This is a genomic window from Amycolatopsis sp. NPDC043887 (assembly GCF_056435665.1).
On record NZ_JBWKEB010000014.1, the window covers coordinates 147411 to 204882 of the forward strand.

The window sequence follows — 57472 nt, forward strand, 5'->3', positions numbered from 1 at the left end:
GCACCGTACGGGTTCCCGAACTGCTGGCGGTCCGGCCCGCGCCGGGGGTCTGGCATCTGGAGTCCACTGTGGAGGGATTTCTCGCCGACGACATCGACGACGCCGCACTGCTGGCGGCCACCTTCCCGCCGGGCTCCGTCACGGGCGCGCCGAAGATCCGCGCGCTGGATCTGATCGCCGATCTGGAGCCGGCCGCGCGTGGCGTCTACACAGGCGCGATCGGACTCGCTTCGCCGATCGCCGGGCTGGAACTGAACGTCGCGATCAGAACCTTCGAAATCCACGAAGACACGATCGAGCTGGGAGTCGGCGGCGGGATCACCGCCGACTCCGACAGCGAAGCGGAATGGCAGGAATGCCTGCACAAATCCGCCCCGCTGGAGCGCCTGCTCGGCTGAACTACTTGGTGGGATCCAGCAGAAGCTTGCCCATCGTGCCGCGCGAGCGCAGGGCCTCGTGGGCGGCGCGCGCGTCGGACAGCGCGTACTCACCGCCGGCGATGGCGCGGACCCGGCCGGCGAGTGCCAGCTCGAAAAGCTCGTCGAGCGTGCGCCCGAAGACGTTTCCGGGGAGTTTGAAGGCGTGCGGCAGCCACATCCCGGAAACGGTGGTGCTGTGCCCGAGAAGGTTGCGGGCTTCGATCGGCTTCGGGTTCTCGCGGCTGGCCATGCCGTAGAACGCGAGGCGGCCGAACGGCGCGAGGGCCGCGATGCTCTGGTCCGTGACCGTGCCGCCGGTCATGTCGAGCACGATGTCGACACGCTTGCCGCCGTTCGCCTCACGAAGGGCGTCCGTCATGTTCCCGGCGCGCGAATCGATGGCGACATCGGCGCCGAGTTCGAGGGCGAGGGCACGTTTCTCGGCGCTGCTGGCGGTCGCGATGACCCGGCCCGCTCCCCAGGCTTTCGCCAGCTGCACGGCGATGGAACCGACCCCGCCCGCGGCCGCGTGCACGACGACGGATTCGCCGGCTTCGAGGTGGGCGCTCTTGCGCAGCAGGAGCGAGGCGGTGGTGCCCTGGACGATGAAGGAGAGCGCGGTCAGGTCATCGACGCCCTCGGGCACCTCGAAGCTGGTGACGTCGTCGGCCACCGCTCGCTCGGCGTAGCCGCCGCCACCGTTGAGCAGCGCGACGACACGCTTGCCGTCCGCGGTGCGGCCGACGATCTCGCCGCCGGGCACGAGCGGGAGCTTGCTCGGAGCGAGGTACGAGTTCTCGGCCTGGTGCGTATCGGCGTAGTTGATGCCGATCCGGTCGACCTCGACCAGCCGCTGGCCTGGGCCAGGGACGGGATCGGGGAGGTCGACGAGGTTGAGCACCTCGGGTCCGCCGAACTCGGTCACCTGTACTGCGCGCATCCGCATCCTCCTCGTCGGGATGAGACATTCTTGCATATGTCTCAGGCATGAGACATGTCGTGATATGTTTCACTCATCGAAACCGCATTCGAACGCCAGCTGACCTCGCCGCGCCCGGACGCCCTGCGCGCGTTCACGATCGCGCGCGCCCGGTTTCTGGAAGGGCGCCGGGTGGACATGGGCGAACTCGCCGGTGACCTGGGGATCAGCCGGGCCACCCTGCACCGGTGGGTCGGCGGCCGGGATCAGCTGCTGGGCGAGATCCTGTGGTCGATGACCGTCGAGGTCTTCGAAGCGCGGGCTTCCGGCAGGCTCGGCCGCGGCGCCGAAGGGATCGCGGACCTCGTCGGCACCTTCGTCCGGACCGTGAACGGCTCGAAACCGTTCCGGGAGTTCCTGCGCAACGAGCCCGAGCGGGCGCTGCGGATCCTGACGACGAAGGCCAGCGTGGTGCAGAGCCGCGCGATCGCGAAAATGCGCCAGTTCCTCGACGAGGAGGTCACGGCCGGGCGGCTCACCCCGCCGCTGCCGGTCGAGGACCTGGCCTACCTGCTGGTGCGGATCGGCGAGTCCTTCATCTATACGGACGTCATCACCGGCGCGGAGCCCGATGCCGCGAAGGCACACGCGGCCGTGACGGCCTTGCTGTCCTAGCTCTTGCGGGACGCGAGCACCGCGTCGTAGAGCTCCTTCTTCGACACTCCCGCGGCCTCGGCGACCTCGGCGGCGGCGGACTTCAGGCGTTCACCTGCCGAGACACGCGACGCGACCTCCGAGACCAGGTCTCCGACGCTCACCGAACGCGGCGGCGCGCCCGCGAGGACGACGGTGATCTCGCCCTTGACCCCGTCGGCGGCCCAGGCCGCCAACTCAGGCAGATTGCCGCGTTTGACCTCTTCGTAGGTTTTGGTCAGTTCGCGGCAGACGGCGGCGCGACGGTCGTGCCCCAAGACCTCGGCGGCGTCGGCGAGCGTACTCGCGAGACGGTGCGGAGATTCGAAGAACACGGCCGTGCGGGGCTCGTCCTTCAGCGAACCGAGCCATTTCGCGCGTTCACCGGGTTTGCGCGGAGCGAACCCTTCGAAACAGAAACGGTCGCAAGGCAGGCCGGACAGCGCCAGTGCCGTGGTCACCGCCGACGGGCCGGGCAGGCAGGTCACCGGCACATCCGCCTCGACGCAGGCCGCCACCAGGCGGAATCCGGGATCCGAAACACTCGGCATACCGGCGTCGGTCACCAAGACCACTGTCTCGCCCGACTGGAGCGATTCGAGCAGTTTCGGCAGGCGAGCCGTCTCGACGTCCTCGTAGAAGCTGACGACGCGCCCGACCGGCGAGACGTCGAGAGCCGCGGTGAGGGAGCGCAGGCGCCGCGTGTCTTCGGCGGCGATCACGTCGGCCGTCGCGAGGGCTTCGGACAGGCGCGGCGAAGCGTCGCGGACGTCTCCGAGCGGGGTGGCTGCCAGCACGAGGCGTCCTTCGGTCATTCCCGAAGGTTAACCGGTTCGCAGATCCGGACACCGAGTTCACTCTTCCGCCCGTAGGATCATGCCCCGTGACCGCACTGCTGACCCGGGACAACGAGAGCGTGCGGCCGGATCCGGTCGACGCGCTCAGGCCACCGAGTGACCGGGAGGCCACCCTCCTCGGCCGCGGCATGCCGACCGATCGCCTGCGCGGCTGGCTCGTCACGCTGGTGCTGACGCTCATCGGCGGCATCGTCCGGATCCAGAACCTGGGAACGCCCACGGACAAGGGCACGCCCGTCTTCGACGAGAAGCACTATGTCCCCCAGGCGTGGCAGATGCTGCGCAACGGCGGTTACGAGGACAACTACGGCTACGAGCTGATCGTCCACCCGCCGCTGGCGAAGCATCTCATCGCGATCGGCGAATGGCTGTTCGGCTACAACGCCTGGGGCTGGCGGATCATGCCCGCGCTGGCGGGCACGCTGATCGTGTTCCTCACCATCCGGATCGCGCGGCGCCTCACCCGCTCGACCCTGCTCGGCGCGGTCGCGGGGATCCTGGTGATCAGCGACGGCGTCCTGCACCTGCAGTCCCGCATGGGGATGCTCGACATCTTCATCGCGTTGTTCGTCCTCGCCGCGTTCGCCTGCGTGCTGTGCGACCGCGACCAGGTGCGGCAGCGGCTCGCCGTTGCCGTCCGCGAAGGCTGGATCGACGAGTCGCGGTTCGGCCCGAAGCTGGGTTTCCGCTGGTGGCGGTTCGCCGGCGGCCTGATGATCGGGCTGACCTTCGGCGTCAAGTGGTCGGCGCTCTACTACATCGCCGCGTTCGGCCTGCTCACCGTCTTCTTCGACGTCGCCGCGCGCCGGGCCGCCGGGGTGCAGCGGCCTTGGGTCGGCACGCTGCGCCGCGACGTGCTGCCGGCGCTGTGGGCGATCGTCGTCATCCCGATCCTGGTGTACCTCGCCTGCTACTGGGCCTGGTTCGCGAGCGAGACCGCGACCGACCGCAACTACGTGGCGATCAAGGACATCGATCCCGGTTTCTGGGCCTGGATGCCGCCCGCGTTGCGGTCGCTCGGCGACTACACTATGAACGTCCTCGACTTCCACGCGAACCTGGTGACGCCCAAGGACAAACCGCATCCATGGGAGTCGAAGCCGTGGACCTGGCCGATGGGCCTGCGGCCGATGCTCTACGCGTACGCGGGCGGTACCGACGCGACCGGCTGCGGCGAGTCGACCTGCGTGCGGGCGACGATGCTGATCGGCACACCCGCCATGTGGTGGCTGGCCCTGCCGATGCTCGGCTGGAGCGTGTGGCGGTCGGTCTTCCGCGCGGACTGGCGCTACGCCGCCGTGCTCGTCGGTTACCTTGCCGGGTTCCTGCCGTGGTTCACCAACCTCGACCGTCAGATGTACTACTTCTACGCGACGCCGCTGGCACCCTTCCTGGTACTCGGGCTGACGCTGATCCTCGGGCAGATCCTCGGCAGCGCCAAACGCGGTTTCGAACGACGGGGCACCGGCATGCTCGTCGTCGCCCTCTACGTGGGTCTCGTCGTGGCCAATTTCGCCTGGTTGTGGCCGATTCTCAACGGCAACGCGATCACCAACGATCACTGGAACGCCGAGTTGTGGCTACCGTCCTGGAAGTGATCACGACCGGTTGAGCGAAGACCCAGCGAGACGCCCGGAAGCGACTTAGACTCCCGTCCGAATTGAGGATTTCTGGGGGTAGTCATGTCTCGTTGGCCGATTTTCGTGGCCGTCGCCCTGCTGCTCACCGGGTGTTCCGGCGCCATCGACGGGAAGGCTTTCCGCGAGGGCTCGGCACCGGGTGCGAGCGACGCGAAGTATCCGCGGTACGAGCCGCCCGCCGACGGGTCGGGTTTCAGTGATCAGGTACTCGACCAGCCGCTGGCCCTGCCTGTGCAGCAGGGCGAGGAAGGCTGTGACTGGCTGGAGTCGATCAAACCGGACCTCCAGCCGCTCGGTCTCGTGAGCACGAAGGGCGTGCTCAGCGGATGCCAGTTCGTGTTCCCGGACAACAAGGGCGCGCAGGTGCACGCCTACAGTCCGTACAGCTGGATCACGCAGGACTCCCCGGTGATGGAGCCGGTGGAGATCGCCGGGATCAAAGGCCGGACGTACGCCTTCGACCCGGAACCGGCGACGTTCTGTTCGGTCAACATGGACGTCCGCGCCTACGCTTCGATCGCTGTCGATGCCTACGACGTCGACAGCGACGAAGCGGGCACTCGTGCCGAACACTGCGAGCTGGCGAAGAAGGTCGCCGAAGTGGTGCTGAAGAAGTTCGTCCCGCTCGCCGGAGGCAAACCGGCGCCGAGCACCGTTCAGGAGCCGGCTGCCGACGCCCTGAAGAACGCCGACATCTGCGAAGTCGTCAAGTTCACTCATACGAACTACGCCGGGATCAACGCGGGCCGCGAAGGCGCTCAGAAGGGCGAAGGGCCGCTCGGGCCGACCTGCACTCACGAAGTCGCCTACGCGAAGGCCGTCGGGATGTACACGACCGGCACAGGCGGTCTCGAAGCCGTGCCTCCGAAAGCGGGCGCGGAGGTACGGAACGGACAGTTCGGCACCTTGAAGGCCAGGTTCGAGCAGACCGCGGAGTCCTGCGCCCTGAGCGTCCAGCTGGGCAACGGCCAGGTCGTGCAGGTCGACTTCATCGGCAAGAAGAAGGAAGCGATGCCGCGGACCTGCGTCTCCGCTCAGCTCATCTTGTCGGTGTCGATACTGGCTCTGATCACCGGCGATTCCTGATTTCCCGATTCAAGTGTGACACTTGGTCGACAGTTGTTACTCTCCCCTGGTCAGCAGCAGTCCTACAGGGGGCATCATGACGATCCGACCGCTCGGAGCGGCCTGCGCGGCCGCGGCATTGTTCTTGATCGCGGGGTGTGAGGAGCAGACGCCGCGTCGCCGCAGTCTTCGGCCGTTCCGAGCACCTCGGAGGCGCCGGCCAGCACCGCACAGCCCAGTTCGTCGAAGCCTTCGGCGATCGCCTCCGAGGTGACCAAACCCGCCACCGGCGGCGCGGTGGCGCACACGCCGGACGGAGCCGCCGACGTGATGGAGGAGTATCACCACGCTTTGGGCGACAAGGACCTCGACACCGTTTGCCGGATCACCGCGCCGGCGTTCGACGGCGGGATGAAGGAATGCCGCAGCCTCACCCCGGTGCAGTTCGGGATGCTCTCGGCCGACGACGCCAAGAAGCTGAAGGCCACCCGCGTCGACCGCGCGAAACTGCAGAGCAAGGGACCGGACAAGGTCGTCGTGCCGCCGGGCGCGATCAGCCCGCAGATCGCCATGATGGCCGCCGAGCCCAAGACGTTCACCATGGCCTGGCGCGGCGGGACCTGGGTCGTCATCGACTGACGGAGAGCAAGGGACCTTTGCTGTCGTTCGTTAGTGCACTAACGAACGACAGCAAAGGTCCCTTGCTCTCTTTCCGCAGGTCAGCGCGGGTGGCGCTGGGGTTGCGGCTGCTGGTGGGACTGCGGCTGCGGAGGGCGGCGCGGCACGATCTGCGTCACCGGGCCGTCCGGCGACTTGCCCGCGCGAGCGAGCCAGCCTTCGACGTCGCGCCGCACGGCGGTGAGCGTCGGACGACGGCGGGGCTCCTGGTCGAGCGACGCGATGAGGATCCGCGCGTGCGCGCTGCGGTTCGGCAGCTTCGACACCGGTTCGGCGCGGGCGGCGGCCATCAGCGCGGCCATCGGGGTCTCCCGGGTGCCTCGCGGAGGCTGGCCCGAGAGCGCGTAGCTGACCGTCGCGGCGAGCTGCCAGGCGTCCGAAGCCGGGCTGGCCGGTGAGCCCATCGCCTGCTCGGGGGCGACGAAGTCCGGCGTGCCGATCATCATCCCGGTCGCGGTCATCTTCGAGTCGCCCTGGCTGCGGGCGATGCCGAAGTCGATGAGGTGCGCGAGCCCGTTGCGGTCGAGGATGATGTTCGACGGCTTGAGGTCCCGGTGCAGCACACCCTTCTCGTGCGCCGCGGCGAGCGCGCCGGCCATGGTCGACCAGAGCCGTCCGGCGGCGATGTCGTCGAGCGGGCCCTGCGAGTCGACGATCTCGGCCAGCGAGCGCCCTTCGAGGTACTCCATGACCAGCGCGAGCCCGTCGGGTTCCTCGACGAGGTCGTACACCTTGACGCAGTTGGGGTGGTTCACCACGGCCAGCGCCCTGGCCTCGCGCTGCATGCGCTCTTCGGTGTCCCGGTCCGGCGCGTGCGCGATCTTCAGCGCGACCGTGCGGTTGAGCTGGGTGTCGATCGCTTCCCACACGGTGCCGAACCCACCGTGGCCGAGCCGCCGGACGCGCTTGTAGCGGCTGCCACCGGAGTTGCGGGAACCCGGGGGCGGCGGGATCGGGCCGGGGACCGCGGCCAGCGCGGGAGGTTCGGGCGCCTGTGCCAGCGCGGTCGCCGGGTACTGCTTGGCGGGCGGGGGCGGCAGCTGCGGCTGCGGTTTCGGGGCGGGCGGCTCCGGGCGGTACGGCTCGATCTTCTGCCGGGGCTGCGGGTCGGGCCGGTTGATCACCGACCACGGCGGCGGGCCGACGAGCGCGACCGGGATCAGGCCCAGCACGCTGAACGGCAGGAACCCGAGCCAGAAGTGCACGGCCGTGTTCGCGCCCATGCCGACACTTGCCAGCACCATCAGCACGAACGGGATCCAGAAGAACCGCGAGGGCCACTTCGGGCCGCGACGGAACGCGGTGCGCGCCTGCAGCATCACGAACAGCAGCGACAGCGCGGGCAGCCCGACCAGCAGGATCAGGTAGAAGATGTAACTGAGCTGCATCCCGTTCGGGTAGAACAGGACCTCGTACACGTTCTGGCCGCGACCGAGGTATTCGCTCTGCGCGCCGATCAGCGGGTTGTACTCGGCGTTGAAGGTCGCCAGGTCGCTGCTGGAGAAGCCGGACTTACCGCCCGATTCGGACGCGGCCTCCTGGTACGTCTGCGAAACCCCGGTGGCCAGCAGCCACGGCAGCAGGAAGACGGCGACGACGCCGATCCCGCCGAAGATGGACAGGGTCACCACGTCGTAGCGGTTGCCGGTGCCTTTGCGGATGATCGCGACGACCATCGCTCCCAGTGCGGGCAGCAGCGCGACCAGCGCTCCCGCGGTGCTCGTCGCCCACACCCAGTCCCCAGGCCAGATCCCTGGTCCGAACAGGCTGTGCGCGAACGAAAGCAGCGCGCTCGCTAGTCCCATGGACCCTGCTCCCCTCGCTCGTCGAGGCCGTTTCCGGCGGTTTTCCCCCTAGTCCAGCTTAGGACGCTCCATGCCCGCACAGGGTTGCCGGGTTGTCGCGGGCGTCTCCACGCCGTTACCACCGGGCATCGACCAGGCCGGAAGTCCATGATGGGTCCGGTACCCGAACGCGAAGGAGCATTCGATGCACGCCGAGTCGTACCAGCGGAGCCTCGAAGACCCGGAGGGTTTCTGGCTCGAAGCCGCGCAGGCGATCGACTGGACCCGTCAGCCGACGCGGGCGCTCGACGCGTCGAAGGCGCCCTTCTACCGCTGGTTCCCGGACGGGGAGCTGAACACCGCGTTCAACGCGCTCGACCGGCACGTGCGGGACGGCCGCGGCGAGCGGACCGCGCTGATCTGGGATTCTCCCGTGACCGATTCGGTACGCCGGTTCACCTACTCGGAACTGCTGGACGACGTCGCGCGCTTCGCCGGCGCGCTCGCCTCGCTCGGCGTCGGGAAGGGCGACCGCGTCATCGTGTACATGCCGATGGTCCCCGAGGCCGCGGTCGCGATGCTGGCGTGCGCCCGGCTCGGCGCGGTGCACTCGGTCGTTTTCGGCGGCTTCGCGCCCAAGGAGCTCGCGGCGCGGATCGAGGACGCGAAACCCAAGGTCATCGTGGCCGCCTCGTGCGGAATCGAGCCGACGCGGATCGTCGAGTACAAGCCGATCATCGACGAGGCGCTCGCGGGCACCGTCCATCAACCGGACAAGGTCGTGGTGCTGCAGCGCGAGCGTGCTCGAGCCGAACTGGGCGAACGCGACGCCGACTGGACCGAACTCGTCGCGAAGGCCTCACCCGCCGACCCGGTACCGGTCGCGGCCACCGACCCGCTGTACATCCTGTACACCTCCGGCACGACGGGTAAGCCGAAGGGCGTCGTGCGCGATACGGGCGGGCATGCGGTCGCGCTGGCCTGGTCGATGGGCGCGATCTACGACATCCGGCCCGACGACGTCTGGTGGACGGCGTCCGACGTCGGCTGGGTCGTCGGCCATTCCTACATCGTGTACGCGCCGCTCCTCATCGGGGCGACCACGATCATGTACGAGGGCAAACCGACAAATACCCCGGACGCGGGCGCGTTCTGGCGGGTCATCGCCGACCACGGGGTGAAGGCGTTGTTCACCGCGCCGACGGCGTTGCGGGCGATCAAGAAGGTCGATCCGGACGCGACCGAAATCGGGAAATACCAGCTCGGCGGGTTCAAGACGTTGTTCATGGCCGGTGAACGGCTCGATCCGGAGACCTATCACTGGGCGCACGGCAAACTCGGCGTGCCGGTGATCGATCACTGGTGGCAGACCGAGACCGGCTGGCCGATCGCGGCGAATCCGCGCGGGCTGGAGCCGATGCCGGTCAAACCCGGTTCCGCGACGAAACCGGTGCCGGGCTGGGACGTGCGGATCCTGGACCAGGACGGCGACCCACTCCCCGCCGGGCGGGAAGGCGCCATCGCCATCAAGCTGCCGCTCCCGCCGGGATCGCTGCCCACGTTGTGGCAGGACGACGAGCGGTATCGCGAGGCGTACCTTTCGCGGTACGAAGGCCACTACCTGACGGGTGACTCCGGATACGTCGACGAAGAGGGCTACTTGTTCGTCATGGGCCGCACCGACGACGTCATCAACGTCGCGGGCCACCGGCTTTCGACCGGCTCGATGGAGGCCGTGCTGGCATCGCACCCCGCCGTCGCCGAATGCGCGGTGATCGGGGTCCGGGACCAGCTGAAGGGGCAGCTTCCGCGTGGTTTCGTGGTGCTGAAATCGGGCACCGGCGTCGACGCGGAAACGCTCAAGGCCGAGTTGGTCGCGCTGGTACGCCGTGACATCGGCCCGGTCGCGGCGTTCCGTGACGTGTCCATTGTGGACGCGTTGCCGAAGACGCGGTCCGGGAAGATCCTGCGCAAGACCATGCGCGGGATCGCCGACGGCCGCGACGAGCAGGTGCCTTCGACGATCGAAGACGCGAGTGTTCTCGATGCCCTGAAAGCGGTTCTGCGCGGCGAGTGACCGGTGATCGGCACGGCGTACTGGTCCGATCGGGTGTTGTCGTGTTTGCCCTATTGGTCTACACCTTCTCAGGGAAGAGAGTCTCCAGTTATCCGACCGGAGGTGCTCCATGAGTAAACGCCTGTCCAGAACCGTGCTCGGCGTGGCGGTCCTGAGTCTCGTGACGCTCGGCCTGCCCGCGACGGCGAGCGCCGGGCAGCACGCGAAAGCGGAACGGACCGTCACCGATGTCGTCCCCGCGCCCGTCGACGCGAAGCCCGATCCTCGCGCGAACTTCCGGCTCAATCCCGCCACCGTCATCCGCACCGACCGCGAAGGCAAGCAGGTCGCCGAGTACCTGGCAGGCCTGCTCCGGCCCGCCACCGGCTACCGGTTGCCCGTCGTCAGCGGTCACCGCGGCGGCGGCCCCGCCATCTCGCTCGAGACCGGCCACGCGAGCAGCCGCTTGGGCACCGAGGGCTACCAGCTCAAGGTCTCCTCGTCCGGCGTGACGCTGAAGGCGAACACCGACGAGGGCCTGTTCCTCGGAGTGCAGACACTGCGCCAGCTGTTCCCCTCGGCTATCGAGGCGAAGACCGTCCAGAAGCGGTCATGGGTGGTTTCGGGCGGCACGGTGCTCGACTACCCGCGCTTCGGCTACCGCGGCGCGATGCTCGACGTCGCCCGCCACTTCTTCACGCCGGCGCAGGTCAAGCTCTACATCGACCAGATCGCGCAGTACAAGATCAACACCCTCCACCTGCACCTGACCGACGACCAGGGCTGGAGGATCGAGATCAAGAGCTGGCCGAAGCTGGCGACCGTGGGCGGCCAGACGGCCGTCGGCGGCGCACCCGGCGGCTACTACACGCAAGAGCAGTACAAGGACCTGGTGCGCTACGCGGCTTCGCGGCACATCACGATCGTTCCCGAGATCGACATGCCGGGGCACACCAACGCGGCGCAGCACTCCTACGCCGAGCTGAACTGTGACGGCAAGGCGGTGCCGCCGCGCACGGACATCGAGGTCGGCTACAGCTCGCTGTGCATCGGCAAGGACATCACCTACAAGTTCGTCGACGACGTCATCCGCGAACTGTCGGCGCTCACCCCCGGCAAGTACATCAACATCGGTGGCGACGAAGCCCACTCGACCACGCCGGAGGACTACCAGACCTTCGCCACGAAGGTGCATCCGATCGTCGCGAAGTACGGCAAGACGATCACCGGCTGGCACGACATCGCCAAGACGAAACCGCCGGTTTCGGCCGTTCCGCAGTTCTGGGGCACGACCGGCACGGACGCCCACGTGGCCGAAGCGGCGGCGCGCGGCAACAAGATCCTGATGTCGCCCGCGAACAAGGCGTACCTGGACATGAAGTACCACCCGCAGACGCCGCTCGGGCTGAGCTGGGCCGGGCTGATCGAGGTCAAGACCGGTTACGACTGGGATCCGGCCACGTATCTGCAGGGTGTGCCGGAGAAGAACGTCATCGGCGTCGAGGCCCCGTTGTGGTCGGAAACGCTGATCACCAGTGACCACATCGAATTCATGGCGTTCCCGAGGCTTCCGGGGTACGCCGAGATCGGCTGGTCACCGAAGGAATCCCGGACCTGGGACGCCTACCGGCTCCGGCTGGCGAAGCAGAGCCCGCGGTGGGTTCAGCAGGGCATCGACTTCTACCGGTCCACGCAGGTCGACTGGAAGTAGCGTGCGATGAAGGGCCCCTTCCTTGCGAAATTTGCAATGAAGGGGCCTTTCATCGCACGGCCGCGGCGTCGAGGCGAGCGGTGATGGCGGCCCGGGCCAGCGCGTAGGGCTCCGCGTCCCCGAACATCACCGAGTCGGCGTTCGCGGCCCGCCCGAGCGCGTTCAGTTCGAACGCCAGCCGGTTCACGTCGACGGACTCCCGCAGGTGCCCCGCCTTCCGCGCCTCGACGACGGTGGACCGGATGAACTGGGCGAAGGCGCGGCTCGCGTTCGCGACCGCGTCGTGGACCCTGCCGGTCCGCGCGTCGAACTCGGCGCCGGTGTTGAAGAAGAAACAGCCGCCCGGGAACACCCGGCGTTCCGAGTAGTCGAGCCAGTTCGCGCACAGCGCGCGCAACCGCGCGATCCCCTGCTCGACGCGCAGTGTCGGCTCGACGACGTTCTCCGCGAAGATCGCGCTCGCCGTCTCGACCGCCGCGAGCTGCAGTTCCTCCTTGGAACCGAACAACGCGAACACCCCGGATTTGCTCAATTCCAGTTCGGTGGCGAGCCTGCCGAGGGACAACCCGTCGAGCCCTTCGACGGACGCGATGTCGACGGCGCGCCGGAGCACGATCCGCCTCGTCGCGTCACCGCGGGCCACCCGGCCGTCAACCGGCATTCCGTTCCTCTCGCCGCCTCTTCGCCGATTCCAGGCCGTCACGGTACTGCCGGGAAAGCGCCGGCGCCGCGAGCACCCGGTCCAGCAGCGACCAGTACGCGTCGCGGCGGTCGCCCTCCAGCTGGGCGACGTTGGTGAACGACGCGACGTAGACCTCGGCGATCGTCGGATTCACCGGATCGCGTTCTTCGAGCGTCATGCGCCCCGAAGTGGGCACCTCGCCCGTCCGGAGCACCCGCAGGTACCAGCCGCTGCGCCCGGAATCGATCATGGCCGGGATGACGTCCTTGCGCCCGGTCTTCATCGCGAGCTTGAAGCACGGCGTGCGCGGCTGCGACACCTGGACCAGCGCGTCTCCCCAAGCCCAGACGTCACCGACGCGCACGTCGTACTCATCGGCACCCGTCACCGACACGTTCTCCCCGAAGTCGCCCGCGACCACCGGGAAGCCCTGCTCGGCCCAGGCCGCGTAGTGCGTCGCCGGGTAGACGTAAACCGCTTTGTCGACACCGCCATGGACGGTCCGATCCGCTTGGTCGTCGCCGGCCAGGTTGATCTCGTCCAGCTTCAGGGACTGCGCTTCCACCCGCGACTTCGCGATGGCGCTGTACACCGGGACGTCACGCTTGACCCCCAGCACCGACGGCCGCCCGACGAAGACCTCGTTCACTTCGAGAGTGCTCACACCCTAGAAGATAGCACGATCGTTCGTATACATTGCGGCCATGGATCTCATCACGCTCACGACAAGGGCGCATCGCGCCGCCGGGACCACGATCGCCGGAATCGCCGCGGACGACTGGGACCGCTCGACCCCCTGCGCCGAGTGGACCGTCCGCGACATCGTGAAACACCTGATCGAGGGGCACGATTCCCGCACCGCGCAGGCGACCGGCCACCCGATGAAGACCCGGCCGTCGGCCGACGACGACCTCGCCAGGTCCTACGAAGAGAGTTCCGCCGAGTTCCTCGCGGCCTTCGATTCCCAAGCGCTGGAGAAGACCTTCGACTTCGGGAACTTCGGCCCGCTCCCGGGAAAGAACGTCTTGGCCGTGCTGTTCGCCGACACCCTCACCCACGACTGGGACCTCAATACCGCCCTGGGCCGTGAACACCACTGGGACGACGAACTCGCGACGGCCGCGTTGAAGGTGGCGAGCCGCTACCCCGACGTGATGCCGGTACGCGGGCCCGGCGGCGCCTTCGACCACGCTGTCGAGGCACCGCCGGACGCCGGACCGGGCGCACGGCTCATCGCGTTGCTGGGCCGTTCAGCCCAGCCGACTCCTCGTCGCTGAACAAGCGGGACCGGACCAGGAAACGGACCCCTTCGGGCGCCTCCAAGGAGAAGCCGCTCCCCCGGCCCGGAACTACGTCGATGGTCAGATGCGTGTGCTTCCAGTACTCGAACTGAGGGCCCGACATCCACACCGGAACGTCGTCGACGCCCTCGACGCTCAGGTCGCCAAGGTGGACGTCGGACGCCCCGGTGCGGAATTCGCCCGCCGGGTAGCACATCGGGGCGCTCCCGTCGCAGCATCCGCCGGACTGGTGGAACATCACCGGCCCGTGGTGAGACACCAGCCGCCGCAGCAGATCCGCGGCGGCCGGTGTCAAGCCGACCCGCTCGACCATCAGAAGAACCCGAGCGCACTGTCCGAATAGGACACCAGCATGTTCTTGGTCTGCTGGTAGTGGTCGAGCATCATCTTGTGGTTCTCGCGCCCGATCCCGGACGCCTTGTAGCCGCCGAAGGCCGCGTGCGCCGGGTACGCGTGGTAGTTGTTGACCCACACCCGGCCCGCCTGGATGTCGCGGCCGGCGCGGTAGGCGGTGTTGCCGTCGCGCGACCAGACACCGGCGCCGAGGCCGTACAGCGTGTCGTTGGCGATCTTCAACGCGTCGGCGTAATCGTCGAACTTCGCCACCGAGACGACCGGGCCGAAGATCTCCTCCTGGAAGATCCGCATCTTGTTGTCGCCCTCGAAGACCGTCGGCTGCACGTAGTAGCCGCCGGACAGTTCGCCGCCGAGGTCGCTGCGCTCGCCACCGGTGAGGATCTTCGCGCCTTCCTTCTGCCCGATGTCGATGTAGGAAAGGATCTTCTCCAGCTGGTCATTGGAGGCCTGCGCGCCGATCTGCGTCTCGGTGTCGAGCGGGTGACCCTGTTTGATCTTCTTGACCCGCTCGACGGCGTCGCCGAGGAACCGGTCGTAGATACCGGACTGGATCAGTGCCCGCGACGGGCAGGTGCAGACCTCGCCCTGGTTCAGCGCGAAGAGCGCGAACCCTTCCTGCGCCTTGTCGTAGAACGCGTCGTTGGCCGCGGCGACGTCGTCGAAGAAGATGTTCGGGCTCTTGCCGCCGAGTTCGACGGTGACCGGGATGATGTTCTCGCTGGCGTACTGCAGGATCAGCCGTCCGGTGGTGGTCTCGCCGGTGAAGGCGACCTTCCGTACGCGGTTGCTCGACGCGAGCGGCTTGCCCGCCTCGACGCCGAAGCCGTTGACGATGTTCAGCACGCCCGGCGGGATCAGATCGCCGATGAGCGACATCAGCAGGTGGATCGACGCCGGGGTCTGCTCGGCGGGTTTGAGCACGATCGCGTTGCCCGCGGCGAGCGCGGGCGCGAGCTTCCAGACCGCCATCAGCAGCGGGAAGTTCCACGGGATGATCTGGCCGACGACGCCGAGCGGCTCATGGAAGTGGTAGGCGACGGTGTTGTCGTCGAGCTGGGAGATGCCGCCCTCCTGGGCGCGCAGTGCGCCGGCGAAGTAGCGGAAGTGGTCGATCGCGAGGGGGATGTCGGCGGCGAGGGTCTCGCGGACCGGTTTGCCGTTCTCCCACGATTCGGCGACGGCGATCGCCTCGAGGTTCTGTTCCATCCGGTCGGCGATCCGGAGCAGCACGTTCGACCGCTCGTCCACCGACGTCCGGCCCCAGGCCGCGGCCGCGCCTTCGGCCGCGTCGAGCGCGCGGTCGATGTCGGCGGCGGTGCCGCGGGCGACCTCGGTGAACACCTGTCCGGTCACCGGGGTGGGGTTCTCGAAGTACTGACCGTTCGCGGGCGGTACGTACTCGCCTCCGATGTAGTGGTCGTAGCGCGACTCGTAGCTGACGACGCTGCCTTCGGTGTTCGGTGCCGCGTACTTGGCCATCTTTCCTGCCTCATCGCTAGGGGTGACGGATGACGGCGAAGCTAGGGCGGGTGAGGTTGCACGCACGTTGCAACAAAGTGAGCGCGGTCACCTACTCTCGGAAACGTGGCGGAGCTGCCCGGAGGTGAAGCGTCGCCGCGTGACCCTCAGGCGTACGCGCGGCTGCTGAAGGACGTCCACGACGCCGTCCTCTCCGGTGTTCCCGCGCCGCGTTCCCCCAGGTCGATCGTGTCGGCTTCGTGGAATCGCTCGCTCGCCGCGCGCGTCGACCCGGACAAGGGCGTCGCGCCGCTGGTCTACGACTCCGGTGAGGTGAGCGGCCTGCGGGACGAGCATCCGCTGGCGCCGGTGCTGCCGATCCTGCGGCAGACGCTGGTGAGCATCGCCGACGACGCCGAGCACATGATGATCGTGACCGACGCGGCCGGGCACATCCTGTGGCGCGAGGGGGCAGCGGACGTGCTGCGGCGCGCGGACGGTGTGATGCTCGCCGAGGGCACCCGATGGAGTGAAGACGTCATCGGGACGAACGCGATGGGCACCACGCTCGCCACCGGGGAACCGGTGCAGATCTACTCGGCCGAGCACCTGGTGCGCACCTATCACGGCTGGACCTGCGCGGCCGCGCCCGTGCGCGATCCGGAGACCGGCGCGCTGCTCGGGTCGATCGACGTCAGCGGCCCGCTGCGGACGGTCCACCCCGCGATGCTCGCGCTGGTCACGGCGGCCGCGCAGCTCGCCGAGGGCCAGTTGCGGGCCCGGCTCGCGATGCGCGATGAGCGGTTGCGCGCCGCGAACATGACCCATCTGGAGGCGTTGCGCGGCGCGCCGGGTGCCCTGCTTTCGGCGAAGGGACGCGTGCTGGCGGCCGAAGCCTGCGGCGATCTTCCCTCCACTGTGGACATCCGGCCCGGCGGCGGCGCGGTCACCCTGCCCGACGGACGGCTCGGCACGGTGGAGCCGTTGAGCGAGGGTTACCTGCTGCGCTTGCGGAACCGGCTACCGTCGAGGCGTCCGCGGCTCGCGCTGGAGTTCCTCACCGACGGGCCGCCATCGACCACAGTGGACGGTCGCGAGGTGCCGTTCACGCTGCGGCACGCGGAGATCCTCACGCTGCTCGCCCTGCACCCGGGCGGCCTCTCGGCGGAGCGCCTGGCCCTGTTGCTCTACGGCGAGAGCGGCAATCCGGTGACCGTTCGCGCGGAGATCCACCGGCTGCGGACACAACTCGGGTCCGACATCGTGCAGACGCGGCCGTACCGGCTTTCCGCCGAGGTCGACGCCGACTTCCTGCGCGTCCGCGCGGCGCTCAAACGAGGCGACGTCGCCGGGGCCGCGAACGCGTTCCGCGGGCCGCTGCTGCCCGAATCGGAGTCGCCCGCCGTGCGCGAGGAGCGCGAGTCGGTCACCGCGTCGGTCCGCCGGGTCGTGCTCGGCAGCGGGGACGCGGCGGCGCTGTGGTCGTACTGGGAGACCCCCAGCGGAGCCGACGACCTGGAGATCGTCGACGCGCTCTGCCGGGTCCTCCCGGACGGCGATCCCCGGCGCGCTGTCGCCTTCACCCATCGAGCCCGCGTTCTGTCCGGGCGTACTTGACGGCTGCTTGCTCGATCCGGTCGCGCCGGGCTTCCCAGAAGGCCTCGTCGCGCTGCCCGGTGGCCGCCTCGGTCGAGCCGTCCAGTTGTTCGCGCAGGATGTCGGCGTGCCCGGCGTGACGGCTGGTCTCGGTGAGCATGTGGACCAGGACGGCGAACAGCGTCACCCTTGGTCGCGGCCACCAGGGCACGTGACCGGGGGCGTCAAGGGCCAGAGCCGCGATAGTCGCGTCGGAGTGCGCCCAGGCGCGCCGGTAGCGGTCGGCGATCTCCTCACGGGTCTCGTGCTCGGTGGCCCACAGGTCGGTGCCGCGTTGCCCGAGGTCGTCCCAGCGGGACAGGGGCTCGGGGCACGGCCGGTCGAAGACCTCGCCGAAGTACCGGGACTCCCAGAGCGCCAGGTGCTTCACCAAGCCGAGGAGGTTGGTTCCGGTCCGGGTCAGGGGACGGCGGATCTCGTACTCGCCCAGCTCGTCGAGCTTCCGGAGCAACACCTGGCGGACCTCTCGCAGTTCGCTGTGCAAGCACTCTTTCGCGACGTCGTCGATCATGACCCGAGCCTGCCAGGCCAGGGCGGAGTAGACAGCGTCTACATCAGTTTGATAGACAGTGTCTACAAGGTGAACTCGTGGTTACGGAGATCTGGATGGGCTACCAACGTTTCGTCGCGCTCGGCGACAGCTGCGCCGAAGGGCTGGCCGATCCCCATCCGTCGGGCGGCTTCTACCGCGGCTGGGCCGACTTAGTCGCGGCACGCCTCGCCGAGGAAGAGCCCGGTTTCCGCTACGCCAATCTCGCGGTCCGCGGCCGCAGGCTCGACCAGATCCACGCCGAACAGACCCCGGCGGCGAGCAGGCTCCAGCCGGATCTGATCGCCTTGTTCGGCGGCGGCAACGACGTGATGAGCCGAGGCTGGGACGCGCGCTCGGTCGCCCGCCGGGTCGACACGGCCATCCGTGCCTGCACCGAGATCGCGCCGGTGGTCGTCACCTTCACCCTCAGCGACATCTCCCATCGCATGCCGATGGGCCACCGCATGCGCCCCCGCCTCACCGCGCTGAACGACGCCGTCCGCGAGGCGTCCGTCAGCTACGGCGCGACCCTCGTCGACCTCTGGCCGGACGACGCCGCGCACGATTCCCGCTACTTCGGCCCGGATCGGCTGCACCTGTCCGAGCAAGGCCATCGACGCCTGGCCGGGCACGTCCTCGGCAGGCTCGGCGTCTCCCACGACCCGGCCTGGCTCGCCCCGCTGCCCGGATCGGCGGGACGCCCCGGCCTGCGCGCGGATCTGCGGTGGCTGACGCGAGAGGTCCTCCCGGTGGCGGTCAGCCGGTTCCGCAACCGGCTCATCGGCCGTCAGCCGGGCGACGGTTTCCTGCCGAAGCGCCCCGAGCTCCTGCCCGTCCACGAGGAGAGCCGGTCGTGGGCGCCCGAACCCGCCTGATCGACACCGCGGCGAACCTGCTGGCCGAAGAAGGTGTCGGCGCCGTGACGCTGCGCGGGATCGCCAAGGCCGCCGGCGTATCGCATGGTGCGCCGCTGCGGCATTTCCCCGGCCGCGCGGCACTGCTCTCGGCGGTCGCCACTCGCGGCTACACCGATCTGCTCGATCGCGGCACCGGCCTGCCGGACGGGACACCACGCGAACGGCTCATCGCGGCCTGCCACGGCTACCTCGATTTCGCGCTGGCCAACCCGGCGATGTTCGAGCTGATGTTCCGCCGCGACCTCATCGACGCGGACGATCCCGAACTCACGCGGGTCAGCAGCGCGGTGTTCGACTTCTTCGCCGCGATGGTCGCCGAACTGCAGGAAGGCGGCTGGCATCCCGCGACCGATCCGCGGCTGCTCGCGTCCTCGCTGTGGGCGTCGCTGCACGGCCTCGCCCAGCTGTGGCTCTGGGGCGGGCTGGCGGGCGCGAGCTTCGCGCCCTCACCGGAAAGGGCGCTGGCCGTCACCCTCGACGCCTATCTGGGCTGAACCGGGAAGTCCTTGCCCAGTACGGATTTCGCGGCATGCCAGCCGCCCATCCCATGCACACCGGGCCCCGGCGCCGTCGCCGCCGAACACAGGAAGACACCGCCGAGCGGGGTCCGATGCGGATTCCACCGGGCGACCGGGCGTCCGAGCACCTGCCGCAGATCCACCGCGCCGGCGGCGACATCGCCGCCGGGATAGTTCGCGTTGTACGCCTCGAGTTCCGGCGCGGTGAGACAGCGGCTCGCCAGGACCGTGTCGGAGAATCCGGGCGCGAACCGTTCGATCCGCCGCCGGACCAGCTCCGTGGCGTCTCGCGGATCCCCTTGCGGCACATGGCAATACGCCCACACCGGCCGCTTGCCCGGCAGCCCGCGGGACGGGTCGAGCGCCATCGGATCCGACACGAGCACGAACCGGTCGTCCGGATCTTCCCCGCGCGCGACGGCGTTTTCGGCGGCGTACACCTCGTCCCGCGTGCCTCCGAGATGGACGGTGCCCGCCTTGCCGACCTCCGGCACCGCCCACGGAACCGGTTCGGAAACCAGGAAATCCACCTTCGCCACGCCTGGTCCGTAGCGGTAGGACTCCAGCGCCTTCCGGTATCTCGGCGGCAGCAGATCGCGCGCGATTTCCAGGAAACCGCGCGGGGCGACGTCGAGGATCACCGTGCGCGACGTCGCGAGTTGCCGCAGATCGGTGATCCGGCTGCCGGTGTGGATCCGCCCGCCCCGCGCGCGGATATCGGCGGCGAGCGCCTCGGTGATGGCCTGGCTGCCGCCGCGGGCGATCGGCCAGCCGGTCGAGTGCGCCAAGTGGCCGAGCAGGAGAGTCGCGCCTGCCGCCGCGAGCGAAGGTTGACGGCCCATCACGTGCGCGGAGACTCCGGCGAGGAGGGCGGGCGCTTCCGGGCCGGTGAACAGGCGGCGTTCCAGACCGGCGGCGAGCATCGCGATCCTGGCCGGGAGAAGGGCGGCGACCCGAGGATCGCGGGGAGGACGGCGAAGGTCCCCGAGCAGGATTTCGGCCAGCTCGCGGCTGTGTTCGGCCAGCGGCCCCAGCAGGCGGCGCCACCGGGGGCCGTCCGCGCCGAGTGCGTCACAGGTCCGGTCGAGATCTTCGTAAGCGAGCCCGGCCCGGCCACCGTCCAGAGGATGCGCGTACGCGATCTCCGGCCGCAGGAGATCGACGCCGTGCGCGGCGAGATCGAACCAGCGGAAGAACGGGGACGCCGCGGCCAGCGGATGCCCGGTGGCGCAGATATCGTGCCGGACTTCGTCTTCGAACAGCGAAGCCGTGCGCGTCCCGCCGCCGATCTCCTCCGCCGCCTCGTGTACTTCGACCGTCAGCCCCGCTCTGACCAGCAGGACCGCGGCCGCGAGCCCGTTCGGGCCGGAACCGACCACCGACACGTCGACCGCCATAGTGCCCCCTTGCCGGGATCGGCGACAGCTCACCCGAATATTGTCGGACCTCTCTCCTAGATTGATCCGCTCCAACCCAATCAGGAAGGAGGGCCATGCCCGACCATGACACGCTGCTCGCGCGCGTCCGGAAACTCCTCGCGAAGGCGGAGGACCCGGCGGTCACCGAGGCCGAAGCCGAGTCGTACAACACCAAGGCCGCCGAACTGATCGCCCGGTACGGCATCGATCAGGCACTCCTGGCCGCCTCCGGGGCGACCGCGGACGAGATCACCCAGATCATGATCCCGCTCGACAACCCGTACAGCCGGGACAAGGCGGGACTGCTCACGAACATCGCGCATCCGCTGCGCTGCCGGGCCCTGCTGCACCGGCTCGGCCAGTCGGTCACCGCGGTGACGGTGTTCGGTTTCCGCTCCGATCTGGAACGCACGGAGCTGCTGTACACGAGCCTGCTGCTGCAGGCGACCACCCAGCTGACCCGAGTACGCCCGGAGAACCGGGTGTTCGCGGGCGAATCGCTGGCGGCGTACCGGCGAACCTGGCTGCACGGGTTCTCCGGCGCGGTCTACGAACGGCTCCGCAACAGCGAGGACACCGCCGCACGGACCCATCCGGCCGCGGCCGGCCACCGTTCGGCCGAACTCGTGATCCAGGACCGGACGGCGATGGTCAAGCAGGCGTACGACGAGCAGTACGGAGACCTGCGCTCGGCGCCGCCGAGGCGCTTGTCCGGCAGCGGCTACCTCGACGGGCACTCCGCCGGCGAGCGCGCCAACCTCAACACCACCGGTATCACCGGACGGCGCCGCGCGCTGCCCGTGCGCTAGTCAGCGCTCCCGCCGGGAGGGATCTCGTCCGGTTCCGGCGGCCGGACATGGTGAATATGCGCCTCTTCGCAGGCACCGTGAAGATCGAAGTTCAACCGAGCCACCGTGAGCGACAGGCGCCCGTTGGGGCCGCCTCGGACGACGTCCGCGTCGTGATCATCCTGCCCGTCGTCCTCCCAGAAGCAGACAGGGCAGATTTCGTACGCGCCGCGCTCGCCCACCGTGAGATAGCCACAGCAAGGACAGGCGTGCACTCCGTCGCCTGCCCCGCATTCCGCCCGCATGGCGAAAATCCACCTCGTGAGAATCGCGTGTCCTCGGGTCTACTGAGGACATGATCGTGATCGAAGACCTGGCCACCCGGCCCGACTTGCGCGAGCCCGCGCTCGCCCTCGGCGGTGTCGGCGGCGAATTCCTCCAGCACGGCCTGGCAGGCCTGCTGGCGAAGTCGTCCCACCTGGCCGCCCGCTGGCCGGAATACTTCCTCGTGCTGCTGGAAGACGGCGTACCGGTGGCGAGAACCGCCGCCGTCCCGGTCGGTTTCCCCACGGCCGAACGCCCGGAACTGCCGGACCACGGCTGGGACGCCGCCCTGATCTGGGCCGCGGAAGATCTGATGAGCACCCGTGAGACGAAGACGCTGGTCGCACTCGAAGTGCTGGTCGCGCCAGGCCGCCGTGGCGGCGGCCTGGCCGCGAAAGCGTTGCAGGCACTGAAAAAGCGCGCCTCGGAAACAGGAATGCGCAACCTCGTCGTGCCGGTCCGCCCGGCCGGGAAGGAGAACGAACCAGAACTGTCCTTTGAGGACTACATCGTCCGCCGTCGCGCGGACGGGCTGCCGGAGGATCCGTGGCTGCGCACGCATGAACGGCTCGGCGCGCGGTTCGTGAAAGTGGCGCCGTTCGCTATGACGGTCACTGGCACCTTCGCCCAGTGGAAGGCGTGGACCGGCGCCGACCTCCGGGACGGCCTCACGACCGTGCCGGGCGGGATCGCGCCGGTGCTCGCCTCCTCGGCGCTGGACGTCGGCGTCTACGTCGAACCGAACGTCTGGCTCGAGCACCTGGTAGACGAAGCGAGCACCTGCTAGATTTCTTTGGCATGTGCAGGAGCTCGGCATGACCGCCACCGGACCGTCCGGCGACGAGCTGCTGCGGCTGCTGGGGGCGCTGGCGAATCCGCACCGGCTGCGGATCGTCGCGGCGCTGCGCGCGGAACGCGCGTATGTCAGCCAGCTGGCGCGAGAGCTCGGCATCAGCCGGGCACTGTTGCAGCTCCACCTGCGCAAACTGGAGGCGGCCGGGCTCGTTTCGGCCACATTGGAGCTGTCGGAGGACGGGAAGGCGATGAAGTTCTACGAGGTGAAACCGTTCCTGGTCGAGCTGAGCCCGGACACCATCGCCGTCGCGGCGCCGACGCTCAGCACACCGCCACCGGGTGACGAGGGGGAACGAGCGTGAACTGGCATCAATGGCAGGAGGTCGCCGGGCTGATCGGCATCTTCGTGTTCCTCACCGTGGTGATCACGGTGGTCGTGTGGCAGTTCGGCGCGACCATCCGGGCCAAGGGCGCGCTCGCGCGCGAACAGGAATACCGCAGGCTCGCCGAGAAGGCCGTCCAGGCACAGGAAGAGACCGAACGCAAACTCACCGAACTCGACGGACGCCTCGCGGATCTGCGGAAGAGCGTGAGCACGGTCGAGCGGATCCTCAAGGAGGTCGACTGACCGGCCGGTGAAAGACCCTGGGCCGCCGAGCGGCAACTCGGCGGCCCAGGAAAGAAGAAGCAAAAACCTCGCCCGAGGCATCTCACTCCTTCACGTAAAGGACTGTAGTTCATGCTGCCCGAAAAGATCGCCGCGTGGTCCCTGCGGCATCGCGCGCTCACCCTCGCCGGCTGGATCGCCCTCGTGGTCGTCGCCCTGCTGTCGGGAATGCTGCTCGACGGCGAAAGCCGCCGCAGCACCGATCCCGGCGAGTCCGGCCGCGCGCAGACCGCGATGAACGCGCAAAGCACCTTCGATCCCTTACGCGAGAACGTCCTCGTCGCGGCGAAGGAGCCCGGCTCACCGCCGTTCGCCGCGAACGAAGAACTCCGGCGGGCGACCGAAGACCTGATCACCACGCTCACCGGGTCCGGCGCCGTCACCGACCTCCGCTCGCCGCTGGACGCCGACGGCGCCGAGCGGATCTCGGCCGACGGCGCGTCCGGGCTCGTCGGCTTCGCGATCGCGGGCGGAGCGAAGGACATCCGCCCGAACTTCGAGACCGCGACCGCGATGGTGGACGCGGTCGCCGCCAGGCATCCCTCGGTCCGGCTGGGCCTGTCCGGGGATCTCAGCCTGTCGTCCGTGGTCGACAAGGGCATCCGGGAGGACGTCAAACGTTCGGAACTGCTTTCCCTGCCGCTGACCCTGGTGATCCTGCTGATCGTCTTCGGAGCGCTGGTCGCCGCGTCGGTTCCGCTGCTGCTGGCGGGCACGAGTGTCGCGGCGACGTTCGGCTTCCTCTCCGTCGTCGACGACTTCACCCCGATCAACGGCGCGACGACGGTGATCACCCTGCTCATCGGAATGGCGGTGGGCGTCGACTATTCGCTGTTCTTCCTCAGGCGGCAACGGGAAGAACGCGCGCGGGGCCACTCCGTCGACGGCGCGATCCTCATCGCGGCGCGGACCTCCGGGCATGTCGTGGTCGTCTCCGGCGTCACGGTCGTCCTGTGCGTGGGCGGGCTGGTGTTCACCGGTCTCGACAACTTCACCGGGCTCGCGATCAGCACGGCGTTCGTGGTCGGGCTGGCCGTGCTCGGCGCGGTCACCGTGCTGCCGGCGCTGCTCTCCCTGCTGGGCGACAAGGTCGATCGCGGGCGGATTCCCTGGCTGGGCGAGCGGCGCACCGCCGCGGAGAACTCGCGGTTCTGGTCCGCGACGGCTCGCGTGGTCACCCGGCGGCCGGCGTTGTGGGGCGGGCTCGCGTCCGCGCTGCTCCTCCTGCTCACGCTGCCCGCGCTCGGCATGCGCCTGCAGGATCCGACGCCGGCGGAGAGCCTGCCGCGCTCGATGGCGACGATCGACGCCGCTGTCCGCACCCAGGAAGCCTTTCCGGGAGTCGTTTACCCCGCCACGGTGGTACTGACGGCCGAGCGCGGCGGCCCGGTCGACAGCCCGGCGCTACGAGCGGCGATCACGGATCTCGAACGGCGGATCGGCGAATCCTCCGGTGTGCTGAACAAGCCGATCGCCGTCGGAGGCGTCGACCAGGCCGTGGTCGTCCGTGTCCCGCTGTCCGGCGCGGGCCGCGACGCGGAAGCCGACGCCGCGCTCGCGAAACTGCGCACCGAAGTACTCCCGGAGACGGTCGGCAAGGTGGACGGTGTCGAGTTCGCGGTGTCGGGCCGCACGGCGAGCGCCCGCGATTTCGCCGACCGGGTGATCGAGCGGATGCCGCTGGTCTTCGGGTTCGTCCTGCTCGCGGCGTTCTTGTTGCTGCTGCGGGCTTTCCGGTCCGTGCCGGTGGCGCTGGTGTCGATCGTGCTGAACCTGCTGTCGATCGGCGCGGCCTACGGCGTGCTCACCTGGATCTTCCAGGACGGCCATTTCGCTTCCCTGCTGGGCTTCACCCCGTACGGCGGGGTGGTGGGCTGGCTGCCGATGTTCATGTTCGTCCTGCTGCTCGGGCTGAGCATGGACTACCACATCTTCATCCTCAGCCGGATCCGCGAACGGCGGGCCGAAGGCGCCGTCACCGCGATCGTCCGCGGCACCGGCACGAGCGCGGGGGTGGTCAGCGGGGCGGCGGTGATCATGGTCGGCGTGTTCAGCGTCTTCATCACGTTGAGCGCGATCGAGTACAAGATGATGGGCGTCGGGATGGCGGTCGCCGTCCTGATCGACGCCACCCTGATCCGCGGCGTGCTGCTGCCCGCCTTCCTGGCGGTGCTGGGCGAACGGGCCTGGCGGCGTGACCGTAAATCCGTGGCCCGCGAACGCGTCCCGGAACTATCGTCGCCGAATGCCTGACGCGCTCTTCGCCCACGCCCGGCTCGCACCGATCTACGACGCCTTCGACGGCGCTCGCGACGATCTGGAGCACTACCTCGGCATCATCGGCGAACTCGGGGCGAAGAGAGTGCTCGACGTCGGCTGCGGCACCGGCTGCCTGGCCGTTCTCCTTGCCGCACGCGGGATGGAGGTCGTGGGAGTCGATCCCGCGGAGGCGTCACTGGAGGTCGCGAAGGCCAAAGACCCGGAAGGGAAGATCACCTGGATCCACGGCGACGCGAAAGCGGTGGGTGACGCCTGCGCCGATCTCGCGGTGATGACCGGGAACGTGGCCCAGGTCTTCCTGACCGACGGCGAATGGCGCCGGACGCTCGAAGGTATCCGCACCGCGCTGGTGCCCGGCGGTCACCTGGTCTTCGAGATCCGGCGCCCCGGTCGCCGCGTGTGGGAGGACTGGGCCGCCGACACCGCGCACGACGTCGTCGACGTCCCCGGCGTCGGCGAGGTCGAGCAATGGCGTGAGGTCACCGAGGTGAACCTCCCGTTCGTGTCGTTCCGGTACAGCTACCGGTTCTCCGACGGCGAGGTCGTCACCTCGGACTCGACGCTGTGGTTCCGCGAACGCGAAGAACTGGAACCCTTGCTGGCGGAGCACGGCTTTCGCGTCCTGGACGTCCGGGACGCCCCGGATCGCCCAGGACGCGAGTACGTGTTCATCGCCCGGCGAGACTAGAGGATTTCGCCGTCCGGAACGGTTTTCGGCCCGGTGATCTTCACGTCGCCACGGACGACGACGCCCTTCCCGAAGGTGACGTCGCCGTCCACGGCGAGGCTCGTGCAGTCCTTGAGCGAAGGCGCGGAAGGGATACGCGCGTCGAAGTCCGGCAGGAGCTTGTAGAACTCCTTGCTCAGCGACACGACCGGCGGGGTGGTGGTGAACTCCGGGATCATCTCCCCGCTCTCGTCGAGCACGTACGCGTCGGACCGGACGACGAGCAGGTCGTCGGTGGTCTTGACCGGCGCGAACCGGGTCCGCGGGATTTCGATGGCCCGCGCGCCCTCGACGGAGCCGATCGCCGCGCCCATCGCCGTTTCGAGCTGGATCACCGGTGTGCTGGCCGCGTCCGCCGGATCGACGGTCTTCCGGTTCACGATCAGCGGCAGATGCGGCGCGGCCGGGTCGGCGTCCTGGAGGGCTTTCAGGCGTTCGAGGTCGATCCAGATGTTGTTGGTGTTGTAGAACCGCCATTTGCCGACATCGCCGAACGAGTCGTCGCCGTCGGGGACCTGCGCGGATTCACGCAGGACGATCCGGCCCGCGCGCCGCGCGAGGTGCCCGCCCTTGCGGTCGGCCGCGGTGCCGAGCACGGTCTCCATCGCGAACGGGATGTCCTCGGTCGCGAGCCACGCGGCGATCCGCGCGTCCGGCAGCGCGCCGAGGTTGTCGGCGTTGGACACGAAACACCAGCGGATGCCCTCCGTCAGCAGCGTTTCGAGCATCCCGCTCACCGCGAGCGCGATGTAGATGTCGCCGTGTCCCGGCGGGCACCATTCGAGTTCGGGGTTCGACGGCCATTCGGCGGGCCGCCCGTCGGCGGTGATCTTCGGTTCGCGGCCCTGCAGGAAGTCGGCCGGGATGACGTCGTCGGCGAGATCGGGATACTGCTTCAGCAACTCCAGCGAAGGTTCGCGGGTGCCCGCCGAATTCATCAGGATCAGCGGGAGCCGCGCGCCGTAATTCTCGCGGGTCGAAAGCACCTGCATGGCGATGACGTCGAGGAACGTCTTGCCCGGCTTGATCTCCAGCAGCGACTTCGGCCCGGTGAGCCCCATGCTCGTGCCCAGCCCGCCGTTGAGCTTCAGCACGGCGGTGCGGTCCAGCACCCGGCGCGCTTCTTCGGCGTCCGGCTCGGGCAGGTCGACGAGCCTGCTGATGTCATCGAGCGGTTCGAGCTCGTTTCCCGGCAATTGACCGGCGCCGGGTTCGGACAGCTGCTCGAGACGCCGCCGCAGAGCGGCCAGCTCCATGGCGTGGGCCCCCGCGGAACGCATTTTCGACAGCGTTTCGGCGAACTGATCGGACAGGTGCGCGTCAGAGCTCATTGTGCCCTTTCTGAACCACTGCGTCGGGGCGTCAGTGCCGTTGGTGAACCCTCGTCCGCGATCGACGTCGGCAGGACGCGGCCTCGTCATACCTGTCACGGTGACGAGCAGGGCGCCTGCCACCGCGATAGCGGGGCCTGCGGCCGGGGCGGGTTCACACTCAGGGTCATTTTCCCGGCTACGTCTCAGCTCCGCGAACAGGCGTCAGTCTATTACCGGTCGCGGCGCCAGGCCGTGCTCCGGGGTCAGTACCCCGGTCATGCGGACGTCATGCGGTTCCGCGGGCAATTCACGCACGAGTTCGGCGTCCCGGACGACGGCGATCAGCGCGGCACCCGACGCGGCGAAGGAGAGCGACCGGTCGTAGTACCCGGCGCCCCTGCCGAGCCGGACCCCTTCGTCGTCGACGGCGAGCGCGGGGATCAGCACCAGATCGGCCGTTCCCAGCGTGTCGGGACCGAGGCGGCGCCCCGTCGGTTCGAGCAGTCCCCGCAGCCTGCCGGGCCCGAGACTCGACGGGCCCTCGAACGCGGCCCACTCCAGCGGCCCCGGCGTGTCGGGGACGATCGGCAGCAGCACGCGTTTCCCTTGATCGAGAAGTTGATCAAGCAGTGCCGTCGAACCCGGTTCGGTACCGAAGGGTACGTAGGCGCACACGACCTCGCCCGGCAGCCGGGAGGCCGCGGCGGCGAGCGCCACCGCCTCCCGCGCCCGCACTTCCGACACCTGCGAACGTCGTTCGGCGGTTATCCGGGAACGCCACTCCGCTTTGCTCAGGTGTTCATTGCCGGGCTCGCCCACGTGGTCAGGTTAGGCTTCACGCCTATGACAGGCGCAGCGACCACCCCGGCGGCACGGACCACGAGGAGCTTGCCCGATCGGGCGATTTCCGCGGCTTCGGACCGCATCACTCCTGGTAACGGTGGTGAACTTCAGTTCACCGACGGGCCCACATCGCGTGCCTGGTCGAACGAACGGATCGAGATCCCCCAGTCATGACGGAGCCCATCGCCGAAGCGGCCGAGACCGAAGACGCGGGACAGTTCCGTTCCGTCGAGGATCAGATCGCGCTGACCCTGGACGCCGCGGTGCGCCCGCGCCCGGTCCGGGTCGCCATCTCCGAGGCCCAGGGCCTCCTGTGCGCCGAAGAGGTCGTCGCCGAACACGCGCTGCCCGGTTTCGACCAGGCCGCCGTCGACGGCTACGCGGTACGAAGCGTCGACGTCCGCACCGCGGGCCAGGAGCCGGTGCAGCTGCCGGTGGTCGGCGAGATCGCCGCCGGTTCCCGCCAGCCGCGGCGGTTGCAGCCCGGCCAGGCCGTGCGGGTCGACACCGGCGCGCCGCTGCCGACGCTCGCCGACGCCGTCGTCCCGACCGCCTACACCGACGGCCACCAGGCCAAGGTCACCGTGCACAAATCCGTGCCGTCGGCGGCCTACGTGCGCCGGACCGGCGAGGACGTGCAGATCGGCGACGTCGCCGTACGCAAGGGCGACACCATCGGCTCGGCCCAGGTCGGCCTGCTCGCCGCGGTCGGCAGGGCGAAGGTCCTGGTCTACCCGCGGCCCCGGGTGTCGATCGTGTCCGTGGGCGACGAGCTGGTCGACATCGACCGCACCCCGTCGGTCGGGCAGGTCTACGACGTCAACTCCTACGCGCTGTCCGCGGCCGCGCGGGACGCGGGCGCCGAGGTGAGCCGCGTCGGCATCGTCCCCGGCGACCCGAAACGCCTGCGGGAGGTCGTCGAAGGCCGCCTGCTGATGTCGGAGATCGTGGTCGTCGCGGGCGGCGCCGGCGGCAGCGCGGGCGACGAGGTGCACGCGGCGCTGTCGGACCTCGGCCACATCGACATGACCCGCGTCGCCATGCACCCCGGTTCCGTGCAGGGTTTCGGCAGGCTCGGCCCCGATTCGGTGCCGACGTTCCTCATCCCCGGCAATCCGATGAGCGCGCTGGTCGTGTTCGAGGTCCTGGTCCGCCCGCTGATCCGCGCCGCGCGCGGCACCCGCAACCCGCACCGCCGGATCGTCGGCGCGCGGCTGCTCTCCCCGATCACCTCGACCAAGGGACGCAAGGGTTTCCTGCGCGGCCAGCTGCTGCGCGACGAGGGCAACGGCGAGTACCTGGTGCAGCCACTCGGCACCTCCGGCGCGCATCTGCTCGCGTCGCTCGCCGAGGCGAACTGCCTGATCAACATCGACGAAGACCTCACCGAGGTCGCCGCGGGCGAGCAGGTCAAGGTGACCTTCCTGGCCCAGCGGGCGTAATGGGCGCACCGATTTCCGGCGTCGCGTATCCGATCGAGAGCAGGCATCCGGGCTGGCCCGCGAAGCTGGGCCCGCTCCGGGTGCCCGCCGGGATCCTCGCCGTCCGGCCGGTCCGGCTGCGGGACGCCGGCGACTGGAGCCGCGTCCGGCTGCGGGACCGCGAGCACCTCGAAATGTGGGAACCGACCGGCGTCGGGCCGTGGCCGGAGCGCAACGCGTATTGGTCATGGCCGTCCCAATGGCTGGCATTACGCGGCCTCGCCCGGCGCGGGCAATGCCTCCCGTTCACCATCACGGTGGATGGACGCTTCGCCGGACAGATCACTGTGGGTAACGTCATCCGAGCGTCGCTCCGATCCGCCTGGATCGGCTACTGGGTGTCGTCGGACATCGTCCGCGGCGGCGTCGCGACCGGCGCCGTCGCCCTCGTCACCGACCATGTCTTCGATTTCGGCGGGCTGCACCGGCTCGAGGCGACCGTCCGCCCCGAAAACACCCCCAGCCTGCGGGTTCTCGCCAAATCGGGCTATCGGCGAGAGGGACTTTTCGAGCGCTACCTCGATGTCGCGGGCGGCTGGCGGGACCATTTCTGCTACGCCGTCACCAAGGAGGAGACCGGTGACGGACTGGTCTCGCGGCTCGTCGCGAGAGGCCTCGCGGAGCGCGTTTGACCCCGTTACCGGGTCGTTCCGGTGACCGCGTTACCACAAGCTGTGAGATTCACCTAATTTGGTGATGCATTTTCCGTGATCGGAACCGGCGAGTCTGCGCGGCGTGTGTGACTGTTGTGGCTAGCGTGACTACAGCAGTGGATCGGGGGAGGTGACGGGAGATGCCCAGTTCGGTGATCATCGTCGCGCTCGCAGCGGCATGGCTCGTCGTTCTCGTGCCCATGGTCGCCCGCAAGCGCCAGCAGGTCGCACGGACGACGGACTCGGCCTTGGCGGCGCGAGTCGTGCGGAGCGGGAGCACACGCCACGAGGGACCGGAGGAGTTCGCGATGGCGGAGAACACGGAACCATCGGTAGAAGACGACCTGGCGGAACTCGAGGCGGAACTCGACGCCGACCTCGAAGACGAGGCACCGGAGGCCGAGCCGCTTCCCCAGCCCTCGCGCACGGCCCGGCCCGAAAGAGAACGCCAAAGCACCGGCTACCGGCCAGGCCGGGGCGGATTCGACCCGGAGGCGGCCGACATCGCCGCGCGCGCCAAGTACGCGTTCCGGCAGCGGATCGTCATCGCCCTCCTGGTGCTGGTGGTCACCACCGCGGCCGTCGCCGGCTTCCTGACCCCGACGGTCTGGTGGGCCAACGGTGTGGTCGACGCCGTCCTCATCGGCTACCTCGTGTACCTGCGCCGCCAGGTCCGCATCGAGAACGAGATCCGGCAGCGCCGCCTCGCCCGTTTCAACAGCACCCGCGCCCCGCGCCGCCCGGCGGTCGAGGACGACGAAACCCACGAGTCCCCTGAGGACATCGAGGTCGTCGCCACCGAACGCCCGGCCGTCGTGGAACGCAAGCCGTCCCCGATGTCCCGCCTGCGGCGCCAAGCCGTCGTCGTCGACCTCGACGACGAGGACCCGGCCTTCCACGAGCTCGACGAGCCCGGGACCAGGCCTTTCCGCCGGGCCTCCGGAGAGTGACCCCCCTTGTTCGGGGCTCCATGAGCCACTGATAGGCTCATGGAGCTCCCAATGAGGGGCAAGATTCACCAGGGGCTGTAGCGCAGTTGGTAGCGCGTCTCGTTCGCATCGAGAAGGTCAGGGGTTCGATTCCCCTCAGCTCCACAGATATCTGGCTCGTGCCCGCAGAGGGCGCGGGCCTTTTCTGTTCCGCGTGTCTTGTGGGGGTGCAACCCCATCACCAAAGACAAGTTCAAGCAAGTCGCAGGCCGCTTTCTCCTTCGGGAGGGAGCGGCCTTTACGTTGCCGTCGTACTCACCGGTGGCGGCCGGCACACAAGACAATGGCCCGTGCCCACGGTGGGCACGGGCCATCGGCGCCGTGGTCACTCAGGCGGATTTCACGCCATAGACGAGGTGGGTCACGCCCTTTCCTTCGACGACCCGGGGACCGGTCAGGTCGACCACGAGGTCCTTGAACCGCTCGAAGAGGCGGATACCGTCGCCGAGAAGCACGGGCACCACCGCGACCTGGATCTCGTCGAGGAGCCCGGCCTCCAGGCACTGCTGGGCGATGCTGGGGCTCGCGACGCAGACCGACTTGTCGCCCGCGGCGGCCTTCGCCTGCGCGATAACGCTTTCGATCCCGTCCGTTACGAAAGTGAAGGGCACGTCCGCGCGCGGCCAGCCGTCCGGGACGCTGTGGGTGGCGATGAAGACCGGCACGCCCGTCGGGTGCTTCCCGTCCCATCCTTCGGCGAGATCGAAGGTGCGGCGACCCGAGACCAGCGCGCCGGTGTCGGCGATGGCCTCACGCAGATACGCGGCGCTGTTCTCGCTCACCTGGAAGGTGATGTCGGGGTGAGCGGACGCGACGGCGACATCACCGGTGCCGTACCAACCGAAAACCTTGTCGACCCCATCGGAAGGGTCGGCGACGAACCCGTCAAGCGACATCGACATGTCCGCGACAACCTTGCCCATCGACTTCTCCGTTCATCAGTTGCGGTCCGTGGTCGTTTCGCCACGAAGTTCGCTTATTGAGACGTACGGAGTCCGGACGACTAATCGGCCCGGGCGGGGATTCACCCATTAGTGCAGGTCACAAGGTCAGGGGCAGGCCGAACGCCGGAAACAGGTGCGGTTCGAACGACATGACCTCCGCGATCTCGCCGTCTTCGATCCGCAGCACGTCGAGCACCTGGGCCCGGAATACCTGCGTACCGGGCCGTTGCACGTAACCCGCGGCGGCGGGCTGCCGGTTCGCGACGGTCGGCAGATGCCGCCAGCGTCCGAAATAACGCGGCGACCCGGGATCGATGACCGGGCCGAGGAATTTCGTGATCGACTCCCTGCCGGACACCCACAGATCTTCGGGAGGCATCGTCAGCAGGGCGTCCTCACGCAGCAGTTCGGCCATCGCCGCGACGTCGTCCTCCTCGGTGGCGGCGATGTAGCGACGCAGGACGGCCTGCTCGTCCTCCGTCGGCCCGGCCTGCCGCGTCCATTCCGACCGCCGCTCGGGGAGATGTTTGCGCAGGGTCGAACGGGCGCGTTGCAGAGCGCTGTTGACCGAAGCCGTGCTCATCTCCAGGAGTTCCGCGGCCTCCGCGGCGGGCCAGGAGAGCACGTCCCGCACGATCATCACCGCCCGCTGCCGTGGCGGCAGATACTGGATACCGGCGAGGAACACCAGCTCCACGGTCTCCCTCGACACCACCGCCGCGTCCGGCTCCTGCTCGGTCGAGACGACCTCGTTCAGCAGCTCGTCCGGATAGGGTTGCAGCCAGGTGATGCGCGAAGGCGGCTCGGGATTGCCTTGGGTCACCCCCGCCGAGGCCTCGTAGTGCTGAGGCCGACGCGAGTGCCGCCGAAGGAAGTCGAGGCACGCGTTGGTGGCGATGCGGTACAGCCAGGCTCGAAAGCTGGACCGTCCCTCGAAGCCGTCGCGTTTGAGCCACGCTCGCAGGAAGGTCTCCTGCACCAGGTCTTCGGACTCGTCGTAGGAACCGACCATCCGGTAGCAGTGCAGTTGCAGTTCCCGCCGATGCCGTTCGACCAGCGCCGCGAACGCGCCCTCATCACCGGTCCGCACCGCCTCCGGTGACACCACGTCGTCGGTCTCGTCCGGGCATTCGGCAGACGGCGGCGTTTCCGTCACGCGGTCCGGTGTTACGTTTTTCGGCGGTTCCGCCTTCGCGGGCGAGCCGGTGCCCGCCTCGGCCGCGTCCAGGGCGACACGGGCGATGCGGCGCAGCCTGCTCACCGAGGACGACAGACCGACGACGTCGGCGTAGAAGGCATCGGGACGCTGCGGCGCGAGACCGGTGATCCGCTTCTCGATGTCGGCGATCAAATCGGTCACCCGATCCCGCTCCGCCGAGGTGTGCCGGTTCCGATACGACTTCTGGCGGCAGGCCGCCGAACAGTAAGCCGATGTCCTGCCCCTTTTGCCCGGCTGCCGCGGCAGCGGCTTGCCGCAGGTTCGGCAACCCTCGTCAGGCATGACGCACCACCAAATACTAGACCGGCCCTTGACATTACGCATTAAGCCACGCAATGCCAAGGGCCGCCAGCCGATCATCGCAAACGTGAATTATTCATGAAACGATCGGTAGGAGATCATGTCCGGGACTATCGGCGAACACCGACGAAGGTTCCGGTGTCCGGCGAAAGCGAGTCCGTCCCCTCGACCAATTCGACGGCACAGCCCGCCTTTTCCAGCGCGGCGGCGTACTCGTCGCGAGTGAACAAGGTCAATCGCTGCACATTGACGAAGTGGTTGATACCAGCGGAATCCGCGGTGACGAAGTGCGCCTCCTGCCGGACCCGGCGACCTTCTCGCGCCGAATGTGAAACCCTGGCGATCGTCCGGCCGTCGCTCCGGGTGACGGAATCGGAGACATAGCCCTCGATGTACTGCTCCGGGGAATACCACGGATCGATGACGAGGACACCGCCCGGCGAAAGGTGCCTCGCCATGCTGGCGATGGCACTGTCCAGCTCATCGGTCGTTGCCATGAAGCTGATCGAATTGAACAGGCAGCAGACCGCGTCGTAGGTGCGGCCGAGGTCGAACTGCCGCATGTCGCCTTCGTGGATCCGCACACCGGGAACCTTCGCGCGGGCTCGTTCCCTCATCTGCGCGGAGAGCTCCAGGCCCTCAAGGCGGGTGAAGGTCGGCTTCAGCGCCGCCAGGTGCTCGGCCGTCCCGCACGCCACGTCCAGCAATGAGGCCGCTTCCGGCCGCCGCGCGCGGACGATGGCGGCCAGCAGCGCCGCTTCGGCCTGGTAGTCGCGGGCGCGGTTGGTGTAGATCTGGTCGTAGATCTCGCTCAGGTCGTCGTCGTAGACGTTGTTGTCGGAGGTCTCAGCCTGGAGGGTCATGCCGCTTTCCTTACTGGAGAAGCCGAATGGCGCCCCTGCTCACGGCGCTCACTGACACTGTCACGAACAGCGCCGACGATGCGCTCCACGTCGGCGTCCGAGAGGCCCTGGTGGATCGGCAGGAGCAGGGTGCTCGCCGACGCGGCGTCGGACCGGGGCAGCCGCACGTTCGCACCGTAGGCCTTGACCTTGTGCAGCTGCGCGTAGCGGAAGGTGGTGTAGATACCTCGCGCGTACAGGTCGCGCGCGACGTCGTCCCGGATACCGTCGTCGAGCTGGATCCAGTACATGTAGTGCGAGGTCGTGTGCCCTTCGGGCAACGGCGGCGGCTGGTGCAGGGCGTCGACGCCGGCTAGTTCCCGGTCGTAGTGGGCCGCGATCTCGGCCCGGCGTTCGATGAATCCCGGCAGGCGGTCCAGCTGCACACTTCCGACGGCGGCGAGCACGTCATTGCTGATCGACCGCCGCGAGAACGACGAAACCTGGAACTCCCACCAGCGGGTGCGGGAGCGCAGCGCCTCGTTGTAGCCGCTGGTCTGTTCCAGCCCGAAGTACGCCAGTTTGGGCGCGCGAGCGGCGAGTTCGGGGTCGCGGACGTACAGCATCCCGCCGTCCACGGTCACCACGATCTTGCCGTAGTCGAAACTCCACACGCCGAAATCGCCGAACGTGCCACAGGCCTTTCCGTCCACAGTGGACGCGACCGAGACCGCGGCGTCCTCGATCAGCTGAATCCCCCGCCCCTTGCAGAGAGCCGCGATCTGGGCGACCTCGCCCGGATAGCCGCCGTAGTGCAGGATCGCCACCGCCTTGGTCCTCGGGGTCAGGACGGCCTCGATGTCGGCGACGGTCGGATTCAGGGTGCGCCGATCGACGTCGCAGAACACCGGCCGCGCGCCGCGGGAGGCGATGGCGTTGGCGACGCCGACGAAACAGATCGTCGGCAGCACGACCTCGTCACCCGGCCCGATATCGGCCAGTTCCATCGCGAGGAAAGTCGCTTCCGTGCACGAGTTCACCGACAGCACGTGGTCCTTGCCGACGCCGATGTGGCCGGCGAAGCCCTCCTGGAACTCCTCCACCTTCGCACCGCGGCCGACCCAGTTGCTCTCGAACACCTCTCGAATGGCCGACAGCTCACGTTCGCCCAACGACGGCTGAACCACATTGATCATCCCGGGCACTATGACTCCTCTCCGCACGGGTTTTCCACTGCTGGTCCGCCCCGCCCGACGGCGAGCACCGACCGGTCACCAGAGCCGCCCGGCTGTCGCCAGCCGGGCGGTCTCTCGGTTGCGTTCTACGCGCTGGCCACCGGAGCGCGCTCTTCTTCGGCGACGGCCTCCGGAGCTTCCTCGTCCCCGTGACCGTGGTCGCCGCTCATCGGCGGGACGTGCCGCAGAGTCGCGATCGCGACACCGGCGAGCCCCACGAACGCGATCGTGCAGACCACCGCGACGACGTTCAGCCCGGAGGTGAACGCCTCCTTGCCGGAGGTGATGAGCGAGTCGGCCACCGACGTGGACAGGTTCTTCGCGATCTCGAGCGCCCCGGCGAGGGATTCGCCCGCGGTCGCGCCGTCCGCCGTCCCCGCGATCTCGGCGGGAACGGTCACCTCACTGCGGTAGACGGCGGTGCCGATGCTGCCGATGGCGGCGACACCGAGCGCGACGCCCAGCTCACCACCGGTCGACGACAGCGAAGACGCCGAACCCGCCTTGTCCTCGGGAGCGGCCGGGACGACCATCTGGCTGACCAGCGGGCCGACCGGGCTGACGCCCAGGTACACGATGGTGAAGCCGACGATCAGCAGCGCCACGCCCGTGGTCGCGGTCACCTGCGTCAGGACGAACATGCCGATCGCCGAGATCAGGGTGCCCGCCGCCAGCACGTAGGCCGGCCGGATCTTCTTGGCGACGGCCGAACTGATGAAGATCCCGGCCAGCAGCACCACGGTCGGCACCAGCAGCCACAGTCCGGCGTTCATCGGGCTGAAGCCTTCGACGAGCTGCAGCTGCAGCGCGATGAACAGCCCCGCGCCGCCCTGGACCGCGGCGATCAGGAACGACAGCAGCAGCGCGCCGCTCACCGCCTTGATCGCGAACAGCCGCACGTCCAGCAGAGGGTTCTCCAGCCGCCGCTGACGGAGGACGAACACGATGCCGAACACCACACCGACGACGATCGCCACGACCGAGAGCGTGTCCCAGCCGATCCGCGCCAGCTCCTTGAAACCGTAAATGAAGGGCAGGATCGCGGCCAGCACCAGGATGACACTGACCGGGTCGAGCCGTCCCGGGCTCGCTTCCTTCGTGTTCGGCAGCAGGAACGGTCCGGTCACCAGCAGCAGGAGCATCACCGGGACACCGATCAGGAAGACCGATCCCCACCAGAAGCTCTCCAGCAGCACACCACCGACGACCGGGCCCAACGCGACCCCCGCCGTCATCGCCCCGGCCCAGACCGAGAACGCGACACCCATTTGCTTCGGATTCGGGAACATGGTGAAGATCAGCGCCAAGGTCGACGGCATGATCGTCGCACCGGCGATACCAAGCAACGCCCGCGCCGCGATCAGCATCTCCGGCGAGGTCGAATACGCCGCGAGAATCGAGGCCAGCCCGAACGCCGCGGCACCGAAGAGCAGCACCCGGCGCCTGCCGATCCGGTCGCCGAGCGTGCCCATGGTGACCAGGAAACCGGCGATCAGGAATCCGTAGATATCACTGATCCACAATTGCTCCGACGCGGAAGCTCCCAAATCCGCTGACAAGCTCGGCAACGCAAGGAACAACACCGAAATGTCCAGCATCGTCAGCATTGTCGGCAGGGCCAATACCGCTAATCCCAACCATTCACGCCGACCTGCTCGAGGGACCGCCTCGTCAACAGACACAAACCTCACCTCTCTCGGAATGTTCAAAGGGCACCATCACGGGTCCCACTATCTGTAAGCGTGTCAAGACTCAGCGTCGGCGGCATCTTTCAAAATGCGACATCGGGGGCAAATGGGAACTTCCGTCGCCGGGCAGGCCTTCAGCGCCTACGATTCGACTCGGTCAGTTTTTCGAGCATCGGAACGATTTCGTGCGGGCTCGGGCGGGAAAGCCACTCTTGATACGCGGCTTCCGTGCCTTCTCCGAACGCGGGTTCGGTCACGACCTGGAGGATCGACTTGCGGATCTCGTCGACCGACTGGGTCCGGTGATCGAGCCGCACACCGTTGCCGCGGCCCAGCACGTAGTTCGCGGTGGGAGTCGATTCCAGCTTCTTCGCCGGCATTTCCCACTGCGTGACCTTCTCGCGGGCCTCCTCGCGCACCCCGAATTCCCAGCCGACCCGGTACGTGCCCGAGTCCAGCGCGCCCTGGTCCCCGGCGACCGCGCACCGCGGGCACAGCCCGCCCGACGGCTCCTCCTCGACGGCCCGGATCAGGAGTGATTCGTCGGTGTCGCAAACGATCTGCGGCACCTTGAACGCGATCGACGCGGCGAAGGTCCCCATCCCGCCGTGGTGGATGATCGCCGAGCAGGTCGGCAGCAGATAGGTCAGCGGGACCCACTCGATCCGCCGCACGTTGGCCGGCAGGGTGCCGACCCCGTCCATCTGCAGTTCGTTCAGGGTCGCGATCACGTCGACGTCGAGATCGGCCACCGCCTCCATGATCGCCGGCGTGCGGCCCCAGTCCCCCTTGATGAACCGGCGGGTGGATTCGCCGAGCGTCAGCGCGATCCGCGGCCGCTCCGGCTGCTCGTACAGCCATTCGGGCAGCGTTTCGGTGCCCGAATAGGGCACGTAACGCATCGAAATACGGGTCGAGCTGTTCGGCAGGCCGAGGCCGGGCGGCAGCGGGTCGATGGACCATTGCCCGTACATCAGTTCGTCGTCGACTTCGATCCCGTATTTCTCGGCGAGCGGCCGGAGGAGATCCGCCTGCGGGTTTTCGGACAGGCCCGCCGCCTGGAGCTCGGCACGGCGCTCGGCGAGCTTGTCCATGCTCCACGCGAAACAGTCCGGGCCCATGAGGAACCGGGCATGGGCGGCACCGCAGGCGCGGGCGGCGACCGGACCGGACGCGAACGTCGGATCCCAGATGACCAGGTCCGGTTTCCACACCTTGGCGAAGCTCACCAGGTCCGACGCGTCCGGAAGGTCGGTCCGGACGTAGTCGGACACCGCGTTCAGCAGATACTGGTAGAAGGCGATCCAGTGCTCACGGCCCTCTTCGTCGAGGCCGAGGACCTCGGCGTAGTGCAGGACGTCCTCTGGCCCGGGCGGGGCCTTCGCGTCGGGGCGCATCCGCGCCTCGTTGGCGTTCGGGTCGCCCAGCCCCACCGGCGAGAGACCGACGCCGGCGACGGCGTCCGCGAAGCTGGCGTGCGTGGCCACCCGGACCTCGTGCCCGGCGCTCTGCAGCGCCCAGGCACAGGGCACGATCGGCCACAGGTGGGCGAACGACGGATAGACGGTGAACAACACTCGCATCGGGACTCACCCCTCCTCAGGCGACTCGTGCGGAACTGTCCCCGTGACCGGAAACGGCTCGCGCGTAGTGGTCGGCGATCGCGTGGAACGATTCCTTCTTCTCCCACCGATAGGTGGAGTTCACATCCGAGAAGTCGTCCCTGATGGTCTTCAGGACGGCCATGCTCGCCATGTCCAGGTCGTATCGCGGATCGGGCGAATGCGGATGGGTCGGGTGGATCAGTTCCGAGACCGTGACGCCGTCGACGCCCGCCGTCTCGAACAGATCCAGCATCTTCCGGTGGTAGCCTGCCTGGGCGCGCTCGTCACGGACGTAGCCGTCGACGATCGTCGGCACCTCGCCGCTGCGGTCGGCGATGTCCCAGACGAAGAACGCCTTCTGCTCGGCGCCGGTGTAGGTCGCCGTCCCGTATTCGGTGATCCGGATCGGCTTGTTCCACTTGCGGTATCCGTCGATGAACGCCAGATGCCCTTCGCGCGTCCGGGGTTTCGGCGTCCAGTGATACTGGATGCCGACGAAGTCGAACGGGTCCCAGTCCACGTCCTCGAACGGCGCGGCCGAGTAGCCGACCTCGCCCTCGAAGTTCGCCCTCGCCACCGCCGCGGCCTTGCCGAGGAACTCGTTGAGCAGGGGCGCGGCGGCCGCCGTGTCGACCTGCGCGGTCGGGTGGAGCAGGAAGTGGTTCGCGTCGGCGAAGACATTCGCCATCCGCTCGTGATAGAAGCCGCCCTCGATGAGCCCGGGGGTGAAGATCAGCTGCACGGCGCCCACGCCGAAGCTGATCAGAGCGCCGTCGCCGCGCAGCGACTCGGCGAGCCGGGCGCCCTCGGCGAGATGATCGAGGATCTCCTGCTGCGTACCTTCCACCAGCCGCGGCTGGAGGTACACGTGCAGGCCGCGGTCCACCGCGGCGGTCGCGGTGGCGGTCAGCCGATCGAGATCCGTGCCGAAGACCGTGACCGAGTTGCAGTTCAGGTCCGAGCTGATGACGTCGATCTCGGTCTGCATCAGCGAGTCGCTCCACACGTTCCTGGAGAGCTCGCCCTGGCCGGTGGCGAAGTTGGTGCCCGTGTCGTAGGCGACACCACGGTAGTTCGTCATCGTGTCTTCCCCCTCACCAGGCGACCGGCAGCGCGAAGAGCCGCTGCAGGGTCCCGTCGTTGTTACCGGGGACCTGGTCGTGCGGAATGGTGATCCGCAGGTTCGGCATGCGCGCGATCATCGCCCGGAACGTGATTTCGAGTTCGAGCCGCGCCAGCTCGGCACCGGGGCACCGGTGCACGCCGTGACCGAACGCGATGTTCGCCCCCGGCTCCCTGGTGATGTCGAACCGGAACGGATCGGGGGTCGTCGCCGGGTCGAACGCGACGCCGACCGAGCTGATCAGGATTCCTTCGCCCGCCTTGATCACGTGGCCGCCGAGGTCGATGTCCTCGGTCGCGACCCGGCCGTACTGCTCGATCAGGGAGACGTACCGCAGCATCTCGGCGACCGCGTTCGGCACGAGACCCGGGTCGGCGACCAGCGCGTCCCACTGCTCCCGGTTGTCCAGCAGCGCCAGCGTGCCGAGCGAGATCACGTTCGTCGTGGTGTCCGTGCCGGCGACCAGCATCGCCAGCGCGAGCTGGATCAGGGTGGCCCGGTCGACCTTGCCGCCCTTCAGCTGGTTCTCGACGAGGTCGTCGACGAGACCGACCGGACCGGCGCCCGGATTGGCCTCCTTGTGCGAAATCAGCTTCTCCAGGTAGGCGTTCAGGTCGGTCATCGCCTGCTCGGCCTGGCCCGGTTCCGCCGAGAACAGCCTCCTGGCGGGCTCGTCGAACTCTTCGCGTTCCTCGGCGGGGACACCGAGCAGCAGGCTGATCACCAGCGAGGGGACCGGGTGGGCGAACTGGGCGACGATGTCGCCGGTGTTCCCCTGGCTCATCATCTCGTCGAACTTCTCTTCGACGATGCGCTGGATGTCCGAGTGCAGCCGGTCGACGCGCCGCATCGTGAAGCTCGGCATGATCATCTGCCGCTGCTGGGTGTGCACGGGCGGGTCCGCGCCGAAGAGCACCTCGGCGAAACCGCTGTCGACGATCGCCTCGAACTCCTCGTTCAGCATCGGGAAGTTCCCGACCTTGGCGCTGATGGACACCTTGCGGTGGTCCGCGAGGACGGTGCGGGCGGCCTCGGTGTCGGTCACCAGCCACGCGGTGCGCCCGTTGTAGAGCCGCACCTTGGTCATCGGGCTGTGCTTCCTCAGGTCGACGAGCTCACTCGCCGGCCGGTACGGGCACTTCCGCGGGATCGGGTACTCCGGCGGGTTTTCGGCGTGCAACGGCGTGGTGGTCATGGCACCCTTCTCTCGGATATGAGGGACTCCGGTGCCATCTCCCCAGGCCCCGGCGAGCGGAAAGTCTTGCCTGTGAAGGATTTCCGTCACAGGCGTTCGGCGGGATCAGTACGTGGTCCCGCATTTGGCGCAGCAGCGCCCTTCGGCGGGTTTGCGGGCCGCGATGATTCCGTAGCCCATGCGTTCCCCGCCTGCCCCGAAATAGTTCCGGTAGCCCTGTTTCAGGTTCTCGATGGCTTCTTCACCGAAGTCCGAGACCAGCTCGTCCTGCAGCTCGTTCGCCCGGTCGAGATAGCGCAAACCCATGCCGTAGACCCGAGGACCGCACTGGATGTACTCCTCGACGACGAAACCCGCCCGCTTCAGCGTCTCGACCCACTGCGGGATCGTCAGCAGACAGTGCATCTTGAACGCTTCTGACAGCTGAGTGAACTCGTCGTCGCTCATCCCCGGTTCCCGGGTGCAGTCGGAAAGAGCGAGCCGTCCGCCGGGGCGGAGCACGCGATGGAACTCGGCGAGCACGGCCTCCAGATCGGGCGCGTGCATCAGCGACTCGATCGCCATGATCGCGTCGAAACTGCCGTCCGGGTAAGCGATCGACTGGTAGTCACCGCGTTCGAACCGCACGCTCCGGGAAAGCCCGCTCTCGAAGGCACGCCGCTCCCCCTCGGCGACCTGCGCCGCGCTGACGGTGATCCCCGTCACCAGCGCGCCGGTTTCCTTCGCGACGAGCACCGCGGGGGCGCCGACACCGCAGCCGGCGTCCAGCAGGCGTTCCCCGGGACGCAGGTACAAGGTGTCCGCCACCTTGCGGGTGATCCGCTGCGCCGCCTCGAAAACCGTTGTGTCGTCGTCCTTTCCGTACCAGTACGCCAGATGCTCCTGCCCGTCGTTCAGCGCGATGGACAGGGGCGTGGTCTGGTCGTACATCTTGCCGAGCTCATCCGAGATCGTCCCCAGTTCGGTCATGGCTTCCCTCACCTCTTGTGCTGATGGAAACGCGCGCTCGACATCGGCGGATTCACTTGTCCATCAAGGTATCCGCGGCGGTTTCCGCTTGTCATCTCGTACGTTGCGCGAGGCGAAGCCACGCGGTCAGGCGGCCCGGCGCCGGATTTCGTAGGGCTCGACGAGGGTCTCGCGCAGGGTTCGCCGCAAGCCGTCCGCCGTTCCGGTGATCGTGCTCTCGTAGAAGAGATTGGTGTTGAACCCGAACTTGCCGAGGATGTCCCCGGCCGGGTCCAGTTCGAGCGACCACAGTGCTCCGTTGGGAATCTGGGTTCCCACGGGCGCGGACCTCAGCCGCCGCCGGATGGCGGTCCAGCGCACGCCGCCGTGTTCCTCGTCGGTCATGGTGAACGGCGACTGGACCGCCTGGAACACACAGGCCGCGCCGTGGGGTTCCATGACGGCGTTCATCAGCTCCGGCGCCTCCGCGATGATCTGGGCGAACGGGATTTCGTGTGTGTACGCCGAAACACAGGCCGCCCGCGTCTTGGCGACGACCTCCCGGAAGTCCGCGCATCCGGCGAGATCGACGCGCAGCGGAAGGAAGTTGAAGAAATACCCGACGCTTTCCTGAGTCCACGTGGGATGGCGTCCCGGTGTGAACGTCGGCACGACCAGATCGGACTCGCCGGTTTCGTCCCGCAAGTACGTGAGATACGCGGCCAGCAGGACCATGAAGACGGAACTGCGGGTCTCCGCCGCCATCTCCACGGTCGCCACGCTGAACTCCGGCTCGAGGGTGTACCGGTGCCACGAGGTCAGGAACGTGGCGTCGGGCGAACGGGGCAGGTCCGTCCGCATCGCCACCACGCGCCCGCCCCGCAGGTTCTCCCGCCAGAACTCACGCGCCCGGTGCACCGCCGGGGAGTCCGCGTTCTCGTGTTGCCACGCCACGTAATCCCGCATCTGCCGCACCGCGGGGAGCCCGTCCGCCGCCCCGTCCCGCCGCGCCGCGTAGCGGGCGACGAGATCGCGGACGAGCACCTGCGCCGACCAGCCGTCGACGGCGGTGTGATGCGCGACGAACGCGAGTACCGCGTCCCGTTCGTCGAACCGGCCGAGCAGGAAACGGACCAGCGGCTGTTCGTCGGCGCCGAACTCGCCCGCCTCGATCTCGTTGAGGAAGAGGTCGGCCACCGCGTCCCGGTCCGCGCTCCCGTCGAGCACGCATTCGCGCAACTCGGGCGAGACAGGCGGCAGGATCACCTGGTGCGGGTCGTTCTCGTCGAGGACGACCCGGGTGCGGAGCGCCTCGTGCCGCTCGACGACATCGGCCGCGGCACCGCGCAGCGCGGCCAGGTCGATCTCGCCGTGGACCCGCCAGCCGCCGACGATGACGTACCGGGGGCCGAACGGACCGGTGCCGTCCCCCCTGTCCATCATCCGCAGGAAATCGTGTTGGAACGACAGCGGAAACCGCTCCGGCACACCGGACGTCTCGCCCATGACAACTGTTCCTTTCAGCTCGCGAGCCGCTGCGCGGGCAACGACCAGTGCAGGCCGTCGCGAGAGGGGACGAGGCCCCCGTCCCGCACCGGGACGGTCTCGTCGGCGTTCGCGCCGACGACGGCCTGGACCTGGATCCGGGCCCCTTCCTTCGACACCGCCTTCGCCAAGGAGGTCTGCAGCAGATCGCGGTCCTCACCGGCCACCGTGACCGGCTGTTCGACGGCCTCGGTCAGCTCGCGGAACGCGGCCGCCCGAGAGTCCACATAGGACGTGGGATCGACGAGGGCGTGCTCGTGCGATGCCCCGCCCGCCACCAGCTCGACGAACGCCTCCAGATCCGAGGCGACGTTGTTGGTGACCTTCTTCGCCTTCCAGAAGTACGAGTTCTCGTCCTGGTGCATGTCGTAGAAGCCGACCAGGAAGTCGTGGAAGCGCGCGTACTCACCGCGGTACCGCGACTCGAACTCCTCGAAGCAGATCGTCTCGTCGACCTCACCGCGCAGCGCCGTGTTGAGCGAACGGGCCGCCAGCAGGCCGCTGTAGGTCGCCAGGTGCACACCGGAGGAGAACACCGGGTCGATGAAACAGGCGGCGTCGCCGGCGAGCACGAGCCCCGGCCGCCAGAACTTCTCCTGGATGTAGGAGTAGTCCTTGCGGACGCGGATCTCGCCGTACTGGCCCTCGGTGACCCGTTTCGCGTCGGCGAGGAACGACGCGATCAGCGGGCATTCCTCGATCAGGTCGAGCAGCGCCTTCTCGCGGTCCCCCTTCGCCCGTTCGAGCGCCTCCGGCATCAGCACGGCACCGACGCTGGTCAGCTCGTCCGAAAGCGGGATGTACCAGAACCACCCGGATTCGAACGCGGCGGCGAGGATGTTGCCCTCGTTGGGTGCGGGCAGCCGCTTGCCGCCGGTGAAGTAGCCGAACAGCGCGATGTTGCGGAAGAACTCGGAATAGTGCCGCTTCCCGCCGACCCGGCCGTGGATCCGGCTCTTGTTGCCGGACGCGTCGACGACGTAGCGGGCGCGGATCTCACGCCGGACCCCGTCCTCGTCGGCGTACAGCACTCCGGTCACCCGGTCGCCGTCCTCGAGAACGTCCACCACCGACGCCTCCTCGCGGACGTCGACTCCCTTGCGGCGGGCGTTCTCGAGCAGGATCTGGTCGAACTTCGACCGCTCGACCTGATAGGCGGTCGACCCTTCGGTGGCGAACTTCGAAGAGACCGAGAACGAGAACGTCCACGGCTCGGGGTTGCGTCCCCAGCGGAACGCCCCGCCACGTTTGACGACGAACCCCGCCCGCTCGAGCTCTTCGGTCACCCCGAGCAGGCTGCAGATCCCGTGCACCGTCGCCGGGAGCAGCGACTCCCCGATCTGATAGCGGGGGAACCGCTCCTTTTCGAGCAGCAGCACCCGATGTCCCTGCATCGCCACCAGGGTCGAGACGGTCGAACCGCAGGGCCCGCCGCCGACCACGACGACGTCGTATTCGTTCTCAGTGCTCACGTGTCAGTCCTCCTGATCCAATGCCGTCGAGCGGGCTTTCACCGAAGTTCGGCGCCTGCCCCCGTGGCGGCGGCGAGGAAGTCACCACGGGAGACCGCCTCGGCGATCGTCTCGATGTCGTCGGACATGTAGCGGTCTTCGTCGAGGGTCGGGACGAGCGCGCGCACCGCGTCGTAGGTGGCCTTCGCGACGGGGCTGAGCCCGGCGACCCGGCCGGAGATGTCGACCGCCTGCGCCGCGGCGAGCAACTCGACCGCGAGGATCTTTTCGTTGTTCTGCAGCACCCGGCGGGCGTTGCGGGCGGCGATCAGGCCCATGCTGACGACGTCCTGGTTGTCGCCGTTGGAGGGAACGCTCTGCGTGCTCGCCGGGCCGATGGTCCGGTTCTCCGCGATCAGCGCGGTCGCCGGGTACTGGGCGCCGGCGAAACCACTGTTCAGCCCGGGGTCGCCCTTGACGAGGAACTCCGGAAGACCGTAGGACAGGTGCCGGTTCAGCACCCGGTTGGTCTGCCGCTCGGAGAGCACGCCGAGCTGGGTCAGTGCGATCGTCACGAAGTCCATCGCGAACGCGATCGGCTGGCCGTGGAAGTTCGCGCCGTGGAAGATCTCCTGGCCCTCGAAGAACAACGGATTGTCGTTGGACGAGTTGAGCTCGATGTCGAGCTTCGTCGTCGCGTGATAGAGGGTGTCCCGCACCGCGCCGAGCACCTGGGGGATGGCGCGCAGTGAGTACGCCTTCTGCAGGTAGATCTCGGTGCGCTGGACGCCGTCGTCGTGCAGCTTCCCGTCGGCACCGCCGCGCTCGCCCCGATCGGCGACCTGGCGCCGCAGATCGGCGTGGTCGACGGTGAGCTTGCTCCCGCTCATCAGCGCCCGCATGTTCGCCGCGGTGTCGATCTGGCCGGCGTGCGGCCGCGCGATGTCGTGCCCTTCACGGAGGAACGGGCTGTTCGACCCCTGCAGGACCTCGATGAGGAGCGCGGTGACGATTTCGGCCTGCCGCACCTGCTCGAGCGCCTTGTGCACGACGAGCGAGCCGACCCCGGTCATCCCGGAAGTGCCGTTGATCAGCGCGAGGCCTTCCTTGAACCGCAGTTCGAGCGGCTCGATGCCGAACTCGTCGAGGACCTCGCGGGTCGGGACCTTCTCGCCGTCACGGAGGACGTAGCCCTCGCCGATGAGCGTCGAGGCGATATGCGACAGGGTGGCGAGGTCACCACTCGCGCCGAGGGAACCGATTTCCGGGATCGCGGGCGTGATCCCCAGGTTGAGGTACAACGCGAGACGCTCCAGCACCTCGGGCCGCACCGCGGAGTGGCCCTTGGCGAGCGCGTTCAGCCGCGCGGCGACGATGGCTCGCGCCTCGGTCTCGGAGAACAGCGGTCCGACACCGGCGCTGTGGCTGCGGACGAGGTTGGTCTGCAGCGCCACCTCCTCCGAGGTGGCGACCAGCATGTAGATCATTTCGCCGTAGCCGGTGGTGACCCCGTAGATCGGGATCTCCTGGCGGACGATGTCCTCGAACATCGTCCGGCATTTGGCCGCTTTCTCCAGAGCGGACGGCGACACTCGGCACGGCACTCGGTCTTCGGCAACCCGCCGGACATCGGCAATGTCCAGCGTCTCGCCGTTGAAAACAACGGCCTCCTCGACCAGGGTCATCGCTCTCCTCCATCACTTGGACGGCAGCACTCGTCGCTGCCCGAACCGCTCATACCGCCATGTCCCGCACACCGTCCGGGTCTTCCCGCACGCCCGCCGATCCGAGCAACGCGGACAGACCGGAGACCGTGCAGTTTTCGAAGCAATCCCAGCTCGGGATCGCCACGCCGAACCGCTCCCGTAGGCGGACGGCGAGTTCGGGGATCAACAGGGAATGCCCGCCGGAGGCGAAAAAACCGTCATCGGCGCCGACTTCGGTGACACCGAGAAGGTCCGACCAGATGGCGGCGACCTCTCGTTCCACCCAGGTCTCGGGTGCCCTCCCGGCACCTGCCCGCAGGGCACGCGGCGGGGGCAGCCGCCGGCGATCCACCTTGCCCGCCAGGTTGCGCGGCAACGCACCGGCCAGGATCTCGAACGACACCAGCACCATCGACGCGCCGAACCGGCGGCGCAGGCGCGTCCGCCACTCCTTGACCGGCGCCGAGTCCCGCGGCACGACATAGGCGATCAGCTGCGCGACCAGGCCGTCCTGGCCGGTCAGCGGGACCACCACGCATTCCGCGACCGACTCGTGCCCGGCGAGCGCGGCCTCGACCTCGGCGAGCTCGATCCGGTTGCCCTGCAGTTTGACCTGGAAGTCCTTGCGGCCACGGAACTCCAGCTGGCCGTCCCACCGGACGCGGGCGAGATCGCCGGTGCGGTAGCAGCGGATTTCCCGGTCGCCGTCCGAGTCCTGGCGCACCGGACGGAACGCGCCGCCCCGTTCGTCACCGCCGAGGTAGCCGCGCGCGACGTGCGGGCCGCGGATCACGATCTCGCCGGTGACCCCGGTGGGGCACGGCCGGTCCGCGCCGTCCAGCACCAGCACCTGCCTGCCGGGGATCGGCCTGCCGATCGGCACGGTCCCGGCGACGGGCGTGTCGAGCACGCACCAGGTGGCCGCGATCGTCTCGGTCGGTCCGTACATGTTCGCGACGCGGGTCTCCGGCAGCTCCGCACGCAGCCCGGCGACCAGGTCGGCGGGCAGCGCCTCCCCCATCAGCACCAGGTGCCGCAGCGAAACCGGGCGGGCGGCCCGCCCACCGGTGATCGCGGTCAGCAGCTCCCGCGCGAAACTGGGCACGGTCTGCAGGAACGTGATCCGCTCCCCGGCGAGCCAGTCCGCCAGTTTCTCCGGATGCACCCGGACGTTCTCCGGCACCGGGAACAAGGTCGCGCCACCGGCGAGGGCCGCGAACACCTCGCAGATACTGGGATCGTGTTCCGGCGCGACCCAGGCCGCGACGCGTGCTTCCGGCCCGAATCCGAATTCGCCCGCGAACCAGGTGACGAACTGGGCGAACGAACCATGGGACTGGGCGACGCCCTTCGGTTTCCCGGTCGAGCCCGACGTGTAGGCCACGTAGACCGGGTCGTCCGGGGTGACGCGTTCGCCGCCCGCCCCGGCGGCGGCCGCGTGGCCGGGCGCCGTGACGTCCACGATCCGGCCACCGAGTTCGTCCCGGTAGTAGCCCGCCAGTTCGTCGGCGTCCGCGTCACCGGCCAGCAGCAGGCACGCCGGCCGCAGCTCGGCGAGAATCGACTTGGCCCGCTCGCCCGCGTCGCCGGTGCCGAACCAGAGCAGATGCGCGCCCGCTCGCAGCGCGCCCAAGGACGCCGCGAGCTGGTGCGGCCCCGGGGTCATCCGGACCGCGGCGGCCTTTCCCGCGACGCCGAGCGCGCGCAGCCGGGTGGCGACCGCCAGCGCGTCGCGCTCGAGTTCCGCGTAGGTCACCCGGCCGCCGCTCCAGACGACCGCGTCGGCCGAGGGGATGCGCTCCGCGTGCCCGCGGACCAGTTCGTGCACGGGGACCGCGGCGGGCGGCTCGTCGCTCCGGTCCGCCGCACGGGCGATCTCGGCGGACCGCTCGGCGTCGTCGAGGGGAAGCTCGTCCACCACCGTGTCCGGCTTCGCCAGCGCTCCGGCCAGCAGCGTGCGCGTTTGGTCGAGCAGTACCGCCGCCTGCTCCGGCCGGAGCAGGTCGCCGTGGAATTCGAGCGCTCCGTCGATCGACGACCCGATTCCGGTGACGATCAAGGTGAGTTCGGCGGGCTGCCAAGGGCGAGGGTGCCCGATCCGGCCGAGGTCGTACCGCCGGACCGTCGTTCCGGCGAGACGCGGCACGGCCTCCGGTTCGTCGTGGACGACCAGCATCGCGTCGCACAGGGGTGTCCGGCGTGGATCGCGGTCGACGTCGAGGTCCCTCAGCAGCCTGCCGAACGGAACGGCCCGTCGCTCGAAGGCCGAACGCACCTTCGCGGTGCTCCTGGCGACGAGCTCGCGGAACGTCGGCCGTCCGGCGAAATCGCCGCAGAGCACCAGAGTGTTGCCGAACGGGCCGATCGTCTTTTCGCAGCCCTCCGTGCGGGTGCTGACCGGGACACCGACGGGAACCCGGTCGCCGCCGCCGTACCGGTACAGCACCGTCTGGAACGCGGCGAGCAGCACCGCGAGCGGGGTGGTGCGCTCCACCCGGCACAGCCCGGCGAGCGCGGAGCCGAGTGCCTCCCACGAGAACGGGACAGCGCCGTCGGCCGCGGGCGGCCTGGTGAACCGGGGCCGCTCCACCGGCAGGACGGGCGGATCGGGTACCGGCGTCAGTTCCGTCTTCCACCACCGCAGGAGCCGCCGGAACTCGGCGGTCTCCTGCCGAGCGCGCTCCCGGGCCGCGTGGACGGCGTACGGGGGCGGGACAGGGCCGGGCGATGCCGGGTCCGGATAGGACGCGGACAGCTCGTCCAGGACGAGCGACAGCGAACGGTCGTCGGCGGCAGCCCGGTGCAGCACGAGGACGACGCGATGCACGGTGGCGCTCAGCCGGAGCACGGTCAGCCTGGCGACCGGCCCGGCCGCGAGGTCCAGCGGCTCGGCGGCCAGCCGCTCGGTGCGCGCGTCGTGGCCGTCCGGGGACAGGTCGCTCTGATCGACGTAGCGGAACGAGTCCGTGCCCGCGGAGACGCTCGGCGCCGGACGGCCCGCGACGCCGTCGAACGTGGTCCTCAGGATTTCGTGCCGTCCGACGACCGAGAACCAGGCCGCGCGCAACGCTTCCACCCGGAGCGGGCCGGAGATTTCGAACGCGCGGCACACCTGATGCGCCGGCCGCCACGACGCGACCCGGTCGAGCAGCCACACCGCGTCCTGCGCGGATGACGTCACGACCGGGAAGGCGCGCGGCCCCGGCGCTTCAGAAGCGGTGGTTCCGCGTTCCTCTGGCATATTTGCATCGTCACACGGCGAAAGCGGGCGCGGCATCTCACGAATTGCCGTTTCCCGCGCGGTGAATTCCCGCCGGAAAGGACGTATTTTTCGAATGCGGCGACCCGGCAGGAAGACAGGGCGTCACCCTAGCGCGGCTACGACCTGCTTGCCTTTGACAGCAACAAAGTCACCGTGCAGCGTCCCGCTCCTCCCCGACCGGACACAAGGGCGATACGGACAATTCGGCCCATGTGTTCTTCACGTCGTAAATATGTGAAACACCTTGGTTTCACCGGTAAAAGAAAAGGCGCCTTCCCGTTACCGGAAAGGCGCCTTGGCCGCAGTGATCGAAGCTACTTCTTCCGCGCGATGGTCAACCCGTCCGCGAAGGGAAGCATGACGACGTCGAACCGGTCGTCGGCGGCGAGGGCGGCGTTGAACGACCGCAGCGTTTCGGCGCACAGGCGCGGCAGCCCCGGCTCGGCGAGCGCCGGGTCGACGACGTGGCCGTCGAGCAGCACGTTGTCCGCGATCAGCAGACCGCCGGGACGCACCAAGGACGCGGCGAGCCGGTAGTACTTCGGATAGTTCATCTTGTCCGCGTCGATGAAGACGAGATCGGCACTCGTCCCCTCGGCCAGTCCGGTCAGCGTCCGCCCGGCGGCGCCGAGCCGGAACTCGATGCGATCCGCCACCCCCGCCCGTTCCCAATGCTCCCGCGCGAGGGCCAGCGAGTCGTCGGTGACGTCACAGGTGATGACCCGCCCGCCGTCGGCCAGCCCGCGGGCGAGCGCGAGGGCGGACAACCCGGTGAACGTGCCGATGTCGATCACCGTCTTCGCGGACACCAGCCTCGCCAGCATCGTCAGGAGGGTCGCCTGCGCGGCGGTCGCCATCATGCCCGCCGCCTCGCCAAGCGACGCGGTGCGGTCGATCAGCGAGCGCACCACGGGGTCGGGTGCCGTGGTGGCGGCGGCGAGGTAGTCGCCCGTGGCTTGATCGACCAGTAAATGCTTGGTTTCGGCGAAACCCGCGCTGCCCATCGGTCCTCCTGGAACTCGGCACCCGGATACACCGACATCGTCGGCCGATCGCGGCCGCGCGGCGTCCTGTCGATTGCGCTCGGCCGTCTCCGTATCCCCGCAAAGCGGAGGAGGTAGGGGAGAGGACATGGCCGGAAGACTGATCGGCGAACCCTTGGGAGGTCGCTCGTGAGCCTTGCTGCCCCAGTCGCCCCGTTGGCCGCGCATCCACTGCTGATCTTTCTCCTGGCGCTGGTCGTTCTGCTGGTACTGGCCCGGTTGCTCGGCAAGCTGGCCGAAAGATTCGGGCTGCCGTCGATCACCGGCGAACTGCTCACCGGTGTCCTCCTCGGACCTTCGCTGCTCGGACATCTCGCGCCGGGCTTCACGGCCTGGCTGCTGCCGTCCGAACCGGCGCAGATGCACCTGCTCGACGCCGTCGGCCAGCTCGGCGTGCTGCTGCTCGTCGGGGTCACGGGCACCTACCTCGATCCCCGGGTCCTGCGCCGTCAGGGCAAGGCCGCGGCGCTGGTGAGCCTGTGCGGCCTGATCGTCCCGCTCGGCCTCGGCATCGCACTCGGCCTGCTGCTGCCGAGTTCGGTGACCGCGGGCGAGAAGGCGAACCCTCTGGTCTTCGCGCTGTTCCTCGGGGTCGCCATGTGCGTCACGGCCATCCCGGTCATCGCCAAGACCCTGAGCGACATGCGGTTGCTGCACCGCGACATCGGCCAGCTCACCCTGGCCGCGGGGATGATCGACGACGCGGTCGGCTGGCTTCTGCTGTCCGTCGTCGCGGCCGCCGCGACCATTGGGATCAGCGCGGGCGGTATCACGCTCTCGGTGCTCTATCTGATCGGTTTCGTCGTGTTCGCCGCGACGATCGGGCGCCCCCTGGTCCGCAAGATCATGAACGCCGCCGCGCGATCCGCCGCGCCGGGGCCCGCGGTCGCCACCGCGGTGATCATCGTGCTGACGGGTGCGGTGATCACCCACGCGCTCGGCATGGAGGCGATCTTCGGGGCCTTCGTCGCCGGCCTGCTGGTCGCCGGCTCACCCGAGGCACAGGTCAAACTGGCGCCGCTGCGGACCATCGTGCTCTCCGTCCTCGCGCCGATCTTCCTCGCCTCGGCGGGATTGCGGATGGATCTGACGGCGCTCGGCGAGCCTTCCGTGGCGATCACCGCGGCGGCGGTGCTCGTCGTGGCGATCCTCGGCAAGTTCGGCGGGGCCTATCTGGGCGCCCGGCTCGGCAAGCTCAGCAGGAGGGAAGGGCTCGCGCTCGGCGCGGGGATGAACGCGCGAGGCGTCGTCGAGGTGATCATCGCCTTGACCGGATTACGGCTGGGCGTACTGAACACGGCCACGTACACGATCATCGTCCTGGTCGCCATCGTGACCTCGCTGATGGCGCCCCCGCTGCTGCGCTTCGCCATGAACGGGGTGGAGTACAGCGAAGAAGAACATCTTCGGCGGATCGATCACGAACGGTGGCAAGGCGCGCGCGCCGAAGAGCCCGAATCCGGCTACGAACGGCCGGCGGCCGCCTGATGTCTTGGCACACAAGCACTTCTCGATGCGCAAGCGTGGAGAGGACCGCCCCGGCGCACGCGTGTGACCATGGCTGCATGGCTGAATTCGACGGCAAGACCGTACTCATCACCGGTGGCGGCAGCGGAATGGGCCTTGCCACCGCAGGACAATTGGTCGCCGCGGGCGCGAACGTCGTGCTCGCCGGCCGGGACCGCGAGCGGCTCACGACGGCGGCGAAGGAGCTCAACGCGGGAGACCGGGTCCTCACCGTGCCGACCGACGTCGCGAGCACCGACGACCTCGACACGCTCGTCACCGCCATCCGCGACCGGTTCGGCCGTCTGGACGGCGTGTTCGCCAACGCGGGCACGGCCGATTTCGCGCCGAGCGCGTACGTCGGCGAGGCCGCCTTCGACCAGCTCGTCGGCGTGAACCTGAAGGGCGTCTTCTTCACCATCCAGAAAGCGGTGCCGCTGCTGGAAAACGGCGGATCCGTGGTCATCAACGGATCGTGGCTCGCGCATCGCGGGCTGGGCTTCGCCGCGGTGTACGCGGCGACCAAGGCCGCCGTCATCAACCTGGCCCGCTCGCTCGCGTCCGATCTCGGTGACGCCGGGATCCGGGTCAACGCGATCAGCCCCGGGTACATCCGGACCGACATGTTCGACGGCATTTCGCCCACCGAAGAGGCCCGCGAAGCGTGCCGGGTCCAGGTTTCGCTCGGCAGGCTCGGCCTGCCGGAGGACGTCGCGAGTGCCGCGCTCTTCCTGCTCTCCCCCAAGTCTTCGTACATCACGGGCCAGGAGCTCGCGGTGGACGGCGGCCTGACCACCTCCATCCCGATGAGCTCCGTCCAGGCCTGACGGCCACCCTTTGTCCCTTTGAAAGTGAAGGAGGTGACCGCGATGGGCCAGGATGCGCCAACCCGCGCGGTGGTACTCGGCGGCAGTATAGCCGGATTGTTCGCGGCCAGGGTCCTCGCGGACGCCTACGACGAGGTGCGCATCGTGGATCGCGACACCCTCGTCGGGACGAAAGGCCCTCGCCGTCACGCGCCCCAAGGGCGGCACATCAACGGCCTGCTCGCCAGGGGCCAGCAGATCATGGAAGAGCTGTTTCCCGGGCTCACCAAGCAAATGCTGGACTACGGGGTACCCGGCGGCGACCTGTCCGGCAGCTGCCGCTGGTTCTTCGGCGGCAGGCGACTGAAGCAGCAGCACGCCGGCCTCGTCACGCTGGGCGCGCGGCGGCCGGTGCTCGAGTTCCACATCCGCGAGCGCGTCGAGAAGATCCCCAACGTCGTCTTCGCCGAGCAGCACGACATCCTCGGTCTGGTCACCACCGCCGATCGCGGCACGGTCACCGGGGTCCGGGTGCAACGGCGCGGCACGAAGACGGAGAAGGTGATCGAGGCCGACCTGGTCGTCGACGCGACCGGGCGAGGCTCCCGCACTCCCGTCTGGCTCGAAGAGCTCGGCTACGGAGCCGTGCCGGAGGAGCGCAAGAAGATCGACCTCGTCTATGTCACGCAGCACTTCCGGCTGCGCGAAGGGGCCGACCCGTTCGGCGGCGACGTGGCGATCAACCCGGTCGCCTTCCCCGGCAGTCCGCGCGGCGCGGTCTTCGTGCGCACCGACGGCGGCGAACTCGAGCTGACCACCTACGGTCTGCTCGGCGACCACCCGCCCACCGACCAGGCCGGGCTTTACGAATGGCTCAAGACGTTGCCCTCCAAGGACGTCTACAACGCCATCCGGTACGCCGACCCCGTCGACGAGCCGACGGCGTTCCGCTTCCCGACGACGGTGCGCCGCCAGTACGAGAAGCTCACCCGCTTCCCCGCCGGTCTCCTGGTCACCGGCGACGCGATCACCTGCTTCAATCCGGTGTACGCGCAGGGCATGAGCGTCGCGGCGCTGTCCGCGATGACCATGCGTCAGCATCTGCACAGCGGCGCGGCACCGGAGCCGATCGACTACTTCCGCGACCTCGCTCACGACGTGATCGACCCGCCGTGGGAGATGACGAACACGGTGGACCTCACTTTCCCCGGGGTGAAGGGAAACCGCACGTTCCAGGTCCGGATGGCGCAGAAGTACCTGAAGCGGGTGCAGGTCGCCGCGACCCGCGACGGCAAGGTCACCGCCGCCTACATGCGGGCCGCCGGCCTCGTCGATCGCCCCGAGGCGCTGATGCGTCCCGGCATGGTCCTCCGGGTGCTGGCGAAGTCACTGTTCGGCCCCTCGCCGGAGAGCGGCGTCCACGCGAACTGGGCACCGGCCGCGGACGTCACGCCGGTGATCGAAGATCGCCGGGCTGCGTGAGCGATGCCGACCACCACCGCGCACCGGACCTGCCCGATCTGTGACGCCGTCTGCGGCCTGCGACTGGTACTCGACGAGGGCCGAGTCCTCTCGGTGACCGGCGATCAGGACGATCCGTTCTCCAAGGGGTACATCTGCCCGAAGGGAGCGAGTCTCGGCAAGATCGAAGGGGATCCCGATCGCCTGCGGGTGCCGATGATCCGCGAAGGCGACCGGTGGCGGGAAGCGACCTGGGACGAGGCGTTCCGGCGGGTCGAAACGGGATTGACGAAGGTGATCGAGACGTACGGCCGCGACGCGGTCGGCGTCTACTTCGGCAATCCGACCTACCACACGATGGCCGGTTTCATGTACCGGCAACCGCTGGCGCAGGTGCTGAACACCCGCAACGTCTACTCGGCGAGCACCATCGACCAGCAGCCCAAGCACGTCTCGACCGGGTTCATGTTCGGTGATCCGTTCGCCATCGCGGTCCCCGACCTCGACCGGACCGACTACCTGCTGATCATCGGGGCGAATCCGCTCGAGTCGCACGGGTCGCTCTGCGCGGCCCCGGATTTCCCGCGCAGGCTGAAGGCGTTGCGGCGGCGCGGCGGCACGGTGGTCGCCGTCGACCCGCGCCGCACCCGCACCGCCGAATTCGCCGACCGGCATCTGCCCATCCGGCCCGGCACGGACGCCGCCCTGTTGTTCGGCGTCATCCACACCCTGTTCGCCGAAAACCTCACCTCGGTCGATCTCGACGTGCGGGGGCTCCCGGAACTCCGGGAGCTCGCCGAAGAGTTCACGCCGGAGGCCGTCGAGGTGGTGAGCGGGATCCCCGCCGGCGAGATCGTAAGGCTGGCAAGGGAATTGGCCACCGCGCCGACGGCGGCGGTGTACACCCGGATCGGCACGTCGACGGCCGAGTTCGGGACCGTCACGCAGTGGCTCGTGGACGCGGTGAACATCCTGACCGGCAATTTCGACCGGCCGGGCGGGGTGATGTTCACCAGGACCGCGGCACTGGAGATCTTCCGCACCGGCCAGCCGTTCGGCACCGGCCGATGGCACAGCAGGGTCCGCGGCCTGCCCGAGACACTCGGCGAGCTCCCGGTCGCGACCCTCGCCGACGAGATCGAGACCGAGGGCGAAGGCCAGGTGCGGGCGCTGATCTCGATCGCGGGCAACCTCGTGCTTTCGGCACCGAACGGGCCGAGGCTCGATCGCGCGCTTCCCGGACTCGACTTCATGGTGTGCGTGGACCCGTACCTGAACGAGACGACGAAGCACGCGGACGTGATCCTGCCGCCACCACGGATGACGCAGACCCCGCATTACGATTTCCTGCTGCTCATCGTCGCGGTCCGCAATTACACCCGGTTCTCCCCGCAGATCACGCCGCTGGACGACGACCAGCGGTCCGAGGCCGAGATTCTGGCCCGCCTGCTGCTCATCGCCGGTGGCCACGGCGCGGAGGCGGACCCGGCCGCGGCGGACGCCATGATCATCGACGGGCTGCTCCAAGGCGTCACCTCGGCGCCGGGCTCCCCGTTCGCGGACGTCGACGTGGCCGCCCTGTCCGAAGGGCTGACCGGCGACAGCGGTCCGGAGCGGATGCTCGACGCGTTGCTCAAGCTCGGGCCCTACGATCTCTCCCTCGCCGAGCTGCGCGCCCATCCGCACGGCATCGACCTCGGTCCGCTGGAACCCCGGCTGAAGGAACTGATCACCACGCCGTCCGGTCTGGTGGAGCTGGCCCCGCCGCAACTGGTCGCCGACGTCGACCGGCTGCGTCGCGCGCTGGCCGGGCCTCCCGGCGAGTTCCTGCTGATCGGGCGACGCCAGCTCCGGTCCAACAACAGCTGGCTGCACAACACCGCGCCACTCGTCGGCGGGAGCAACCGGTGCACGCTGCACGTCAACCCGGCCGACGTGGCCCGGCTCGGGCTCGGCGACCAGGCGCTCGTCCGCTCGGCGACGGGCGAGCTCGTCGTCCCGGTCGAGCCGACCGACCGGATCATGCCCGGCGTGGTGAGCCTTCCGCACGGATGGGGCCATCAGGGCAGTGCC

50 protein-coding genes and 1 tRNA gene (2 of these 51 only partly in view) are annotated in these 57472 nt (G+C 68.7%); 25 read left to right on the forward strand and 26 right to left on the reverse strand.

The annotated features are described in order from the left end of the window. Positions 1-398, forward strand: the 3' end of a protein-coding gene (locus AC069H_RS32290; RefSeq protein ID WP_478234827.1) for an aminodeoxychorismate synthase component I. The gene continues 880 nt to the left of window position 1, outside the view; 398 of the gene's 1278 nt are visible here — the last part of the coding sequence; the start codon falls outside the window, past its left edge; it ends in the stop codon at positions 396-398. Position 399: 1 nt separating this feature from the next. Here AC069H_RS32290 and AC069H_RS32295 read toward each other — a convergent pair whose 3' ends face one another. After that, the gene (locus AC069H_RS32295) at positions 400-1359 is read right to left on the reverse strand and encodes a quinone oxidoreductase family protein (RefSeq protein WP_478225498.1); all 960 of its coding nucleotides are present in this window, start codon (positions 1357-1359) and stop codon (positions 400-402) included. A 177-nt stretch (positions 1360-1536) separates the two neighbouring features. On the opposite strand from AC069H_RS32295, the gene AC069H_RS32300 reads away from it, so the two are divergent. After that, a complete protein-coding gene (locus tag AC069H_RS32300; RefSeq protein WP_478234895.1) occupies positions 1537-2013 on the forward strand; it encodes a QsdR family transcriptional regulator in 477 nt (158 codons plus the stop codon). Here the strand turns inward: AC069H_RS32300 and rsmI are convergent. Beyond that, entirely contained in the window at positions 2010-2846 is an 837-nt protein-coding gene (rsmI, locus tag AC069H_RS32305; RefSeq protein ID WP_478234828.1) for a 16S rRNA (cytidine(1402)-2'-O)-methyltransferase, read from the reverse strand. The genes AC069H_RS32300 and rsmI overlap by 4 nt on opposite strands. 68 nt (positions 2847-2914) lie before the next feature. Here rsmI and AC069H_RS32310 point away from each other — a divergent pair, with 68 nt between their 5' ends. The 3 genes from AC069H_RS32310 (at position 2915) to AC069H_RS32320 (ending at position 6232) form a co-directional block, all read left to right on the forward strand. Further along, the gene (locus tag AC069H_RS32310) at positions 2915-4486 is read left to right on the forward strand and encodes a dolichyl-phosphate-mannose--protein mannosyltransferase (RefSeq protein WP_478234829.1); all 1572 of its coding nucleotides are present in this window, start codon (positions 2915-2917) and stop codon (positions 4484-4486) included. Between the two features lie 84 nt (positions 4487-4570). After that, complete coding sequence (locus AC069H_RS32315) at positions 4571-5614, forward strand: DUF3558 domain-containing protein (RefSeq protein ID WP_478234830.1); 1044 nt, start codon at positions 4571-4573, stop codon at positions 5612-5614. Positions 5615-5863: 249 nt separating this feature from the next. Beyond that, positions 5864-6232, forward strand: coding sequence for a hypothetical protein (locus AC069H_RS32320; RefSeq protein ID WP_478234831.1), 369 nt, complete (start codon positions 5864-5866; stop codon positions 6230-6232). Between the two features lie 80 nt (positions 6233-6312). Here AC069H_RS32320 and AC069H_RS32325 read toward each other — a convergent pair whose 3' ends face one another. Beyond that, the gene (locus tag AC069H_RS32325; RefSeq protein ID WP_478225493.1) at positions 6313-8076 is read right to left on the reverse strand and encodes a serine/threonine-protein kinase; all 1764 of its coding nucleotides are present in this window, start codon (positions 8074-8076) and stop codon (positions 6313-6315) included. Positions 8077-8260: 184 nt separating this feature from the next. Here AC069H_RS32325 and AC069H_RS32330 point away from each other — a divergent pair, with 184 nt between their 5' ends. Beyond that, entirely contained in the window at positions 8261-10132 is a 1872-nt protein-coding gene (locus tag AC069H_RS32330; protein ID WP_478234832.1) for a propionyl-CoA synthetase, read from the forward strand. Positions 10133-10241: 109 nt separating this feature from the next. After that, positions 10242-11822 carry a beta-N-acetylhexosaminidase gene (locus tag AC069H_RS32335; RefSeq protein ID WP_478234833.1) on the forward strand — a complete coding sequence of 527 codons (1581 nt, stop codon included), beginning with the start codon at positions 10242-10244 and terminating at the stop codon, positions 11820-11822. 49 nt (positions 11823-11871) lie between these two features. Here the strand turns inward: AC069H_RS32335 and AC069H_RS32340 are convergent, their stop codons facing one another. Further along, on the reverse strand, positions 11872-12483 hold the full coding sequence (locus AC069H_RS32340; protein ID WP_478234834.1) for a TetR/AcrR family transcriptional regulator: 612 nt from the start codon (positions 12481-12483) through the stop codon (positions 11872-11874). After that, positions 12473-13168 carry an MOSC domain-containing protein gene (locus tag AC069H_RS32345; protein WP_478234835.1) on the reverse strand — a complete coding sequence of 232 codons (696 nt, stop codon included), beginning with the start codon at positions 13166-13168 and terminating at the stop codon, positions 12473-12475. Before AC069H_RS32345 ends, AC069H_RS32340 begins: the two co-directional genes overlap by 11 nt. Before the next feature lie 40 nt (positions 13169-13208). Here AC069H_RS32345 and AC069H_RS32350 point away from each other — a divergent pair, with 40 nt between their 5' ends. Next, complete coding sequence (locus AC069H_RS32350; RefSeq protein WP_478234836.1) at positions 13209-13781, forward strand: TIGR03086 family metal-binding protein; 573 nt, start codon at positions 13209-13211, stop codon at positions 13779-13781. Here AC069H_RS32350 and AC069H_RS32355 read toward each other — a convergent pair. Continuing rightward, on the reverse strand, positions 13735-14118 hold the full coding sequence (locus AC069H_RS32355) for a DUF779 domain-containing protein (RefSeq protein WP_478225487.1): 384 nt from the start codon (positions 14116-14118) through the stop codon (positions 13735-13737). The two genes, AC069H_RS32350 and AC069H_RS32355, sit on opposite strands and share 47 nt — an antisense overlap. Beyond that, entirely contained in the window at positions 14118-15641 is a 1524-nt protein-coding gene (exaC, locus tag AC069H_RS32360) for an acetaldehyde dehydrogenase ExaC (RefSeq protein WP_478234837.1), read from the reverse strand. The genes AC069H_RS32355 and exaC overlap by 1 nt, the downstream gene beginning before the upstream one ends. Positions 15642-15746: 105 nt before the next feature. Between exaC and AC069H_RS32365 the strand changes: the two genes are divergently transcribed. Further along, positions 15747-17237 carry a GAF domain-containing protein gene (locus AC069H_RS32365; protein WP_478234838.1) on the forward strand — a complete coding sequence of 497 codons (1491 nt, stop codon included), beginning with the start codon at positions 15747-15749 and terminating at the stop codon, positions 17235-17237. Here the strand turns inward: AC069H_RS32365 and AC069H_RS32370 are convergent. After that, positions 17200-17787 carry a DinB family protein gene (locus AC069H_RS32370; RefSeq protein ID WP_478234839.1) on the reverse strand — a complete coding sequence of 196 codons (588 nt, stop codon included), beginning with the start codon at positions 17785-17787 and terminating at the stop codon, positions 17200-17202. The genes AC069H_RS32365 and AC069H_RS32370 overlap by 38 nt on opposite strands. A gap of 95 nt (positions 17788-17882) precedes the next feature. Between AC069H_RS32370 and AC069H_RS32375 the strand changes: the two genes are divergently transcribed. Then, a complete protein-coding gene (locus AC069H_RS32375) occupies positions 17883-18683 on the forward strand; it encodes an SGNH/GDSL hydrolase family protein (RefSeq protein WP_478234896.1) in 801 nt (266 codons plus the stop codon). Continuing rightward, positions 18662-19219 (forward strand): TetR/AcrR family transcriptional regulator, encoded by a 558-nt coding sequence (locus AC069H_RS32380; RefSeq protein WP_478225483.1) that lies wholly within the window; start codon positions 18662-18664, stop codon positions 19217-19219. Before AC069H_RS32375 ends, AC069H_RS32380 begins: the two co-directional genes overlap by 22 nt. On the opposite strand, the gene AC069H_RS32385 is transcribed toward AC069H_RS32380, so the two are convergent. After that, entirely contained in the window at positions 19207-20640 is a 1434-nt protein-coding gene (locus AC069H_RS32385; protein ID WP_478234840.1) for a phytoene desaturase family protein, read from the reverse strand. The genes AC069H_RS32380 and AC069H_RS32385 overlap by 13 nt on opposite strands. Before the next feature lie 95 nt (positions 20641-20735). Between AC069H_RS32385 and AC069H_RS32390 the strand changes: the two genes are divergently transcribed. Then, positions 20736-21470: a DUF2786 domain-containing protein gene (locus AC069H_RS32390; protein ID WP_219148241.1), complete on the forward strand. Its 735-nt coding sequence runs from the start codon at positions 20736-20738 to the stop codon at positions 21468-21470. Here the strand turns inward: AC069H_RS32390 and AC069H_RS32395 are convergent. Continuing rightward, positions 21467-21754 (reverse strand): CPCC family cysteine-rich protein, encoded by a 288-nt coding sequence (locus tag AC069H_RS32395; protein ID WP_478234841.1) that lies wholly within the window; start codon positions 21752-21754, stop codon positions 21467-21469. The two genes, AC069H_RS32390 and AC069H_RS32395, sit on opposite strands and share 4 nt — an antisense overlap. A 50-nt stretch (positions 21755-21804) precedes the next feature. Between AC069H_RS32395 and AC069H_RS32400 the strand changes: the two genes are divergently transcribed. The 5 genes from AC069H_RS32400 to AC069H_RS32420 all read left to right on the forward strand — a co-directional run bounded on the left by AC069H_RS32400 (position 21805) and on the right by AC069H_RS32420 (position 26203). Next, positions 21805-22560, forward strand: a complete 756-nt coding sequence (locus AC069H_RS32400) for a GNAT family N-acetyltransferase (RefSeq protein WP_478234842.1) — start codon at positions 21805-21807, stop codon at positions 22558-22560. A 28-nt stretch (positions 22561-22588) separates the two neighbouring features. Then, positions 22589-22930 (forward strand): ArsR/SmtB family transcription factor, encoded by a 342-nt coding sequence (locus tag AC069H_RS32405; protein WP_478234843.1) that lies wholly within the window; start codon positions 22589-22591, stop codon positions 22928-22930. Next, positions 22927-23196 carry a hypothetical protein gene (locus AC069H_RS32410; protein ID WP_478234844.1) on the forward strand — a complete coding sequence of 90 codons (270 nt, stop codon included), beginning with the start codon at positions 22927-22929 and terminating at the stop codon, positions 23194-23196. Before AC069H_RS32405 ends, AC069H_RS32410 begins: the two co-directional genes overlap by 4 nt. 111 nt (positions 23197-23307) lie before the next feature. After that, entirely contained in the window at positions 23308-25488 is a 2181-nt protein-coding gene (locus AC069H_RS32415; protein ID WP_478234845.1) for an MMPL family transporter, read from the forward strand. Beyond that, positions 25481-26203, forward strand: coding sequence for a class I SAM-dependent methyltransferase (locus AC069H_RS32420; protein ID WP_478234846.1), 723 nt, complete (start codon positions 25481-25483; stop codon positions 26201-26203). Before AC069H_RS32415 ends, AC069H_RS32420 begins: the two co-directional genes overlap by 8 nt. On the opposite strand, the gene AC069H_RS32425 is transcribed toward AC069H_RS32420, so the two are convergent. Together AC069H_RS32425 and AC069H_RS32430 are read right to left on the reverse strand one after the other, a co-directional pair. After that, the gene (locus tag AC069H_RS32425; protein ID WP_478234847.1) at positions 26200-27573 is read right to left on the reverse strand and encodes a UTP--glucose-1-phosphate uridylyltransferase; all 1374 of its coding nucleotides are present in this window, start codon (positions 27571-27573) and stop codon (positions 26200-26202) included. The genes AC069H_RS32420 and AC069H_RS32425 overlap by 4 nt on opposite strands. Positions 27574-27777: 204 nt before the next feature. Next, complete coding sequence (locus AC069H_RS32430; protein ID WP_478234897.1) at positions 27778-28350, reverse strand: 5-formyltetrahydrofolate cyclo-ligase; 573 nt, start codon at positions 28348-28350, stop codon at positions 27778-27780. 218 nt (positions 28351-28568) lie between these two features. On the opposite strand from AC069H_RS32430, the gene glp reads away from it, so the two are divergent. The 4 genes from glp to AC069H_RS32450 all read left to right on the forward strand — a co-directional run bounded on the left by glp (position 28569) and on the right by AC069H_RS32450 (position 31626). Continuing rightward, complete coding sequence (gene glp, locus AC069H_RS32435) at positions 28569-29840, forward strand: molybdotransferase-like divisome protein Glp (RefSeq protein WP_126736878.1); 1272 nt, start codon at positions 28569-28571, stop codon at positions 29838-29840. Next, entirely contained in the window at positions 29840-30511 is a 672-nt protein-coding gene (locus tag AC069H_RS32440) for a GNAT family N-acetyltransferase (protein ID WP_478234848.1), read from the forward strand. The genes glp and AC069H_RS32440 overlap by 1 nt, the downstream gene beginning before the upstream one ends. Before the next feature lie 161 nt (positions 30512-30672). Beyond that, positions 30673-31482, forward strand: coding sequence for a divisome protein SepX/GlpR (gene sepX, locus AC069H_RS32445; protein ID WP_478225472.1), 810 nt, complete (start codon positions 30673-30675; stop codon positions 31480-31482). Between the two features lie 71 nt (positions 31483-31553). Continuing rightward, a tRNA-Ala gene (locus AC069H_RS32450) sits at positions 31554-31626 on the forward strand. 224 nt (positions 31627-31850) lie between these two features. Here the strand turns inward: AC069H_RS32450 and AC069H_RS32455 are convergent. From AC069H_RS32455 to AC069H_RS32520, 14 genes are all read right to left on the reverse strand, one after another. Next, a complete protein-coding gene (locus AC069H_RS32455) occupies positions 31851-32444 on the reverse strand; it encodes a dihydrofolate reductase family protein (protein ID WP_478234849.1) in 594 nt (197 codons plus the stop codon). A 118-nt stretch (positions 32445-32562) separates the two neighbouring features. Continuing rightward, on the reverse strand, positions 32563-33825 hold the full coding sequence (locus AC069H_RS32460) for a sigma-70 family RNA polymerase sigma factor (RefSeq protein WP_478234850.1): 1263 nt from the start codon (positions 33823-33825) through the stop codon (positions 32563-32565). 269 nt (positions 33826-34094) lie between these two features. Further along, complete coding sequence (locus tag AC069H_RS32465; protein WP_478234851.1) at positions 34095-34847, reverse strand: class I SAM-dependent DNA methyltransferase; 753 nt, start codon at positions 34845-34847, stop codon at positions 34095-34097. Beyond that, the gene (locus tag AC069H_RS32470) at positions 34844-36022 is read right to left on the reverse strand and encodes a DegT/DnrJ/EryC1/StrS family aminotransferase (RefSeq protein WP_478234852.1); all 1179 of its coding nucleotides are present in this window, start codon (positions 36020-36022) and stop codon (positions 34844-34846) included. The genes AC069H_RS32465 and AC069H_RS32470 overlap by 4 nt, the downstream gene beginning before the upstream one ends. A gap of 125 nt (positions 36023-36147) precedes the next feature. Then, positions 36148-37659 carry an MFS transporter gene (locus tag AC069H_RS32475; RefSeq protein WP_478234853.1) on the reverse strand — a complete coding sequence of 504 codons (1512 nt, stop codon included), beginning with the start codon at positions 37657-37659 and terminating at the stop codon, positions 36148-36150. A gap of 224 nt (positions 37660-37883) precedes the next feature. Further along, positions 37884-39332, reverse strand: a complete 1449-nt coding sequence (locus AC069H_RS32480) for a nucleotide disphospho-sugar-binding domain-containing protein (RefSeq protein WP_478234854.1) — start codon at positions 39330-39332, stop codon at positions 37884-37886. A gap of 16 nt (positions 39333-39348) precedes the next feature. Next, positions 39349-40434 (reverse strand): hypothetical protein, encoded by a 1086-nt coding sequence (locus tag AC069H_RS32485; protein ID WP_478234855.1) that lies wholly within the window; start codon positions 40432-40434, stop codon positions 39349-39351. Between the two features lie 13 nt (positions 40435-40447). Further along, on the reverse strand, positions 40448-41671 hold the full coding sequence (locus tag AC069H_RS32490) for a cytochrome P450 (protein WP_478234856.1): 1224 nt from the start codon (positions 41669-41671) through the stop codon (positions 40448-40450). Positions 41672-41776: 105 nt separating this feature from the next. Next, entirely contained in the window at positions 41777-42640 is an 864-nt protein-coding gene (locus tag AC069H_RS32495) for an SAM-dependent methyltransferase (protein ID WP_478234857.1), read from the reverse strand. 126 nt (positions 42641-42766) lie between these two features. Further along, positions 42767-44125, reverse strand: a complete 1359-nt coding sequence (locus AC069H_RS32500) for a condensation domain-containing protein (protein ID WP_478234858.1) — start codon at positions 44123-44125, stop codon at positions 42767-42769. 14 nt (positions 44126-44139) lie between these two features. After that, the gene (locus AC069H_RS32505; protein WP_478234859.1) at positions 44140-45636 is read right to left on the reverse strand and encodes a tryptophan 7-halogenase; all 1497 of its coding nucleotides are present in this window, start codon (positions 45634-45636) and stop codon (positions 44140-44142) included. A gap of 38 nt (positions 45637-45674) precedes the next feature. Beyond that, the gene (gene cmdF, locus AC069H_RS32510) at positions 45675-47300 is read right to left on the reverse strand and encodes a tyrosine 2,3-aminomutase (RefSeq protein ID WP_478234860.1); all 1626 of its coding nucleotides are present in this window, start codon (positions 47298-47300) and stop codon (positions 45675-45677) included. Positions 47301-47349: 49 nt separating this feature from the next. Further along, entirely contained in the window at positions 47350-50562 is a 3213-nt protein-coding gene (locus AC069H_RS32515; protein ID WP_478234861.1) for a non-ribosomal peptide synthetase, read from the reverse strand. 335 nt (positions 50563-50897) lie between these two features. After that, positions 50898-51587, reverse strand: coding sequence for an O-methyltransferase (locus tag AC069H_RS32520; protein ID WP_478234862.1), 690 nt, complete (start codon positions 51585-51587; stop codon positions 50898-50900). Between the two features lie 168 nt (positions 51588-51755). Between AC069H_RS32520 and AC069H_RS32525 the strand changes: the two genes are divergently transcribed. The 4 genes from AC069H_RS32525 to AC069H_RS32540 form a co-directional block, all read left to right on the forward strand. Continuing rightward, on the forward strand, positions 51756-53114 hold the full coding sequence (locus AC069H_RS32525; RefSeq protein WP_478234863.1) for a cation:proton antiporter: 1359 nt from the start codon (positions 51756-51758) through the stop codon (positions 53112-53114). A 77-nt stretch (positions 53115-53191) separates the two neighbouring features. After that, entirely contained in the window at positions 53192-53959 is a 768-nt protein-coding gene (locus AC069H_RS32530; RefSeq protein WP_478234864.1) for an SDR family NAD(P)-dependent oxidoreductase, read from the forward strand. Positions 53960-54001: 42 nt separating this feature from the next. Then, the gene (locus AC069H_RS32535; protein ID WP_478234865.1) at positions 54002-55420 is read left to right on the forward strand and encodes an FAD-binding monooxygenase; all 1419 of its coding nucleotides are present in this window, start codon (positions 54002-54004) and stop codon (positions 55418-55420) included. 3 nt (positions 55421-55423) lie between these two features. Then, on the forward strand, positions 55424-57472 hold the 5' portion of the coding sequence (locus AC069H_RS32540; protein WP_478234866.1) for a molybdopterin-dependent oxidoreductase. 132 nt of this gene lie beyond the right edge of the window; only the first 2049 of its 2181 coding nucleotides appear in the window; its start codon is at positions 55424-55426; its stop codon lies off the right edge, out of view.

Excerpts from the sequence above, each read along its gene's own strand:
- AC069H_RS32530 (WP_478234864.1), top strand. The coding sequence starts at position 53,192 with ATGGCTGAATTCGACGGCAAGACCGTACTCATCACCGGTGGCGGCAGC.
- cmdF (WP_478234860.1), bottom strand. The coding sequence starts at position 47,300 with ATGACCCTGGTCGAGGAGGCCGTTGTTTTCAACGGCGAGACGCTGGAC.
- AC069H_RS32500 (WP_478234858.1), bottom strand. The coding sequence starts at position 44,125 with ATGGGCGAGACGTCCGGTGTGCCGGAGCGGTTTCCGCTGTCGTTCCAA.
- AC069H_RS32340 (WP_478234834.1), bottom strand. The coding sequence starts at position 12,483 with ATGCCGGTTGACGGCCGGGTGGCCCGCGGTGACGCGACGAGGCGGATC.
- AC069H_RS32490 (WP_478234856.1), bottom strand. The coding sequence starts at position 41,671 with ATGACCACCACGCCGTTGCACGCCGAAAACCCGCCGGAGTACCCGATC.
- AC069H_RS32455 (WP_478234849.1), bottom strand. The coding sequence starts at position 32,444 with ATGGGCAAGGTTGTCGCGGACATGTCGATGTCGCTTGACGGGTTCGTC.
- glp (WP_126736878.1), top strand. The coding sequence starts at position 28,569 with ATGACGGAGCCCATCGCCGAAGCGGCCGAGACCGAAGACGCGGGACAG.
- AC069H_RS32295 (WP_478225498.1), bottom strand. The coding sequence starts at position 1,359 with ATGCGCGCAGTACAGGTGACCGAGTTCGGCGGACCCGAGGTGCTCAAC.
- AC069H_RS32425 (WP_478234847.1), bottom strand. The coding sequence starts at position 27,573 with ATGAGCTCTGACGCGCACCTGTCCGATCAGTTCGCCGAAACGCTGTCG.
- AC069H_RS32350 (WP_478234836.1), top strand. The coding sequence starts at position 13,209 with ATGGATCTCATCACGCTCACGACAAGGGCGCATCGCGCCGCCGGGACC.
- AC069H_RS32475 (WP_478234853.1), bottom strand. The coding sequence starts at position 37,659 with ATGCTGGACATTTCGGTGTTGTTCCTTGCGTTGCCGAGCTTGTCAGCG.
- rsmI (WP_478234828.1), bottom strand. The coding sequence starts at position 2,846 with ATGACCGAAGGACGCCTCGTGCTGGCAGCCACCCCGCTCGGAGACGTC.
- AC069H_RS32300 (WP_478234895.1), top strand. The coding sequence starts at position 1,537 with ATGGGCGAACTCGCCGGTGACCTGGGGATCAGCCGGGCCACCCTGCAC.
- AC069H_RS32330 (WP_478234832.1), top strand. The coding sequence starts at position 8,261 with ATGCACGCCGAGTCGTACCAGCGGAGCCTCGAAGACCCGGAGGGTTTC.
- AC069H_RS32465 (WP_478234851.1), bottom strand. The coding sequence starts at position 34,847 with ATGACCCTCCAGGCTGAGACCTCCGACAACAACGTCTACGACGACGAC.
- AC069H_RS32480 (WP_478234854.1), bottom strand. The coding sequence starts at position 39,332 with ATGCGAGTGTTGTTCACCGTCTATCCGTCGTTCGCCCACCTGTGGCCG.
- AC069H_RS32515 (WP_478234861.1), bottom strand. The coding sequence starts at position 50,562 with ATGCCAGAGGAACGCGGAACCACCGCTTCTGAAGCGCCGGGGCCGCGC.
- AC069H_RS32470 (WP_478234852.1), bottom strand. The coding sequence starts at position 36,022 with ATGATCAATGTGGTTCAGCCGTCGTTGGGCGAACGTGAGCTGTCGGCC.
- AC069H_RS32400 (WP_478234842.1), top strand. The coding sequence starts at position 21,805 with ATGATCGTGATCGAAGACCTGGCCACCCGGCCCGACTTGCGCGAGCCC.
- AC069H_RS32420 (WP_478234846.1), top strand. The coding sequence starts at position 25,481 with ATGCCTGACGCGCTCTTCGCCCACGCCCGGCTCGCACCGATCTACGAC.
- AC069H_RS32335 (WP_478234833.1), top strand. The coding sequence starts at position 10,242 with ATGAGTAAACGCCTGTCCAGAACCGTGCTCGGCGTGGCGGTCCTGAGT.
- AC069H_RS32495 (WP_478234857.1), bottom strand. The coding sequence starts at position 42,640 with ATGACCGAACTGGGGACGATCTCGGATGAGCTCGGCAAGATGTACGAC.
- AC069H_RS32385 (WP_478234840.1), bottom strand. The coding sequence starts at position 20,640 with ATGGCGGTCGACGTGTCGGTGGTCGGTTCCGGCCCGAACGGGCTCGCG.
- AC069H_RS32375 (WP_478234896.1), top strand. The coding sequence starts at position 17,883 with ATGGGCTACCAACGTTTCGTCGCGCTCGGCGACAGCTGCGCCGAAGGG.
- AC069H_RS32315 (WP_478234830.1), top strand. The coding sequence starts at position 4,571 with ATGTCTCGTTGGCCGATTTTCGTGGCCGTCGCCCTGCTGCTCACCGGG.
- AC069H_RS32395 (WP_478234841.1), bottom strand. The coding sequence starts at position 21,754 with ATGCGGGCGGAATGCGGGGCAGGCGACGGAGTGCACGCCTGTCCTTGC.
- AC069H_RS32415 (WP_478234845.1), top strand. The coding sequence starts at position 23,308 with ATGCTGCCCGAAAAGATCGCCGCGTGGTCCCTGCGGCATCGCGCGCTC.
- AC069H_RS32440 (WP_478234848.1), top strand. The coding sequence starts at position 29,840 with ATGGGCGCACCGATTTCCGGCGTCGCGTATCCGATCGAGAGCAGGCAT.
- AC069H_RS32390 (WP_219148241.1), top strand. The coding sequence starts at position 20,736 with ATGCCCGACCATGACACGCTGCTCGCGCGCGTCCGGAAACTCCTCGCG.
- exaC (WP_478234837.1), bottom strand. The coding sequence starts at position 15,641 with ATGGCCAAGTACGCGGCACCGAACACCGAAGGCAGCGTCGTCAGCTAC.
- sepX (WP_478225472.1), top strand. The coding sequence starts at position 30,673 with ATGCCCAGTTCGGTGATCATCGTCGCGCTCGCAGCGGCATGGCTCGTC.
- AC069H_RS32520 (WP_478234862.1), bottom strand. The coding sequence starts at position 51,587 with ATGGGCAGCGCGGGTTTCGCCGAAACCAAGCATTTACTGGTCGATCAA.
- AC069H_RS32325 (WP_478225493.1), bottom strand. The coding sequence starts at position 8,076 with ATGGGACTAGCGAGCGCGCTGCTTTCGTTCGCGCACAGCCTGTTCGGA.
- AC069H_RS32405 (WP_478234843.1), top strand. The coding sequence starts at position 22,589 with ATGACCGCCACCGGACCGTCCGGCGACGAGCTGCTGCGGCTGCTGGGG.
- AC069H_RS32485 (WP_478234855.1), bottom strand. The coding sequence starts at position 40,434 with ATGACGAACTACCGTGGTGTCGCCTACGACACGGGCACCAACTTCGCC.
- AC069H_RS32535 (WP_478234865.1), top strand. The coding sequence starts at position 54,002 with ATGGGCCAGGATGCGCCAACCCGCGCGGTGGTACTCGGCGGCAGTATA.
- AC069H_RS32370 (WP_478234839.1), bottom strand. The coding sequence starts at position 17,787 with ATGATCGACGACGTCGCGAAAGAGTGCTTGCACAGCGAACTGCGAGAG.
- AC069H_RS32355 (WP_478225487.1), bottom strand. The coding sequence starts at position 14,118 with ATGGTCGAGCGGGTCGGCTTGACACCGGCCGCCGCGGATCTGCTGCGG.